Source organism: Pseudomonas sp. I2 (assembly GCF_040984075.1).
GTDB classification, from domain to species: Bacteria; Pseudomonadota; Gammaproteobacteria; order Pseudomonadales; family Pseudomonadaceae; genus Aquipseudomonas; species Aquipseudomonas guariconensis_B.
The window spans coordinates 1-53,955 of sequence record NZ_JBCGFQ010000037.1; the positions used below are offsets into that span (position 1 = coordinate 1).

Annotated in this window: 45 protein-coding genes and 2 pseudogenes; 24 read left to right on the plus strand and 23 right to left on the minus strand. The window is 64.6% G+C overall.

From position 1 onward, the window contains the following. A pseudogene (locus WCE05_RS18385) lies at positions 1-77 on the plus strand (ubiquinol-cytochrome c reductase iron-sulfur subunit); the annotation flags it as partial. A gap of 288 nt (positions 78-365) precedes the next feature. On the opposite strand, the gene rpsI reads toward WCE05_RS18385, so the two are convergent. Further along, the gene (rpsI, locus tag WCE05_RS18390; RefSeq protein WP_225789410.1) at positions 366-758 is read right to left on the minus strand and encodes a 30S ribosomal protein S9; all 393 of its coding nucleotides are present in this window, start codon (positions 756-758) and stop codon (positions 366-368) included. Positions 759-772: 14 nt separating this feature from the next. Then, positions 773-1,201, minus strand: a complete 429-nt coding sequence (gene rplM / locus WCE05_RS18395; RefSeq protein ID WP_225789411.1) for a 50S ribosomal protein L13 — start codon at positions 1,199-1,201, stop codon at positions 773-775. Between the two features lie 259 nt (positions 1,202-1,460). Here rplM and WCE05_RS18400 point away from each other — a divergent pair, with 259 nt between their 5' ends. Together WCE05_RS18400 and WCE05_RS18405 are read left to right on the plus strand one after the other, a co-directional pair. Next, the gene (locus WCE05_RS18400; protein WP_225789412.1) at positions 1,461-2,501 is read left to right on the plus strand and encodes an NADP(H)-dependent aldo-keto reductase; all 1,041 of its coding nucleotides are present in this window, start codon (positions 1,461-1,463) and stop codon (positions 2,499-2,501) included. 335 nt (positions 2,502-2,836) lie between these two features. Further along, entirely contained in the window at positions 2,837-3,733 is an 897-nt protein-coding gene (locus WCE05_RS18405) for a GlxA family transcriptional regulator (RefSeq protein WP_225789505.1), read from the plus strand. A 99-nt stretch (positions 3,734-3,832) separates the two neighbouring features. On the opposite strand, the gene zapE is transcribed toward WCE05_RS18405, so the two are convergent. The 3 genes from zapE to WCE05_RS18420 form a co-directional block, all read right to left on the minus strand. Further along, on the minus strand, positions 3,833-4,927 hold the full coding sequence (gene zapE, locus WCE05_RS18410) for a cell division protein ZapE (RefSeq protein WP_225789413.1): 1,095 nt from the start codon (positions 4,925-4,927) through the stop codon (positions 3,833-3,835). 84 nt (positions 4,928-5,011) lie between these two features. Continuing rightward, entirely contained in the window at positions 5,012-6,361 is a 1,350-nt protein-coding gene (locus WCE05_RS18415) for a tryptophan--tRNA ligase (RefSeq protein ID WP_225789414.1), read from the minus strand. 25 nt (positions 6,362-6,386) lie between these two features. Further along, positions 6,387-7,022, minus strand: a complete 636-nt coding sequence (locus WCE05_RS18420; protein ID WP_225789415.1) for an alpha/beta hydrolase — start codon at positions 7,020-7,022, stop codon at positions 6,387-6,389. 139 nt (positions 7,023-7,161) lie between these two features. Here WCE05_RS18420 and WCE05_RS18425 point away from each other — a divergent pair, with 139 nt between their 5' ends. Next, complete coding sequence (locus tag WCE05_RS18425; protein ID WP_225789416.1) at positions 7,162-7,599, plus strand: YhcB family protein; 438 nt, start codon at positions 7,162-7,164, stop codon at positions 7,597-7,599. Between the two features lie 189 nt (positions 7,600-7,788). On the opposite strand, the gene mdeB is transcribed toward WCE05_RS18425, so the two are convergent. After that, positions 7,789-10,473 carry an alpha-ketoglutarate dehydrogenase gene (gene mdeB / locus WCE05_RS18430; RefSeq protein WP_368816289.1) on the minus strand — a complete coding sequence of 895 codons (2,685 nt, stop codon included), beginning with the start codon at positions 10,471-10,473 and terminating at the stop codon, positions 7,789-7,791. A 28-nt stretch (positions 10,474-10,501) separates the two neighbouring features. Next, positions 10,502-11,698: a methionine gamma-lyase gene (locus tag WCE05_RS18435; protein ID WP_225789417.1), complete on the minus strand. Its 1,197-nt coding sequence runs from the start codon at positions 11,696-11,698 to the stop codon at positions 10,502-10,504. A 127-nt stretch (positions 11,699-11,825) separates the two neighbouring features. On the opposite strand from WCE05_RS18435, the gene WCE05_RS18440 reads away from it, so the two are divergent. Together WCE05_RS18440 and WCE05_RS18445 are read left to right on the plus strand one after the other, a co-directional pair. Then, on the plus strand, positions 11,826-12,305 hold the full coding sequence (locus WCE05_RS18440) for an Lrp/AsnC family transcriptional regulator (RefSeq protein WP_225789418.1): 480 nt from the start codon (positions 11,826-11,828) through the stop codon (positions 12,303-12,305). Between the two features lie 100 nt (positions 12,306-12,405). Then, positions 12,406-12,818: pseudogene (locus WCE05_RS18445) on the plus strand (hypothetical protein). A 255-nt stretch (positions 12,819-13,073) separates the two neighbouring features. Here WCE05_RS18445 and cysN read toward each other — a convergent pair. From cysN to WCE05_RS18460, 3 genes are all read right to left on the minus strand, one after another. Next, a complete protein-coding gene (gene cysN / locus WCE05_RS18450) occupies positions 13,074-14,975 on the minus strand; it encodes a sulfate adenylyltransferase subunit CysN (protein ID WP_225789421.1) in 1,902 nt (633 codons plus the stop codon). A 16-nt stretch (positions 14,976-14,991) separates the two neighbouring features. Beyond that, positions 14,992-15,909, minus strand: a complete 918-nt coding sequence (gene cysD / locus WCE05_RS18455) for a sulfate adenylyltransferase subunit CysD (protein ID WP_225789422.1) — start codon at positions 15,907-15,909, stop codon at positions 14,992-14,994. 178 nt (positions 15,910-16,087) lie between these two features. Next, positions 16,088-16,846, minus strand: a complete 759-nt coding sequence (locus tag WCE05_RS18460; RefSeq protein ID WP_225789423.1) for a Nif3-like dinuclear metal center hexameric protein — start codon at positions 16,844-16,846, stop codon at positions 16,088-16,090. 253 nt (positions 16,847-17,099) lie between these two features. On the opposite strand from WCE05_RS18460, the gene algW reads away from it, so the two are divergent. Further along, a complete protein-coding gene (gene algW / locus WCE05_RS18465; RefSeq protein ID WP_225789424.1) occupies positions 17,100-18,260 on the plus strand; it encodes a Do family serine endopeptidase AlgW in 1,161 nt (386 codons plus the stop codon). Between the two features lie 104 nt (positions 18,261-18,364). Here algW and WCE05_RS18470 read toward each other — a convergent pair whose 3' ends face one another. The 4 genes from WCE05_RS18470 to WCE05_RS18485 form a co-directional block, all read right to left on the minus strand. Continuing rightward, positions 18,365-19,129 (minus strand): amino acid ABC transporter ATP-binding protein, encoded by a 765-nt coding sequence (locus tag WCE05_RS18470; protein WP_368816276.1) that lies wholly within the window; start codon positions 19,127-19,129, stop codon positions 18,365-18,367. A gap of 10 nt (positions 19,130-19,139) precedes the next feature. Next, complete coding sequence (locus WCE05_RS18475) at positions 19,140-20,237, minus strand: amino acid ABC transporter permease (RefSeq protein ID WP_225789426.1); 1,098 nt, start codon at positions 20,235-20,237, stop codon at positions 19,140-19,142. A gap of 10 nt (positions 20,238-20,247) precedes the next feature. After that, positions 20,248-21,426, minus strand: coding sequence for an amino acid ABC transporter permease (locus WCE05_RS18480; protein WP_225789427.1), 1,179 nt, complete (start codon positions 21,424-21,426; stop codon positions 20,248-20,250). 66 nt (positions 21,427-21,492) lie between these two features. Further along, on the minus strand, positions 21,493-22,521 hold the full coding sequence (locus WCE05_RS18485) for an amino acid ABC transporter substrate-binding protein (protein WP_225789428.1): 1,029 nt from the start codon (positions 22,519-22,521) through the stop codon (positions 21,493-21,495). A 336-nt stretch (positions 22,522-22,857) separates the two neighbouring features. Between WCE05_RS18485 and WCE05_RS18490 the strand changes: the two genes are divergently transcribed. Beyond that, the gene (locus tag WCE05_RS18490; protein ID WP_368816277.1) at positions 22,858-23,514 is read left to right on the plus strand and encodes an alpha/beta hydrolase; all 657 of its coding nucleotides are present in this window, start codon (positions 22,858-22,860) and stop codon (positions 23,512-23,514) included. 102 nt (positions 23,515-23,616) lie between these two features. Then, positions 23,617-25,056, plus strand: a complete 1,440-nt coding sequence (gene rhlB, locus WCE05_RS18495; RefSeq protein ID WP_225789430.1) for an ATP-dependent RNA helicase RhlB — start codon at positions 23,617-23,619, stop codon at positions 25,054-25,056. A gap of 63 nt (positions 25,057-25,119) precedes the next feature. Here the strand turns inward: rhlB and moaE are convergent, their stop codons facing one another. The 5 genes from moaE to WCE05_RS18520 all read right to left on the minus strand — a co-directional run bounded on the left by moaE (position 25,120) and on the right by WCE05_RS18520 (position 29,205). Further along, complete coding sequence (gene moaE, locus WCE05_RS18500; RefSeq protein ID WP_225789431.1) at positions 25,120-25,566, minus strand: molybdopterin synthase catalytic subunit MoaE; 447 nt, start codon at positions 25,564-25,566, stop codon at positions 25,120-25,122. 2 nt (positions 25,567-25,568) lie between these two features. Beyond that, entirely contained in the window at positions 25,569-25,814 is a 246-nt protein-coding gene (locus WCE05_RS18505) for a MoaD/ThiS family protein (protein ID WP_225789432.1), read from the minus strand. Further along, positions 25,814-26,284 carry a cyclic pyranopterin monophosphate synthase MoaC gene (gene moaC, locus WCE05_RS18510; protein WP_225789433.1) on the minus strand — a complete coding sequence of 157 codons (471 nt, stop codon included), beginning with the start codon at positions 26,282-26,284 and terminating at the stop codon, positions 25,814-25,816. Before moaC ends, WCE05_RS18505 begins: the two co-directional genes overlap by 1 nt. 96 nt (positions 26,285-26,380) lie before the next feature. Next, positions 26,381-27,775: a PhoH family protein gene (locus tag WCE05_RS18515; RefSeq protein ID WP_225789434.1), complete on the minus strand. Its 1,395-nt coding sequence runs from the start codon at positions 27,773-27,775 to the stop codon at positions 26,381-26,383. A gap of 296 nt (positions 27,776-28,071) precedes the next feature. Continuing rightward, complete coding sequence (locus WCE05_RS18520) at positions 28,072-29,205, minus strand: polysaccharide deacetylase family protein (protein WP_253079956.1); 1,134 nt, start codon at positions 29,203-29,205, stop codon at positions 28,072-28,074. A 136-nt stretch (positions 29,206-29,341) separates the two neighbouring features. Here WCE05_RS18520 and yaaA point away from each other — a divergent pair, with 136 nt between their 5' ends. From yaaA to WCE05_RS18595, 15 genes are all read left to right on the plus strand, one after another. Further along, positions 29,342-30,121 (plus strand): peroxide stress protein YaaA, encoded by a 780-nt coding sequence (gene yaaA / locus WCE05_RS18525; protein ID WP_368816278.1) that lies wholly within the window; start codon positions 29,342-29,344, stop codon positions 30,119-30,121. Positions 30,122-30,974: 853 nt separating this feature from the next. Next, a complete protein-coding gene (locus tag WCE05_RS18530) occupies positions 30,975-32,291 on the plus strand; it encodes a nucleotide sugar dehydrogenase (RefSeq protein WP_368816279.1) in 1,317 nt (438 codons plus the stop codon). Between the two features lie 61 nt (positions 32,292-32,352). Beyond that, positions 32,353-33,834 carry a glycosyltransferase family 2 protein gene (locus WCE05_RS18535; RefSeq protein ID WP_225789438.1) on the plus strand — a complete coding sequence of 494 codons (1,482 nt, stop codon included), beginning with the start codon at positions 32,353-32,355 and terminating at the stop codon, positions 33,832-33,834. A gap of 36 nt (positions 33,835-33,870) precedes the next feature. Further along, positions 33,871-35,037 (plus strand): alginate biosynthesis protein Alg44, encoded by a 1,167-nt coding sequence (locus WCE05_RS18540; protein WP_253099558.1) that lies wholly within the window; start codon positions 33,871-33,873, stop codon positions 35,035-35,037. 12 nt (positions 35,038-35,049) lie between these two features. After that, positions 35,050-36,480: an alginate biosynthesis TPR repeat lipoprotein AlgK gene (gene algK / locus WCE05_RS18545; protein WP_253079958.1), complete on the plus strand. Its 1,431-nt coding sequence runs from the start codon at positions 35,050-35,052 to the stop codon at positions 36,478-36,480. Further along, positions 36,477-37,955 (plus strand): alginate export family protein, encoded by a 1,479-nt coding sequence (locus WCE05_RS18550; RefSeq protein WP_368816280.1) that lies wholly within the window; start codon positions 36,477-36,479, stop codon positions 37,953-37,955. Before algK ends, WCE05_RS18550 begins: the two co-directional genes overlap by 4 nt. A gap of 31 nt (positions 37,956-37,986) precedes the next feature. After that, positions 37,987-39,540, plus strand: coding sequence for a mannuronan 5-epimerase AlgG (gene algG / locus WCE05_RS18555; RefSeq protein ID WP_368816281.1), 1,554 nt, complete (start codon positions 37,987-37,989; stop codon positions 39,538-39,540). 13 nt (positions 39,541-39,553) lie between these two features. Beyond that, positions 39,554-40,996 (plus strand): alginate O-acetyltransferase, encoded by a 1,443-nt coding sequence (locus WCE05_RS18560; RefSeq protein WP_225789443.1) that lies wholly within the window; start codon positions 39,554-39,556, stop codon positions 40,994-40,996. A gap of 7 nt (positions 40,997-41,003) precedes the next feature. Continuing rightward, positions 41,004-42,107, plus strand: coding sequence for a mannuronate-specific alginate lyase (locus WCE05_RS18565; RefSeq protein ID WP_225789444.1), 1,104 nt, complete (start codon positions 41,004-41,006; stop codon positions 42,105-42,107). 178 nt (positions 42,108-42,285) lie between these two features. Next, a complete protein-coding gene (locus WCE05_RS18570) occupies positions 42,286-43,743 on the plus strand; it encodes an MBOAT family protein (RefSeq protein ID WP_368816282.1) in 1,458 nt (485 codons plus the stop codon). A gap of 10 nt (positions 43,744-43,753) precedes the next feature. After that, positions 43,754-44,911 carry an alginate O-acetyltransferase gene (locus tag WCE05_RS18575; protein WP_225789446.1) on the plus strand — a complete coding sequence of 386 codons (1,158 nt, stop codon included), beginning with the start codon at positions 43,754-43,756 and terminating at the stop codon, positions 44,909-44,911. Positions 44,912-44,924: 13 nt separating this feature from the next. Then, the gene (locus WCE05_RS18580; protein ID WP_368816283.1) at positions 44,925-45,572 is read left to right on the plus strand and encodes an alginate O-acetyltransferase AlgF; all 648 of its coding nucleotides are present in this window, start codon (positions 44,925-44,927) and stop codon (positions 45,570-45,572) included. A gap of 33 nt (positions 45,573-45,605) precedes the next feature. Further along, entirely contained in the window at positions 45,606-47,060 is a 1,455-nt protein-coding gene (locus tag WCE05_RS18585) for a mannose-1-phosphate guanylyltransferase/mannose-6-phosphate isomerase (protein WP_225789448.1), read from the plus strand. Between the two features lie 142 nt (positions 47,061-47,202). Next, a complete protein-coding gene (locus tag WCE05_RS18590; protein WP_368816284.1) occupies positions 47,203-47,667 on the plus strand; it encodes a multidrug transporter in 465 nt (154 codons plus the stop codon). A 77-nt stretch (positions 47,668-47,744) separates the two neighbouring features. Continuing rightward, the gene (locus tag WCE05_RS18595) at positions 47,745-48,569 is read left to right on the plus strand and encodes an SDR family oxidoreductase (protein WP_368816285.1); all 825 of its coding nucleotides are present in this window, start codon (positions 47,745-47,747) and stop codon (positions 48,567-48,569) included. Between the two features lie 73 nt (positions 48,570-48,642). Here the strand turns inward: WCE05_RS18595 and WCE05_RS18600 are convergent, their stop codons facing one another. The 4 genes from WCE05_RS18600 to WCE05_RS18615 all read right to left on the minus strand — a co-directional run bounded on the left by WCE05_RS18600 (position 48,643) and on the right by WCE05_RS18615 (position 53,776). After that, a complete protein-coding gene (locus WCE05_RS18600) occupies positions 48,643-50,091 on the minus strand; it encodes an efflux transporter outer membrane subunit (RefSeq protein WP_368816286.1) in 1,449 nt (482 codons plus the stop codon). Then, entirely contained in the window at positions 50,088-51,149 is a 1,062-nt protein-coding gene (locus WCE05_RS18605; protein WP_225789452.1) for an HlyD family secretion protein, read from the minus strand. The genes WCE05_RS18600 and WCE05_RS18605 overlap by 4 nt, the downstream gene beginning before the upstream one ends. Positions 51,150-51,176: 27 nt before the next feature. After that, a complete protein-coding gene (locus WCE05_RS18610; RefSeq protein ID WP_368816287.1) occupies positions 51,177-52,715 on the minus strand; it encodes an MFS transporter in 1,539 nt (512 codons plus the stop codon). A gap of 155 nt (positions 52,716-52,870) precedes the next feature. Beyond that, positions 52,871-53,776 (minus strand): LysR family transcriptional regulator, encoded by a 906-nt coding sequence (locus WCE05_RS18615; protein WP_368816288.1) that lies wholly within the window; start codon positions 53,774-53,776, stop codon positions 52,871-52,873. Positions 53,777-53,955: the final 179 nt, after the last annotated feature.

Here is a 53,955-nt window from a genome sequence, read left to right on the forward strand (position 1 = left end):
CCGAGATCCTTGTCCTCGTCGGCCTGTGCACCCACCTGGGCTGCTCGCCGACCTTCCGCCCTGAAGTCGCGCCGGCCTGCGTTGACGCCGTCATTGCTCATTCAGTCCTCTCCCATCAGCTTGCTTGGCCTGTTGGATCAGGCCTCTACTTAGGTAATGTCTGTGGCACTAAAAATTGGCCGCAATGGTAAGGAACAAATCCACACACTGACAAGGTGATTACCCCCCAGGCGGGCTGCAACCCTCGCTTTGCTTGATCTGCGTCTATGCGGCAAGTTGTCACTGACATGCTGACAGGTTAGTCCAAGCCATAAAAAAAGCCCGGCTCCAAAAGGAACCGGGCTTCTTCGACTGCCGAAGCGAAATTAACGCTTGGAGTACTGAGGACGCTTACGCGCTTTACGCAGACCCACTTTCTTACGCTCGACTTCACGAGCGTCGCGGGTGACGTAGCCAGCACGGCGCAGGGCGCCACGCAGGGACTCGTCGTAGTCCATCAGGGCGCGGGTGATACCGTGACGGATCGCACCGGCCTGGCCGCTGACACCACCACCGACGACGGTGACGTAGATGTCGAACTTTTCAACGGTCTCGGTCAGCTCCAGCGGCTGGCGAACAACCATACGAGCGGTTTCGCGGCCGAAGAAGGTGTCCAGAGGACGGTTGTTGATGGAGATGTTGCCAGTGCCCGGACGCAGGAAAACGCGAGCGGTTGCGGTCTTGCGACGGCCAGTGCCGTAATTTTGAGTCGCCGACATAATGAACTATTCCGTTAAATCTTCAGTTCTTGAGGCTGCTGAGCAGTGTGAGGGTGAGCTGCACCCGCATAGACTTTCAGCTTACGGTACATGTCGCGACCCAGCGGGTTCTTAGGCAGCATGCCTTTGACCGCGGTCTCGATGACACGCTCAGGGGCCTTGGCGATCAACTTCTCGAAGTTGATTTCCTTGATACCGCCCGGGAAACCGGAGTGGGAGTAGTACATCTTGTCCGAAGTCTTGGCACCAGTGACACGTACCTGCTCGGCGTTGATGACGACGATGTAGTCGCCGGTGTCAACGTGAGGGGTGTATTCTGGCTTGTGCTTGCCACGCAGGCGACGAGCGATTTCGGTAGCCAGACGACCCAGGGTCTGACCAGCGGCGTCAACTACGTACCAGTCGCGCTTTACTGTTTCCGGTTTAGCAGTAAAAGTTTTCATTCTTTAAAGCCTCAGAGGCCGCCCAGCGAAAATAAGACGGCGAATCTTACTGGATAGTGCACCACTTGACAAGTCAAGCGCGCAGCCGCATACGGACGCTATTGGGGGCTCGGGTCGGCGCATCCAATATCCGGCTAGGGTTCCTCGCTGCCCGGCGGTGCATCACTTCCACCGTGCGCAGAGGGGCAGGATTATCCAGATTGCGGAAAAAATTTCAACCTGCTTTGATGGCCTTATTTGACCAGGGAGACCGTCACCCATGGAATACCGCCAGCTCGGCCGAACCGACCTGAACGTCAGCGCCCTGTGCCTGGGCACCATGACCTGGGGCGAGCAGAACGACCAGGACGAGGCCTTCGCCCAGATCGCCCTGGCCAAGGCCAACGGGGTCAACTTCATCGACACCGCCGAGATGTACCCGGTACCGCCACGCCCCGAGACCTACGCCGCCACCGAGCGCATCATCGGCAACTGGTTCGCCCGCCACGGCGACCGCGACGACTGGATCCTGGCCAGCAAGGTCGCCGGCCCGGGCAACGGCATCAGCCACATCCGCGACGGCCAGCTCAAGCACAACCGCCAGCACATCGTCGCCGCGCTGGACGAAAGCCTCAAGCGCCTGCAGACCGACCGCATCGACCTGTACCAGTTGCACTGGCCCGAGCGCAGCACCAACTTCTTCGGCAAGCTGGGCTACCAGCACCTGCCCCAGGACCATTTCACCCCACTGGAAGAGACCCTCGAGGTGCTCGACGAACAGGTGCGTGCGGGCAAGATCCGGCACATCGGCCTGTCCAACGAAACCCCGTGGGGCACCATGAAGTTCCTGCACCTGGCAGAAAGCCGGGGCTGGCCGCGCGCGGTGTCGATCCAGAACCCCTACAACCTGCTCAACCGCAGCTTCGAGGTGGGCCTGGCGGAGGTGGCGATCCGCGAGCAGTGCGGCCTGCTGGCCTACTCGCCGCTGGCCTTCGGCATGCTGTCGGGCAAGTACGAGAATGGCGCTCGACCGGAGAAAGCACGCCTGACCCTGTTCAGCCGCTTCGCCCGCTATTCCAACCCGCAGACCGTGGCGGCCTGCAGCCGTTATGTCCAGCTGGCCCGCGAGCATGGCCTGGACCCGGCGCAGATGGCCCTGGCCTTCGTCACCCGCCAGCCGTTCGTGACCAGCAACATCATTGGCGCGACCTGCGTGGAGCAACTGCAAAGCAACCTGGACAGCCTGGCCTTGAACCTCAGTGACGAGTTGCTGGCGGCGATCGAGGCGATCCACCAGGAGCAGCCCAACCCTGCGCCCTGAGCCCAGCGACAAGTTATCAGCGGCAAGAAAAAGCAGACCGTGCCGCCCCAATGCCAGTCAGTGAAGACTTCCCACCGCCATTTGGGGCCGCTTCGCGCCCCATGTCGCTTGACTGACGGGCTACGCCGGCCTGCTTTTTTCCTGCCGCTTGCCGCTGACAGCTTGCAGCTAGCCGAAAAACATAAGACGATCCAGCCGGTGATTGACCACTCTACCCTATAAGAACAATGACAATGATGTTTACCCAACCCTCCGCGTCCCTGCGTCGCGTCAGCATCCTGGCCATCGACAAGGTGTTCGCCTCGACCCTCATGCAGGCCAAGGACTTCTTCCACCTGGCCAGCCTGCGCTACAGCAAGCAACTGGGGCTGGGCCTGCAACCGATGTTCGATATCCACCTGGTCAGCCCCGACGGCCAGCCAGTGGACAGCTTCAGCAATGTGCAGGTGCCGGTCGACGGCGGCCTGGACGATGCCGACGTGATCATCCTCCCGGCCTTCTGGGACGACTTCGACAACCTCCAGCAACGCTATCCCCAGGTCCTGCCCTGGCTGCGCGAACAGCATGCCCGTGGCGCCGTGCTCTGCGGCGAGGCCAGTGGGGTGTTCTGGCTGGCCGAGGCCGGCCTGCTCGACGGCAAGGAAGCGACCACCTACTGGCGCTTCTTCGACAGTTTCGCCGAGCGCTTCCCCAAGGTACGCCTGAACCAGGACAAGCACCTGACCGACGCCGACAACCTCTATTGCGCCGGCGGCACCACCTCGGCCTGCGACCTGTACATCTACCTGATCGAGCGTTTCTGCGGGGCCAACGTCGCCCGCGCCGTGGCCCGCGACATCCTCTACGAAGTGCAGCGCAGCTACACCCCAGGGCGCATGGGCTTCGGCGGGCAGAAGCTGCACCAGGACCTGATCATCCTGCAGATCCAGCACTGGCTGGAGGAGCACTTCGCCGACAAGTTCCGCTTCGAGGACGTGGCCCGCAACCACGGCATGAGCATCCGCAACTTCATGCGTCGCTTCCAGAGCGCCACCGGCGACAAGCCCTTGCACTACTTGCAGCGCCTGCGCATCGAGACGGCCAAGGGCCTGCTCTCGAGCACGCGCAAGAGCATCAAGACCATCAGCTACGAAGTGGGCTACGACGACGCCAGCTTCTTTGCCCGCCTGTTCCGCCAGCACACCGAGCTGTCGCCGAACCAGTATCGGCAGCAGTTCATGCAGGAGGCCTGATACACAACTGCAAGCTACAAGCCGCAAGAAAAAGCAAAAGCCAGAACAGCGCACGGCTGCTCTGGCTTTTTCTTGAAGCTTGAAGCTCGAAGTTGCCCGTCAGGGCTTGTGCGCCCGTGACAGGAACTCGTGGGACTGCATCTCCAGCAGGCGGCTCAGGGTGCGCTGGAACTCGAAGCTCAGGCGCCCGCCGGTGTACAGGTCCTTGAGCTCCACTTCGGCCGAGATGATCAGCTTGACGTTGCGGTCGTAGAACTCATCCACCATGTTGATGAAACGGCGGGCGATGTCGTCGGTGGTCACACCCATCTGCTCGACATTGCTCAGCAGCACGGCGTGGAAGATCTTGCCCAGCTCGATGTAGTCGTTCTGGCTGCGCGGGCCGTCGCACAGGGCACGGAAGTCGAACCAGGCGACGTCGTCGCAGGTGCGCACGGCCTGGATCTCGCGGTTCTCGATCACCAGCACGTCATTCTCGACGGCCTGGGTGCACTCCGGCGTCAATGCCTTGAAACTCTGGCGCAGGCTTTCGTGCGCCGCGTCGTCGAGCGGATAGTGGTACAGCTCGGCCTGCTCCAGGTGACGCAGGCGGTAGTCGACCCCGCTGTCGACGTTGACCACTTCGGTGTTCTGCTTGATCAGGGCGATGGCCGGCAGGAAGCGCGCACGCTGCAGGCCATCCTTGTACAGGCCGTCGGGGACGATGTTGGAAGTGGCCACCAGGGTCACGCCGTTCTTGAACAGCTCTTCCATCAGGGTGCCGAGGATCATCGCGTCGGTGATGTCGGAGACGAAGAACTCATCGAAGCAGATCACCTTGGCTTCCTCGGAGAAACGCTTGGCGATGATGGTCAGCGGGTTCTTCTCGCCCTTGAGCGATTTCATTTCCTCGTGCACACGCTTCATGAAGCGGTGGAAGTGGGTGCGCATCTTCTGCTTGAACGGCAGCGCCTCGAAGAAGGTGTCCACCAGGTAGGTCTTGCCCCGGCCGACCCCGCCCCAGAAATACAGGCCCTTGACCGGCGCCTGTTCCTTCTTGCCGAACAGCTTGCCGAACACGCCCGGCCTGTTGTTCTGCGCCGCCAGCAGATCGTCGTACAGGCGCTGCAGGTGACGCACCGCCGTTTCCTGTGCCGCGTCATGGAAGAAGTCGGGACGTTTGAGATCTGCTTGATATCGTTCTAGGGGCGTCATAATTCGTTAGCGAGGTAACAAAAAGCGGGCCGTCACTGTAGCGACCGGCCCGCATAATGGCAATCAGACTTGCGGCGAAATGCCTCAGTCCTGCTGGGGTTGCAGCGCGGCGCGCAGGCTCTGGATGGCCGCATCGCGCGCCTCGGCGTCGGCGAACTGCGGCCCGTCGGCAACCTGTTCGCCATCGAGCCACAGGGAGAAGCCCAGGCCTTCGACACGCACGTCGGCCTCGCCCCCCTGTTGCAATTGCTTGCTCACCACGCCTGCGCTCTTGCCGTCGGCGAAGCGGCGCGACAGCAGCAACTGCTCGCCATCGGCGGCCAGCAGGCGGAAACGGAAGCTGCCGTCGTCGTCGCGGAAGCTGACGAAGCGGGCGCTCTTGGCGGCCTTCTTCTTCACTTCGCTGCCGGCCTGCACGATGGCGCGGAACGAACGCAGGCCCACGGCCTCGCGCAGTTGCTCGAGGAACGGCGTGGCGGTCTTGCGCGCCTTGGCGGCGCCGGCCAGGAGGATGTCTTCCAGGTCGGAGGGCCGGGCGATCAACTGGTGATAGCGCTCGCGGGCCTCGCCCAGTTGGTCGTCGAGCAGTTGGAACAGGCGCTGCTTGGCCTCGCCCCAGCCCAGGCCCTGGAGCAGCTCTTCACGGAACCCGGCGGCCTGCGCCGGCGTGGAGAAGGCCTGGAACAGGGTGAACAGGTGCGAATTGTCCGGGTCTTTCGGCTCGCCGGGTGCGCGCGAGTCGGTGACGATGCGCGAGATGGCATCCTTCATGTCCTTGGCGCTGGTGAACAACGGGATGGTGTTGTCGTAGCTCTTGGACATCTTGCGACCGTCCAGGCCCGGCAGGGTCGCCACGCTTTCCTCGATCACCGCCTCGGGCAGGACGAAGAAGTCCTTGCCCTGGCCGAACAGGTGATTGAAACGCTGGCCGATATCGCGGGCCATCTCCACGTGCTGGATCTGGTCGCGGCCGACCGGCACCTTGTGGGCGTTGAACATCAGGATGTCGGCGGCCATCAGCACCGGGTAGCTGTACAGGCCCATGGTCACGCCGGCGTCCGGGTCTTCGCCGTTTTCCAGGTTCTTGTCCACCGAGGCCTTGTAGGCATGGGCGCGGTTGAGCAGGCCCTTGGCGCTGACGCAGGTCAGCAGCCAGGTCAGCTCGGGGATCTCGGGGATGTCGGACTGGCGGTAGAAGGTCACCTTGTCCGGGTCCAGGCCGCCGGCCAACCAGGTGGCGGCGATTTCCAGGCGCGAGCGCTGGATGCGCAGCGGGTCGTCGCACTTGATCAGGGCATGGTAGTCGGCCAGGAAGTAGAACGAGTCGGCGCCGGGCTGCTGGCTGGCGAGGATCGCCGGGCGGATGGCGCCGGCGTAGTTGCCCAGGTGCGGGGTGCCGGTGGTGGTGATACCGGTGAGGATACGCGTAGTCATGGGTTATCGCTTGATCAGGCTAGGCTCAGTTCGAAAGACGCGGCAGCACCAGATCCTTCAGATCGGTCAGCTTGCCATGGAAGAAGTGTCCGCATTCTGCCACTTTCAGCAGCTCATGGGGGCGCGACAGGGTGTCGGACCATTCGTAGACCAACGGCGGATCGACGACTTCGTCGGCGTCCGGCTGCACCACCGTCAGCGGGCAACGCTGCGGCAGCGGGAACTGCTCGTTCAGGCGCATCACCGCCGGGGCGATCATGAACAGGTGCTGCAGTTGCACCGCGTCGGCCTCCAGGCGTCCGGCCAGGCTGGCTGCGACGAAACCACCGAAGGAGAAGCCCATCAGCACCAGGGGCAGTTCGGGGTGCTTGGCCCGCAGCCAGGCCGCGGCAGCCTGGGCATCGGCCACCTCGCCGGCGCCCATGTCGTGGCTGCCGGCGCTCTGGCCGACGCCGCGGTAGTTGAAGCGCAGGGTGACGTAGCCGGCATCGCGGGCGGTGCGTTGCAGGGTCGAGACCACCTTGTTGAGCATGGTGCCGCCCTGGACCGGGTTGGGGTGGCAGATCAGCACGGCACCACGGGCATCGGCCACGTCCAGGTACAAGGCTTCCAGCTGGCCGCTGGGGCCATCGATGAACAAGGGGGTTTCGCGGATAAGCAAGGCACTACTCCGTGACCCGGGGGTGGGTCGACTCGTCTAGCTGAGGAATTCTGTTCTGAAATATTTGCGATCGCTCGCGGTATACAGCGCAGGTCTGAGCCGTTAACGTAAAGCAAAGCCGTTTATAGAGGAAGGACTCGTGGAACTCTCGCTCCTTGTTTGGTTGTTGCCGACCCTGGCCCTGGTCGTCGGCGTGGTGGTCGGCTTCGTGGTGGCCCGCCTGTTGCCCAACGCCGCGCCGAGCAGCACCCAACGCCAGCTGGACGACATCCAGCAGCGTTTCGACAACTACCAGAACGAAGTGGTGACCCACTTCAACAGCACTGCCGCGCTGGTCAAGAAACTGACCCAGAGCTACCAGGACGTCCAGGACCACCTGGCCGACGGCGCCAACCGCCTGGCCCTCGACGAGCTGACCCGCCAGCGCCTGCTGGCGGCCCTGCACTCCGAAGCGGCCCAGGGGCCTCGCGATCGCCTGACGCCACCGAAGGACACCGCCGAAGTGCCGCGCGACTATGCGCCCAAGTCGCCGAACTCACCGGGCATGCTCGATGAGAGCTACGGGCTCAAGCGTTGAAATGACTGGAATGCAGAAGGCCTCGTAAGAGGCCTTTTTTAGGGCTGCTCGCCTGCCCTGGCCCACTCGCGGGCAAGCCCTCATGTCAGTCGACCAAGGTTTTACAGCCGCCATTTGCGCCGCTTCGCGCCCCATCGCCGGCAAGCCGGCTGCCACAGGAGCTTGTGGTGCGCACGAATCAGGGCTCGATCACCGATACCAAGGTGCATCGACCTGCTCCACCTGATACCGCCCCCGCGCCTGCTCCAGCACCTCCTCGCCCAACCGCCCCTGCCGCACCAGGCTGTAGAGCGCCGCCAACACCACGCTGTAGCGATCCACCTCGAAGAACCGCCGCAACTGCTGACGCGTATCGCTACGCCCGAAGCCATCGGTCCCCAGCGTCATGTAGGGCGCCTGCACATACTCGGCGATCAACTGCGGCCAGGCCCGCGCATAGTCGCTGGCGGCAATCACTGGCGCATCCCCCTGCAGGCAGCGGCGCACATGGCAGTCTTCTTCATCCCCCTTGCCTTGCATCGCCGCCCGCTGCACATCTCGCGCCTGGCGCGCCAACTCGCTGAAACTGGTGACGCTGAACACCTCGCTGTCGACCTGCCATTCGAGGGCCAGCAACTCGCTGGCAGCGATCACCTCGCGCAGGATCGCTCCCGACCCCAGCAAACGCACCCGGCCCCGTGGTTGCAAGGCCTGCTGCCGGGCGACGCGGTACATGCCGCGCAGCACATCGTCCCGTACCGTCTCCGGCAACGACGGTTGTGGATAGTTTTCGTTCATCACCGCCACATAGTGGAACTCGTCGCGCTGCTCCACCAGCATGCGCCGTGCCGCATGGTCGAGGATCACCGCCAACTCGCCGGCGAAACACGGGTCCCAGGCCCGGCAGTTGGGCACCAGGGCCGCCATCACCAGGCTGGAGCCATCCTGGTGCTGCAGGCCTTCGCCTCCCAGGGTGGTGCGCCCGGCGGTCGCCCCCAGCAACAGGCCACGGGCGCGCTGGTCGGCGGCGGCCCAGATCAGGTCGCCGACCCGCTGGAAGCCGAACATCGAGTAGTAGATGTACACCGGCAGCATCGGCTCGCCGTGCACCGCATAGGCCGTCGCCGCCGCGATCCATGACGAGATCGCCCCGGCCTCGGTGATACCCTCCTCCAGCAACTGGCCGTCGCGGGCCTCCTTGTAGGTCAGCAGCGAACCGGCGTCCTCGGGCTCGTAGCGCTGGCCGCAGGCCGAGTAGATGCCGATCTGGCGAAACAGGCTGGCCATGCCGAAGGTGCGCGCCTCGTCGGCGACGATCGGCACCACCCGAGGCCCCAGTTGCGGTGCCTTGAGCCAATGGCCGAGCAGGCGCACGGCCGCCATGGTGGTGGACATCTCCTTGTTGTCGGCCTGCAGGGCGAAGCCTGCGCAATCCTCCAGGCTTGGCAGCGCCAGCGGCCGGCAGTCCGTGCGCCGCACCGGCAACGGCCCGCCGAGCGCCGCGCGACGCTGGCGCAGGTAGACCATCTCTGGGCTGTCCTCGGCCGGGCGGTAGAAGCGCAACTGCTCCACCGCCTCGTCGGAGAGAGGCAAGTGGAAGCGGTCGCGAAACGCCAACAACGCCTGGACGTCGAGCTTCTTGGCCTGGTGCGCGGTCATTCGCGACTCGCCGGCACTGCTCATGCCATAGCCCTTCTTGGTCTTGGCCAGGATCACCGTCGGCCGTCCCTTGCAAGCCTTGGCTGCTGCATAGGCCGCATGCAGCTTGCGAAAATCGTGACCGCCGCGCTTGAGGGTATTGATCTCGTCGCAGTTCATGTGCGCCACCAGGCGCTGCAAGGCCGGATGCTGGTTGAAGAAGTGCTCCAGGTTGTAGGTGCCGTCCTTGGCGCCGAGGGTCTGGAACTGCCCATCCGGGGTCGCGGCCAACTGGCGCAGCAGCGCGTGTTCGTGGTCGCGAGCGAACAGCGCATCCCATTCCGAGCCCCAGAGCACCTTGATCACGTTCCAGCCGGCCCCGCTGAACAAGGCTTCCAGCTCCTGGATGATCTGGCCATTGCCGCGCACCGGGCCGTCCAGGCGCTGCAGGTTGCAGTTGACGATGAACGTCAGGTTGTCCAGGCCTTCCCGCGCGGCCAGGGTCAGACCGGCGATCGACTCCGGCTCGTCCATCTCACCGTCGCCGAACACGCCCCAGACATGCCGTGCGGATGTGTCGAGCAGGCCACGATGCTGCAGGTAACGCATGAAGCGCGCCTGGTAGATGGCATTGAGCGGCCCGATGCCCATGGAGCCGGTGGGGAACTGCCAGAACCCGGGCATCAGCCAGGGGTGTGGATAGGAGCACAGGCCGTCGCCTGCGACCTCCTGGCGATAATTACCCAGTTGCTCTTCGCTCAAACGCCCTTCGAGAAACGCCCGGGCATAAATGCCCGGTGCCGAATGGGGCTGGAAGAACACCAGGTCACCGGTGCGTCGTGCGCCGTCACCTTCGCCACGGAAGAAGTGCTGGAAGCCCACCTCGAAGATCTCCGCCGCCGAGGCATAACTGGCGATATGCCCACCCAGCTCGCCATAGGCGTGATTGGCCCGGACCACCATGGCCAACGCATTCCAGCGCAGGATGCTGGTGATGTGCTCATCGAGCTCCAGATCGCCGGGATAGGTGCCCTGCTGCTCCACCGGCAAGGTGTTGCGGTAGGCGGAAAACGGCTGGGCTTCGCGCGCCAGGCCCAGTTCCAAGGCATGGGCCTGCAGCCGCTGCAGCAAATAGCGCGCCCGCGCCGGGCCACAGTGGGCCAGGGTCGATTCGAGCGCCTCGCACCACTCGGCGGTTTCCGCCGGGTCACTGTCCAGGTCTTCGCCCTGAGGCGTCAACGGCTCGTTGGCGTTCATCATCGCGTCCAATTCCGCTGCAGGTTCATCAGGCACAGGCCTTCAGTGCCTGGGCAATATCGGCAAGCAGGTCCTCGATGTCTTCCAGACCCACCGACAAGCGCACCAAACCTTCGGAAATCCCGTGATGAGCCCGCTCCTCAGGGGTATAGCTGGAATGGGTCATGCTCGCCGGGTGCTGCGCCAGCGACTCGGCATCGCCCAGGCTCACCGCCCGGCTGAACAGTTGCAGGGCGTTCATGAAGCGCCGCCCGGCCTCGATCCCGCCCTTGAGCTCGAAGGCGATCATCCCGCCCGGTAGGCGCATCTGCCGCCGGGCCAGTGCGTACTGGGCGAAGGCCGGCAGGCCCGGGTAATGGATCAGTTCCACCTGGGGTTGGCGCGCCAGGAACTCGGCCGCCTGCTGGGCATTGCCGCAGTGGCGGTCCATGCGCAGGGCCAGGGTCTTGATGCCACGCATCAGCAACGCGGCATCGTGGGGCGAAAGAACCGCACCGGTCATGTCCTTGAGCCCTTCCAGGCGGATGCGATCCAGTAGCGCCTTGCGCCCCACCACCAGGCCGGCAGTGATGTCCCCGTGGCCGCCCAGGTACTTGGTCGCCGAATGCACCACCAGGTCGGCCCCCAGTTCCAGTGGGCGCTGCAGGTACGGGGTGCAGTAGGTGTTGTCGACCACCACCTGGATATCCTGGCCACGGACGGCGTCGGCCACGGCGGCGATATCCACCAGTTGCATGTTGGGGTTGGCTGGGGTTTCGAAGTAGATCATCCGCGTCCTTGGCGTGATGGCCGCCTTCAGTGCCTTCAGGTCGTTGAGGTCGACGTGCTTGATCTTGACACCGAACTCGCCGATGCCGTGGTGCAGGTAGGCGAAGGTGCAGCCGTACAAGGTACGCCCGACGATCAACTCATCACCTGGGCGCAGCAGGGTCCACAGTGTCGAGGTGATGGCACCCATTCCCGACGCCAGGGCCAACCCGGCTTCCCCTCCTTCCAGCGAGGCCATGCGTTGTTCCAGCAGGGCCAGGGTCGGGTTGGAGATGCGGCTGTAGAAGTGCCCGCCCTCTTCGCCGGCGAAACAGGCGGCACCGTACTCGACGGTGGGGAAGGCATAGGTAGCGGTCTGGTACACCGGCGGTACCAGCGCACCACCATGGGAGAGCGGGTCATAGCCGTGGTGGATGGCCCGTGTGGAAAAACCGCTGTTGTTGTTGGAGTCGCGCATGGCAACAGTCTCTGGTGGTTTGTTATAAGCTTATGCCACCGACCTACCCGGTTTTTTCCAAAGTTGCCCACGCGATGGCGCATCTTTTGGAATGAAAACAACAAATACAGAACCAGGAGGGCAAACCATGCCTTCGAGCCTCGACCGCACCGATCGCGCCCTGCTCGCCGCCCTGCAGGACAACGCCCGCCTCACCGTTTCCGAACTGGCCGACCAGGTCGCCCTGACCACCTCGCCCTGCTGGCGGCGAGTCAAGCTGCTGGAAGACAACGGCTACATCACCGGCTACCAGGCCATTCTCTCGCCCAAGTCCCTGGGCTTCGGCGTCACCGCCTTCGTCAGCATCATGATGGAAACCCACACCAAGGACGTGGCCCGCGCCTTCGAACAGCGGCTGATGGAGATTCCCGAGATCGTCGCCTGCCACAACATCTCCGGGCGGTATGACTTTCTGCTGGAGATCCTGGCGCGGGACCTGGAGTCGTTCGGGGCGTTCGCGCGGGAAGTGCTGCAGTCATTGCCGGGGGTGAAGGAGATCTATTCGAGCTTTTCGTACAAGGCGGTGAAGGAACGGCGGGTGATTCCAGTGTCGGAGAAGCATATTTGAGAGTGCCTGACGAGAGCGTCAAGCCGGGGAAGCAAGCGCGACTCAATCATTACCAATAGTCTGCCCACTCTCGCCTCTCAGAGGGTTACCGCCGATTCTGGTGGTATTCAGAAGCCCACGGTTCGAGCCTGGGAGCGCTGTAGGAGTCGGCGAGAAGGTAACAGGGATTTGGCTTGGAGAAACCACTCGCGGAGAGGGCGCGCCAATACCATCGCATATTGCGAGCTTCTCAAAGGTGCAAAATTCCGGAGTTTCGACGCTTTCCGAAGGAGGTTCTGGAAAGCCGTTGCAAATGATCCTGAGCTTTCTAAGCAATTCCCTGAGAGGAGCTTACGCCGGATGAAAAAGAATGGCCTCGCGCCAATAGTACATGATGGAGATATTCATCTGGGCTCTGCAAGCTTCGTGCTTCACCATGACGCGGCTCACTTCGGATCCCAGGACTGCTTCGCGCCCCGAACGACAGTTGAGCATCGAGATTGGTGCAGACTTCCGTCAGCCAATGGACGATGAGGATGCAGAAATAGAAAGCCCTGCCGAAGCAGGGCTTTCTTCTTTCAGGTCAAGGCTTACGCCACGAGTGACCGTTTTCCTCGTCGTCACCGCCGTTATGGCGGATGTCCAGGGCGGTGTACTTCAGAGCTGCTTGCGCTTGCATAGTAAGACTCCTTAACGATTCGCTGGCCGGATGACCAGCTCGCTCAGGGTGCCTGGCTGCCTGAACGAAAGGCACAGTACAAAACTTCCGCAAGCGTTCCTCATGCAGCCTCAGAGCGCACCACGCTGACGCAGTACCTCCAACACCTGCTTCACGCCTTCCTCCACGCTGGTGGTCTGGGTGTCGATCACCAGGTCCGCATCCAGCGGTACATCGTACGGGAAGCTCTCGCCCGGGATGTTATCGCCAGCGGCGGCGTACAGGCCCTGCGGGTCGCGTTCGCGGCAAGCCTGTGGCGAGGCCTGGACGTAGACGGTCACCAGGCGCTCCTTGCCGATCAGTGCCTTGGCCTGTTCGCGGCCTTCGGCATCCGGAGCGACGAACGCGGCCAGGGTCAGCAGGCCAGCTTCGTTGAACTGGCGCGCCACATGGGCGGCGCGGCGCCAGTTCTCGGTGCGACCGGCACGGTCCTGTGGCAGGCCCTTGTTCAGGTCATGGCGCAGGTTCTGGCCGTCGAGCACGTAGACCGCACGACCCATGTCGAACAGCTTGCGCTCCACGGCATAGGCCAGGGTGCTCTTGCCGGCGCCGGACAGGCCGCTGAACAGCACGGTCGCCGGCTGCTGGCCAAAGCGCAGGGCACGTTCCTCGGTGGAAACGTGGGCCAGCTTGCCATGGTGGCCGGTGCTGCCGTGCGGCAGTACCGGCGGGGCGATGATCATGCCGGCGCCGACGGTGCCGTTGGTCAGGCGGTCGATGACGATGAACGCACCGGTGGTGCGGTTGCTGTCATAGCCGTCCAGGGCGATGGCGGCGTCCAGGCTGACCTTGACCCGGCCGATCTCGTTCAGTTGCAGGGCACTGGCCGCGCCCTGCTCCAGGGTGTTCACATCGACCTTGTGGGTGATGCTGGCGATAGAACCCGGCACGTAGCTGGTGGCACGCTTGATGTCGTACTTCTTGCCCGGGAGCATCGGCTCCTCGGCCATCCACACCAGCATGGCGTCGAACTGGTCGGTCACCGGCGGCACGTTGTCGGCATGCACCAGCAGGTCGCCACGGGAGATGTCGATCTCGTCTTCCATGGTCAGGGTCACGGCCTGGCCGGGGCCGGCGTGCTCCAGCTCGCCCTCGAAGGTGACGATGGACTTGACCCGGCTGCTCTTGCCCGACGGCAGCACGACGATGTCGTCGCCTTTGTGCACGACGCCACTGGCGATGGTGCCGGCGAAGCCACGGAAGTTCAGGTTCGGGCGGTTGACGTACTGCACCGGGAAGCGCAGGTCGGTGAAGTTACGGTCGGCCGCCACTTCCACGGTCTCGAGGATCTCCATCAGCGCAGGGCCGGTGTACCACGGCGAACGCTCGCTGCGGTTGACCACGTTGTCGCCCTTGAGCGCCGACATCGGCACGAAGTGCAGGCTCGATGGCTTGAGGTTGATGCCTTCGGCGAACGTCAGGTAGTCGGCCTTGATCGACTCGAACACTTGCTGGTCGAAGTCCTTGAGGTCCATCTTGTTGACCGCGACGACGATATGCTTGATGCCCAGCAGGGAGGCGATGAAGCTGTGCCGGCGAGTCTGGGTCTGCACGCCGTAGCGGGCATCGACCAGGATGATCGCCAGGTCGCACGTCGAGGCACCGGTGGCCATGTTGCGGGTGTACTGCTCGTGGCCCGGGGTGTCGGCGATGATGAACTTGCGCTTGGCGGTGGAGAAGTAGCGGTAGGCGACATCGATGGTGATGCCCTGCTCGCGCTCGGCCTGCAGGCCGTCGACCAGCAGCGCCAGGTCCACGTCTTCGCCGGTGGTGCCGACTTTCTTCGAGTCGCGGGTGATGGCCTCGAGGTGGTCCTCGTAGATCATCTTCGAGTCGTGCAGCAGGCGCCCGATCAGGGTGCTCTTGCCGTCATCCACGTTACCGCAGGTGAGGAAACGCAGCAGTTCTTTGCGCTCGTGTTGAGCGAGATAAGCGAGGATATCTTCGCTGATCAAATCGGATTGGTGCGACATGGAGTAACCCTGAAAATTAGAAGTAGCCCTGACGTTTCTTGTCTTCCATGGAACCGGCGCCATCGTGGTCGATGACTCGGCCCTGGCGCTCGGAAGTGCGCGTCAGGAGCATTTCCTGAATGATGTCGGTGAGCGTTTCGGCCTCCGACTCGACAGCGCCCGTCAACGGGTAGCAGCCGAGGGTACGGAAACGCACCTTCTTCTTGACGATGCGTGCCTTCTCCTCGTCGCTGAGGTGTTCGAGGATGCGCTCGTCATCGATCATGATCAGGGTGCCGTTCTTCTCGATGACGTCACGCTCGGCGGCGAAGTACAGCGGCACGATCGGGATGCCTTCGAGGTAGATGTACTGCCAGATGTCCAGCTCGGTCCAGTTCGACAGCGGGAAGACGCGGATCGACTCGCCCTTGTTGACCTTGCCGTTGTAGATGTTCCACAGCTCCGGACGCTGGTTCTTCGGGTCCCAGCGATGCTTGCTGTCGCGGAACGAGTAGACGCGCTCCTTGGCCCGCGACTTCTCCTCGTCGCGGCGCGCGCCACCGAATGCGGCGTCGAAGCCGTACTTGTCCAGCGCCTGCTTCAGGCCCTGGGTCTTCATGATGTCGGTGTGCTTGGAGCTGCCATGGGTGAACGGGTTGATACCCTGCGCCACGCCCTCGGGGTTGACGTGGGTGATCAACTCCAGTCCCATTTCCTCGACCATCTTGTCGCGGAAGCGATACATCTCCTGGAACTTCCACTGGGTGTCGACATGCATCACCGGAAACGGCAGCTTGCCCGGGAAGAAAGCCTTGCGCGCCAGGTGCAGCATCACGGCGGAATCCTTGCCGATCGAGTACAGCATCACCGGGTTGTCGAACTCGGCGGCCACCTCGCGGATGATGTGGATGCTTTCCGCCTCCAGCTGTTTCAAGTGCGTCAGTTTGTCGACCATGGCTACTCACGAAAAACGATCTTATGGACGGCCAGCGGGCCGTGTTCGAGCGAGCCACTTTATCACAGCGCCTGATTCTATTTAGGAGGGCTGCTAGATCGAAACAATCTAACCATATGACTGGGGGTTTGGGATGAAATCGGGGCCGTGGCACGCCGCAACAGCCCCGCTCAGGCCATCAGATCGGATTCGGGCAATCGATGAACAGATGCTCCACGGCGAACCGCCGGGCCAGGTAGTCGCCCAGCGCCTGCACCCCATAGCGCTCGGTGGCATGGTGCCCGGCGGCGATGAAGCTGACGCCGTTCTCACGGGCGCTGTGGAAGGTCTGCTCGGAGGCCTCGCCGCTGAGGAACAGGTCGACCCCGGCGGCGATGGCATCGTCGATGTAGCCCTGGCCACCGCCGGTGCACCAGCCGACCCGACGGATCACCCCGTCGCCTTCCACCAACAGCGGCTCGCGGCCCATGGCCTCCTGCACGCGGCGAGCGAAATCCCGCGCCGACATTGGCTCGGCCAGCGAGCCCACCAACCCGACCACCCGGGGGTTCTCCGGGTCCAGCGGGCCTTCGACGGTGATGTCCAGCTGGCGCGCCAGCTGCACGTTGTTGCCCACCTCGGGGTGCACGTCCAGCGGCAGGTGGAAGGCCAACAGGCTGATGTCGTGCTTGAGCAGGGTCTTGATCCGGCGCTGCTTCATGCCGGTGATGCACGGGCTCTCGCCCTTCCAGAAATAACCATGGTGCACCAGCACCAGGTCGGCCTCGGCCTCTACCGCCGCATCCAGCAGCGCCTGGCTGGCGGTGACCCCGCTGACGATACGGCTGACCTGCGGGCGCCCCTCGACCTGCAGGCCGTTGGGGCAGTAATCCTGGATCTTGGCGCTGGCCAGGTAGCGCTCGGCTTCCTCGACCAAGGTGCTCAGGGCGACGGCCATGAAAATCTCCTCGAAATCTGCACATTCATCGGGAACAACGCCCGTATAATGGCCGCCATTATGGGCCGTCGCAGGCCTCGGGGAAACCGGTGGCAGACGCCTGGGGGCAAGGTAGCGAGGCCGTTTTGCGCACAGGCCCGCGAAGGCCGCTGCCGCAGCGTCGCAGATCGACCCGTTCAGGTGTATGATCGCGCGCGCTCGCGCCCTCGGGCCGCGCTGACGCCGCTCCCGCCCTACTCCCAGGATTCATTCGATGCTCAAGGCTCTGCGTTACTTTGGCTGGCCCCTGCTTACCGGTGTGCTGATCGCCCTGCTGATCATCCAGCGCTTTCCCCAGTGGGTCGGCCTGCCCAGCCAGGACGTCAACCTGCAACAGGCGCCGCAGACCACCCGGATCATGCAAGGCCCGGTGTCCTATGCCGACGCCGTGACCCTGGCCGCCCCCGCGGTCGCCAACCTGTACACCACCAAGGTGGTGAACAAGGGCGCCCATCCGCTGTTCGAGGATCCGCAGTTCCGCCGCTTCTTCGGCGACAACCTGCCCAAGCAGCGGCGCTGGGAGTCGAGCCTGGGTTCGGCGGTGATCATGAGCCCCGAGGGCTACCTGCTGACCAACAACCACGTGACCAGCGGTGCCGACCAGATCGTGGTGGCGCTCAAGGACGGCCGCGAGACCCTGGCGCGGGTGATCGGCAGCGATCCGGAGACGGACCTGGCGGTGCTCAAGATCGACCTGAAGAAATTGCCGGCCATCACCATCGGCCGCTCGGACAACATCCACATCGGCGACGTGTCCCTGGCCATCGGCAACCCTTTCGGCGTCGGCCAGACCGTGACCATGGGCATCATCAGCGCCACCGGCCGCAACCAGCTGGGGCTGAACAACTACGAGGACTTCATCCAGACCGACGCTGCGATCAACCCGGGCAACTCCGGCGGCGCGCTGGTCGATGCCAACGGCAACCTGATCGGCATCAACACGGCGATCTTCTCCAAGTCCGGCGGCTCCCAGGGCATCGGCTTCGCCATCCCGGTCAAGCTGGCCCTGGAGGTGATGAAGTCGATCATCGAGCATGGCCAGGTGATCCGTGGCTGGCTGGGCATCGAGGTACAACCCCTGAGCCAGGAACTGGCCGAGTCGTTCGGCATGGAGGGCCGCCCAGGCATCGTCGTGGCGGGGATTTTCCGCGATGGCCCGGCGCAACGGGCAGGGCTGCAGCTGGGCGACGTGATCCTCAGCATCAACGGCGAGCCGGCCGGCGACGGGCGCAAGTCGATGAACCAGGTGGCGCGGATCAAACCCAACGAGAAAGTCGCGATCGAGGTCATCCGCAATGGTCAGCAGCTCAAGCTGATCGCCGAGGTGGGGCTGCGACCACCGCCCGCACCGATCACGGCCAAGGAAGAGAAGTAAACCGATTCCGGGGGCTGTCTTGCAGCCCGTTCGCAGGGCAAGCCCTGCTCTCCAGTCAGGACCTTCAACTGACATCTGGGGCCGCAGAGCGACCCCAAACTGCCTCAATGCAGGATCTGGCTGAGGAACAACTTGGTCCGATCGCTGCGCGGCCGATCGAAGAAGTCATCCGGCGAGGCCTGCTCGACGATCTCGCCCTTGTCCATGAAGATCACCCGGTTCGCCACGGTGCGGGCAAACCCCATCTCGTGGGTCACGCAGAGCATGGTCATGCCATCCTCGGCCAGCCCCACCATGGTATCGAGCACTTCCTTGACCATCTCCGGATCGAGCGCCGAAGTCGGCTCGTCGAACAGCATGATCTTCGGCTTCATGCATAGCGCCCGAGCGATCGCCACCCGCTGCTGCTGGCCACCGGACAACTGCCCCGGGTACTTGTGCGCCTGCTCGGGAATGCGCACCCGCTCCAGGTAGTGCATGGCAATTTCCTCGGCCTGGCGCCGGGGCATCTTGCGCACCCACATCGGCGCCAGGGTGCAGTTCTCCAGGATGCTCAGGTGCGGGAACAGGTTGAAATGCTGGAACACCATGCCCACCTCGCGGCGGATCGCCTCGATCTGCTTGAGGTCGTTGGTCAGCTCCACGCCATCGACCACGATGCGCCCTTGCTGGTGTTCCTCCAGGCGGTTGAGGCAGCGGATGGTGGTGGACTTGCCCGAGCCGGACGGCCCGCACAGCACGATGCGCTCGCCCTGTCGCACATTGAGGTTGATGTCCTTGAGCACGTGGAACTGGCCGTACCACTTGTTCACGCCCTGCATCTGGATGATGCCTTCCGGGCCTGCAGGCTGCTTGATCGCTTCACTCATTTCGAAACTCCTAACGCTTGTGGCCCGTGTCCAGCCTGCGCTCCAAGTGCATGGAGTAGCGGGACATACCGAAACAGAAAATCCAGAACACCAGGGCGGCGAACACATAGCCCTCGGTGGCCATGCCCAGCCAGGCCGGGTCCGCAGCCGCCTGCTTGACGCTGTTGAGCAGGTCGAACAGGCCGATGATGATCACCAGGCTGGTGTCCTTGAACAGTGCGATGAAGGTGTTGACGATGCCAGGGATCACCAGCTTCAGCGCCTGGGGCAGGATCACCAGGCCCATGGCGCGCCAGTAGCCCAGGCCCATGGCCGCGGCCGCTTCGTACTGGCCCTTGGGGATGGCCTGCAGGCCACCGCGCACCACCTCGGCGATATAGGCCGACTGGAACAGGATCACCCCGATCATCGCCCGCAACAGCTTGTCGAAGCTCATGCCTTCGGGCAGGAACAGCGGCAGCATCACCGAAGACATGAACAGCACGGTGATCAGCGGCACGCCACGCCAGAACTCGATGAAGGTGACGCAGACCACCTTCACCGCCGGCAGGTTCGAGCGCCGTCCCAGCGCCAGCAGGATGCCCAGGGGCAAGGCGCCGACGATGCCGACGGTGGCGATCACCAGGGTCAGCATCAGGCCGCCCCACTGGCTGGTGGGCACCGTCTCCAGGCCCAGGTGGCCGCCATGCAACAGGGTGTAGGCAAGGATCGGGTACAGCACCAGAAAGCCCAGGCCGTAGGCCACCTTGCGCGGGAAGCGCCGGATGAACAGCGGCGCGGCGCCGAGCACGGCGAGCCACACGGTCAGGTCGACGCGCCAGCGCAACTCCACCGGGTAGTAGCCGTACATGAACTGGCCGAAGCGCTGCTGGATGAACACCCAGCAGGCGCCCTCCTTGGTGCAGTCGGCGCGGGTGGTGCCGATCCAGTTGGCATCGATGAACGCCCACTGCACCAGCGGCGGTACGATCAGCCATACCAGGTACAGGGCGAATAGGGTCAGGAGGGTGTTGAGCCAGTTGGAAAACAGGTTGCTCCGCATCCAGGCGAGCACGCCGACGGTCTTGACCGGTGGCGGCATGTCAGGTTTGAAAACATGGGCAGTCACGGGCGTATCCTCACCGCTCGATCAGCGCGATGCGCTTGTTGTACCAGTTCATCAGCAGGGAAATGCTGATGCTGATGGCGAGATAGACACTCATGGTGATGGCGATCACCTCGATGGCCTGGCCGGTCTGGTTGAGCACGGTACCGGCGAACAGCGAGACCATCTCCGGGTAGCCGATACCGGCGGCCAGGGACGAGTTCTTCGCCAGGTTCAGGTACTGGCTGGTCAGCGGCGGCACGATCACCCGCAGGGCCTGGGGGATGATCACCTTGCGCAGGGTCGGCCCCTCGCGTAGGCCGAGGGAACGCGCAGCCTCGGTCTGGCCATGGCTGACCGAACGGATACCCGAGCGCACGATCTCGGCGATGAACGCCGCGGTGTAGATGGTCAGCGCCAGGGTCAGGGCCAGCAGTTCCGGGATCAGCACCCAGCCACCGACGAAGTTGAAGCCCTTGAGCTGCGGCACTTCCCAGTGCACCGGGCTGCCGAACAGCAGCACGCACACGCCGGGGATGCCGAAGAACAGCAACAGGCCGACCCAGAACTTGTGGAACGGCTCGCCGGTTTCGTCGAAACGCTTGTTGGCATGCCGCACCATCAGCACGATGGCGACGATCGCCGCCACCAGGGCGATGACGAACGGCCAGAAGCCCTCGGCCATGGACGCGCCCGGCATGTTCAGGCCACGGTTGCTGATGAAGAACATGTCGTCGATGTTGATGCTGCCCCGCGGCCCCGGCAGGGTGAGGAACACGGCGAAGTACCAGAACAGGATCTGCAGCAAGGGCGGGATGTTGCGGAAGGTCTCCACGTACACGGTCGCCAGCTTGTTGATCATCCAGTTCGGCGACAGCCGCGCCACGCCGATGACGAAGCCCAGAAAGGTGGCCAGGACGATGCCGATGAAGGTCACCAGCAAAGTGTTGAGCAGGCCGATGACGAACACGCGCGCATAGCTGTCCGACTCCACGTAGGGAATCAGGTGCTGGGCGATGCCGAAGCCGGCGCTGCGTTCGAGGAAGTCGAAGCCCGAGGTGATGCCCCGGTGCTGCAGGTTGGTCTGGGTGTTATGGAACAGGTACCAGCCCAGGCCGACCACGAGAACCACCGTGATGACCTGGAACAGCCACGCGCGCACACGTGGATCGCTCAGGGAAAACCCCTTGGGTGCGCCGATTTGATTGTGCATGAAATGCCCCGCAAAGAAGGGATCGAACAGCCTGCGGCGGCAGGATGCCGCCGCAGGAGGCAACCATCAGCGCACAGGTGGCGCGTACTGGATGCCGCCGTTGTTCCACAGGGCGTTCATGCCGCGGTCGATCTTCAGGTCAGTGCTCTGGCCCAGGTTCTTCTCGAACACTTCGCCATAGTTGCCGACCTGCTTGACGATCTGTACCACCCAGTCCTTGGGCAGCTTGAGGTCCTTGCCGTACTCGCCGTCGGTGCCGAGCAGGCGGGCGACGTCGGGGTTCTTGGTGGACTTGGCCTCGGCCTCGACGTTCTTCGAGGTCACGCCGGCTTCCTCGGCGTTGAGCATGGCGAACAGGGTCCACTTGACGATGTTGAACCACTCCTCGTCACCCTTGCGCACCACCGGGCCCAGGGGCTCCTTGGAGATGGTTTCCGGCAGCACCACGTAGTCGGCCGGGGCGGCCAGCTTGGAACGCTGCGCGTAGAGCTGCGACTTGTCCGAGGTCAGCACGTCGCAACGCCCGGACTCCAGCGACTTGGCGCTCTCGTCGGAGGTGTCGAAGGTGATGGGGGTGTACTTCAGGCCATTGGCGCGGAAGTAGTCGGAGACGTTCAGCTCGGTGGTGGTACCGGCCTGGATGCAGATGGTCGCACCATCGAGCTCCTTGGCGCTGGAGACGCCGAGCTTCTTGTTGACCAGAAAGCCCACGCCATCGTAGTAGGTGACGCCGGTGAACAGCAGGCCCATGCCGGCATCGCGCGAGCTGGTCCAGGTGGTGTTGCGCGACAGCACGTCGACCTCGCCGGACTGCAGCGCGGTGAAGCGCTCCTTGGCATTGAGCTGGCTGAACTTGACCTTGGTGGCGTCACCGAACACAGCGGCGGCCACGGCGCGGCAGACATCGGCATCGATGCCGACGATCTTGCCGGTGTTGTCCGGCACCGAGAAACCTGGCAAGCCATCGCTCACGCCACACTGGACGAAGCCCTTCTTGGTCACCGCATCGAGAGTAGCGCCGGCCTGGGCGACACCGACGCTGCCCAGTGCGGTGGCAGCGGTCAGGACTGCCAGGGTGGATTTCAACCTCTTCATCAACAACCTCCAAATCGCTCTTGTTGTACCGAGCCGGAATTGCACCGCACCCTTGTGAGGTGCATCCGACCCTTGTTGGCTTGTTATTGGGTCAATTGGCGCAATGAGCTGTTCTATGACAGCCTTTCTATCCACACGGGGGTGTTACCGTCGCCGGCCCATCCCCTCGCATCGCTTGGGACATAGCAAAGTGCGTACCAGAGCTGAAGGCTGGAGCGTTTAAGCGGTCGTCAAGTAGGAAAAGTTGTAGAGTTGCGACATCTTCTTGTGGCATTACCCACCCTTGCCTTTTTTTAACGCACTCAATAAGTACGCACGCACGTTTTTGGAGCCGTCATGAGTAACCCCCTGATTCTCGAACCGCAGAACACCACCGATGCCTGTGTGATCTGGTTGCACGGTCTTGGTGCAGACCGTTACGACTTCCTACCAGTGGCCGAAGCCCTGCAGGAGCACCTGCTCAGCACCCGTTTCGTCATGCCCCAGGCGCCCACTCGTCCGGTAACGATCAATGGCGGCTACGCCATGCCCAGTTGGTACGACATCAAGGCCATGACCCCGGCCCGGGCCATCGACGAAGCCCAGCTCGAGGAGTCCGCCGAGCAGGTGGTGGGCCTGATCGAGGCCGAGCGGGCCAAGGGCATCGACCTGGCGCGGATCTTCCTGGCGGGCTTTTCCCAGGGTGGCGCGGTGGTCCTGCACACAGCCTATATAAAGTGGCAGGAAGCCCTGGGCGGCGTGCTGGCGTTGTCCACCTACGCCCCGACCTTCACCGAGGGCCACCAGCTCAGCGCTTGCCAGCAACGTACCCCGGCCCTGTGCCTGCATGGCGTGCACGATCCGGTGGTGATCCCGTCCATGGGCCGCACCGCCTTCGAGCACCTCAAGCACTGGGGTGTCGAGGCGACCTGGGAGGAATACCCGATGGAGCACGAAGTGGTGCCCCAGGAGATCAACGACATCTACAACTGGCTGGTCCGCCGTTTGCGCTAGCGGTGTATTTCGCTGTAGTTGTCGGACCGCTCCACTACGCCGCGCCTGAATCTTGCATTACACTGCCCGGCGTACATTCCTTAACCAGTTGATGAGACGATCGTGCTCAAGGCACTCAAAAAAATATTCGGCAAGGGAGACGCCACACCTCAGGCCGTCGAACCCGCAGCCCACGTGATCACGCCCCCGACGGCGGCCGAGCCGCCGGCCGCCAAGGCCAAGCCCACTTCCCCTCCCCAGGCCGAGGCGCCAGTCGCGCCCCGTGGCGACAAGCCTGGCAAGGACAAACCGCGTCGCGAACGCAAGCCCAAGCCCCAGGCCAGCCTGTGGAAGCCAGAGGATTTCGTGGTCGAGCCCCAGGAGGGCAAGACCCGCTTCCACGACTTCAAGCTCTCCAACGAGTTGATGCACGCCATCCATGACCTGGGCTTCCCCTACTGCACGCCGATCCAGGCCCAGGTACTGGGCCACACCCTGCGTGGCCAGGACGCCATCGGCCGGGCCCAGACCGGCACCGGCAAGACCGCGGCGTTCCTGATCTCGATCATTTCCCAGTTGCAGCAGGTGCCGCCGCCCAAGGAGCGCTACATGGGCGAGCCACGGGCCCTGGTGATCGCGCCCACCCGCGAACTGGTGGTGCAGATCGCCAAGGACGCCATGGCCCTGACCAAGTACAGCGGCCTGAACGTCATGACCTTCGTTGGCGGCATGGACTTCGACAAGCAGCTCAAGGCCCTGGAATCGCGTCACTGCGACATCCTGGTGGCCACCCCGGGGCGCTTGCTGGACTTCCACCAGCGCGGCGAGGTGCACCTGGACATGGTCGAGGTGCTGGTGCTGGACGAAGCCGACCGCATGCTCGACATGGGCTTCATCCCCCAGGTGCGGCAGATCATCCGCCAGACCCCGCCCAAGAGCGAACGCCAGACCCTGCTGTTCTCCGCCACCTTCACCGACGACGTGATGAACCTGGCCAAGCAGTGGACCACCAACCCGGCCATCGTCGAGATCGAGCCGGAGAACGTGGCCAGCGAAACCGTCGAGCAGCACGTCTATGCGGTGGCCAGCAGCGACAAGTACAAGCTGTTGTACAACCTGGTGACCCAGAACAAGTGGGAGCGGGTGATGGTCTTCGCCAACCGCAAGGACGAGGTGCGGCGCATCGAGGAGCGCCTGGTGCGCGACGGCATCAACGCCGCACAGTTGTCTGGCGATGTGCCGCAGCACAAGCGCATTCGCACCCTGGAGAGCTTCCGCGAGGGGCGTATCGCGGTGCTGGTGGCCACCGACGTGGCTGGCCGTGGCATCCATATCGATGGCATCAGCCACGTGATCAACTTCACCCTGCCGGAGGATCCGGACGACTACGTGCACCGCATCGGCCGGACCGGCCGGGCGGGGACCAGCGGCGTGTCGATCAGCTTCGCCGGCGAGGACGATGCCTACCAGTTGCCGGCCATCGAAGAGCTGCTGGGGCGCAAGATCAAGTGCGAGATGCCGCCGGATGAGTTGCTCAAGCCGGTGCCGCGCAAGCACCACTGAGCCGTGCGGCCCCAGGATTACAAGGTGTCACTCAGTTGGCCGGCAGGGGCAAATCCCAGCCGGCTACCAACGCCCGGCCGCGTCCTGGTCGCTCTGCTTGCCTTCCACCCAGCGCGGCCCCTCTTGGGTGTTCTCCTTCTTCCAGAACGGTGCCCGGGTCTTCAGGTAATCCATGATGAAGTTGCAGGCATCGAAGGCCGCCTGCCGGTGTGCGCTGGCCACACCGACGAAGACGATCGGCTCGCCCGGCTCCAGCGCACCGATGCGGTGCAGCACCTCGACCTTGAGCAACGGCCAACGCTGCTCGGCTTCGACGACGATCTTGGCCAGGGCCTTCTCGGTCATCCCCGGGTAATGCTCGAGAAACATCCCGGCCACGTCACGGCCATCGTTGAAATCCCGCACATAGCCGACGAAACCGACCACCGCCCCCACGCCGACATTGGCCGCATGCATGGCATTGAGCTCGTGGCCCGGGTCGAACGCCTGCGCCTGTACCCGCACGCCCATGCTCAACCTCCCGTCACCGGTGGGAAGAACGCCACTTCGTCGCCCTCCTCCACAGGCTCGTCGAGCTTGCACAGGTCCTGGTTGCGCGCGCACATCAGGTTCTGCTCGGCCAGCACCTCATGCTGCCCGCCCTTGGCTACCAGCGCCTGGCGCACATCGTCGAGGGTCACGAAGGCGCCTTCGAGCGGCTCGCCATCGCGGCCCAGCAGTTCACGGTAACGGGCGAAATACACCACCTGGACTTTCATCACGCCTCCACCTGGTAATGGCCGCTCTTGCCGCCGATCTTCTCCAGCAGGCGCACCTGCTCGATGACCATGCCCTTGTCCACGGCCTTGCACATGTCGTAGATCGTCAGCGCGGCGACGCTGGCGGCAGTCAGCGCCTCCATTTCCACGCCGGTCTGCCCGGCCAGCTTGCAGCGGGCGACGATGTGCACGACATCCTGCCCCTCGGCGGCCAGTTCGACCTTGACGCTGGTGAGCATCAAGGGATGGCACAGCGGGATCAGGTCACTGGTCTTCTTCGCCGCCTGGATCCCGGCGATCCGCGCCACGGCGAACACGTCGCCCTTGGGGTGCTCGCCATCGACGATCATCTGCAAGGTCTGCGGCAACATGCGCACCCGCGCCTCGGCCACCGCCTCGCGTGCGGTCACGGCTTTTTCGGTGACGTCGACCATATTGGCGCGCCCCTGAGAATCGAGATGAGTCAGCACAGCTTTCCTCCTGTTAGGGAGCAAAGAGTGTAAACCCGCAGGTCAGAATCACGCAGAAAAAAAAGCCGGGCGCAAAGCCGCCCGGCTCGAAAAAGACTACAGGTGGGACTCGGCGTACTCGGCCAGCACCGAGCGCGGCACGCCCTGCAGGGTGATGTGAACGCCGTGGGGGAAGTCCTTGAAGCGTTCGGTGAGGTAGGTCAGGCCAGAACTGGTGGCCGACAGGTACGGCGTATCGATCTGCGCCAGGTTGCCCAGGCAGACCACCTTGGACCCGGCTCCGGCACGGGTGATGATGGTCTTCATCTGGTGCGGGGTGAGGTTCTGGCATTCGTCGATGAGGATCAGACTCTGCTGGAAGCTGCGACCGCGAATGTAGTTCAGCGACTTGAACTGCAGCGGCACCCTTTCGAGGATGTACTCGACGCTGCCATGGGTGCTCTCGTCGTCCATGTGCAAGGCTTCGAGGTTGTCGGTGATCGCCCCCAGCCACGGCTCCATCTTCTCCGCCTCGGTGCCTGGCAGGAAGCCGATCTCCTGGTCCAGCCCCTGCACGCTGCGGGTGGCGATGATGCGCCGGTAGCGCTTGCTGACCATGGTCTGCTCGATGGCCGCGGCGAGCGCGAGGATGGTCTTGCCGGAGCCAGCGGCGCCGGTCAGGTTGACCAGGTGGATGTCTGGGTCCAGCAGGGCGAACAGCGCCAGGCTCTGGTGGATGTCACGCGGTTTCAGGCCCCAGGCTTCCTGGTGCAGCAAGGGCTCCTGGTGCAGGTCGAGCAGCAGCAGCTCGTCCTCACGGATGCCCTTGATCCAGCCGACGAAGCCTTGTTCATCGATGATGAACTCGTTGACGTGCACCGCCGGCAGGTTGTCGGTCAGTTGCACCCGGTGCCAGGTGCGGCCACGCTCCTGGCGGGTCTCGACCTTGCTGACGCGGTCCCAGAACGAGCCGGTCACCGAGTGGTAGCCCTTGGACAGCAGCGAAACGTCGTCGACCAACTGGTCGGTGCTGTAGTCCTCGGCGGCGATGCCGCAGGCACGCGCCTTCAGGCGCATGTTGATGTCCTTGGTCACCAGTACCACGTCCAGGTCGGGGCGTCTGGTGCGCAGCTCGAGGAGCTGGTTGATGATGATGTTGTCGTTGAGGGTGTCCGGCAGTAGCCGGTTGGGTTCGTTGCGCGGGCTCATCAGGATCGACAGGAAGCCCTTGGGGCCGCTCTTGCCACGCTGGATCGGCACGCCCTGCTCGACGTCGCTGGGCGAGGCATCGCCCAGGGTCTGGTCGATCAGGCGGATGGCCTGGCGGCATTCGGCGGCGATGGTGTGCTTGCCGGTCTTGAGCTTGTCGAGTTCCTCCAGCACCGTCATCGGGATAGCGACGTGGTGCTCCTCGAAGTTGAGCAGGGCATTGGGGTCGTGAATCAGGACATTGGTATCGAGCACATACAGGATTGGCTTGTTGGAGGAAGGGTTGCGTCCTTGGTCATCCATACTCGGTCACCTTGTGTGAAAGCCACGCGACGCGTACCGCTGCGCCGCAGAGTGACCGCCGTTCTCCCCGTATCCGCGTCGTTACGGGCGGGGAGCGCACCTGGCAAGGAGGGCCTGGATGACGCCACCTGTGCTGCAGGTTTCGGCTGTCTGATTCCTACATACCGCATAATCCATGACCAAAAAAAGTCTTTTTACGTTCCGTTGAAGTTTATTTTTCCGATTGACGAACAGGGCTTGGCTTGGGGCTGGGGCGGTACTAAAGTCAAAGATCAGGCCTATGCAAGCTGCAAGCTCTAAAGCTCCCCCCGCCTCCCGTACGCCAGGCAATCCTCCCAACCGATCCCGCCCTGCGCCGTATTGCGCAGCAGCCATTCCACCGCCGGCCGTGCCTTGGGCAGGTCGTCGTGGAACTGGATCACGCCCTTGCGCCACAGCAGCATCAGGGTCAGCACACGCTGGGCCGACGCCTCGGCGCTCAACGCGCTGTCGTCGTGGGCGTCGATGTCCCACAGCGAGACCTGCAGCTGCTGGGCAGTCATGAAGGCCTCGCCATCGGCCCGGCGCTGCCCGTAGGGCGGTCGGAACAGCGGCACGTACTGCTCCGGCAGGTCGGACTGGACCCGCGCCTGGCTGCGTCGTAACGAATCCTGCCAGTCCTGCCACTGGGCGTGGGACCGGTACTCCCAGCCCTGGATCCCCACGCATTGGCCGGCATACAGCGCCGCCAGGGCATTGGCCGGCCCTGCGTCGCGGCGCTGCTGCAGGCGGTTGCCGAGGACGAAGAACGTAGCGCCCAGTTTCTGACGGCGCAGGTAATCGGCTAGCGTGTCAGTGTGACCGCCCTGCAGGCCAGGTCCACCGACGAAGGTCAGCAGGAACATCCGGTCATTGAGTTCGTCGCCATTGCGCTCGCGGCTGGACAAGCGCTCCACCTCGCTGCTGGTCTGTGGGAACAGCGCGGCCTTGCGCAACTGCTCGTCCAGGTAGCGGGTGTGGAACTGCCGGCTCGGCTCGATCCAGCCGCTATAGAAGCTGCCTACCCCGTCGGCGAAGCTGGCGGCCCGGGTACGCAGCTCGGCCATGGACTCGACCGGGTAACAGAACGAGGCGTCCAGCCCGCAACTGCGTTGCGCTTGTTGGTAGTTCTGCCACAGCCGTTGCCACATCCGCGCCCGCACCGCACGAATCACCGGCAGGTTGATCTGCCTGAGCCGCAGGCGCGCCGCCAGGGCCTTTTCATCGAGCATCTCGCTCTCCTGAAGGGCCTGGGCGAACGACAGGATTTCGGCCCGCGATGCGACATCGAACAGCGCCGGGCTGTCCAGTCGCTCGGGCCACAGGCTGCGATCCAGGCTGGCCGGGGCTGGTGGTGCCGCCTGGGCGGCCAGGCTCAACAGGCCGGCCAGCAGGACGAAGGCAATGCGCACGATCGAACTCTCCACGAGAACACGGGGCGCACTATAGCTCGCGCCCCGGTGATGGTCTGCGACTATCGTCACCATAGTTTGGCCTTGCCCGCCCCAGCCCGTAGAATCCGCAGCGACGATTCCAGGAGCCGACCCGATGCTGACGGTGATTTCCCCCGCCAAGACCCTCGACTACGACACCCCGCCGGTGACCCAGCGCTTCACCCTGCCTCAGTACCTGGACGACTCTCAGGCACTGATCACCCAGTTGCGCGAGCTGTCGCCAGCGCAGATCAGCGAGCTGATGCACCTGTCCGACAAGCTCGCCGGCCTCAACGCCGCCCGCTTCGGCAGTTGGACCCCAGACTTCACCCCGGCCAACGCCAAGCAGGCGCTGCTGGCCTTCAAGGGCGACGTCTATACCGGCCTGGACGCCGAAAGCCTCGACGAGGATGACTTCAGCTACGCCCAGGACCACCTGCGCATGCTCTCGGGGCTGTACGGCCTGCTGCGTCCGCTGGACCTGATGCAGCCCTATCGCCTGGAGATGGGCACCAAGCTGGCCAACGCCCGCGGCAAAGACCTCTATGCCTTCTGGGGCACGCGCATCAGCGAGTGGCTGAACCAGGCCCTGGCCGACCAGGGCGACGATGTGCTGCTCAACCTGGCCAGCAATGAATACTTCAGCGCGGTCAAGCGCAGCGCCTTGAATGCACGCGTCATCAACGTCGATTTCAAGGACTTCAAGAACGGGCAGTACAAGATCATCAGCTTCTATGCCAAGAAAGCGCGCGGGATGATGAGCCGGTTCGTGATCCAGGAACGCATCGACGACCCCGAGCGACTCAAGCAGTTCGATGCGCAGGGGTACTACTACAGTGCCGAGCAGTCCAAGCCGGATCACCTGGTGTTCCTGCGCGACCACCCTGCCGAATAAGCAGGGCTACCCAGCAATGCCCATCGATTAGCTATGGGGCTGCTGCGCAGCCCCCAAATGGCCGACCGGTCATCGGATTACCGACGGCGTATTAATGGCCACTCCATATCATCCGCCCTGCAATAGGGCAGGCTTCAAATTGCCACCTCGCCACAATCTCGACGTCAAAAAAACAACGCCCCTATCGTTATCGCAAAACGCCATAAGACCGTTCGTAGTTTTTTGACGATTCTTGAAAATTTTTTTCGCGTGCTGGCATAAAACTATCCCATCCCTATCTCGCCCTTTATATACAAGGGTTGAACTGCGCCGTGCCATCAGATTGAAAGTATTTAGCCCTGAAAAAATATTTAGAAATCTTTCACCGGTGCGGAACCCACCTTGGAACTTCTGCTACCGGCAATCGCTCATAGGACCCGTAACGATTCTTCAACGCGTGGCGTGAGAGATGACTTACAGATGACAAGCGGCAGGTATCCACTACCGGCTCCAACAACTCGACAGGCGCAACGGATAACACACCGAACGCCCTGTCCATGCAGGAGAGACGCGCCCCACTAATCGTCCTAGTGGTTGATTTCAAAGGATTTATCCACTTGAAAAAACAAGCACAGCAGCGCGCCAGGTAGCGCACTGCAATAAAGACGGCTGCATTTCAGGGCACGCCTTTTAATTACTGGCCTTTGACTGCCAACTTTGAGTGCATAACTTTGTGCGCTCCAGATTTATTCATGCCTGCGCTCGGCGAAGTGTGCATTCGCCATGAAACCGTGCGCCCGAAAACTGCTGGTTAATCAACCCGGTCCGGTTCTTTTGCAAGGAACCGGCGTGATAAACACACGAGGTGAATGCGATGCGTATCAGCATCTTTGGTTTGGGTTATGTGGGTGCGGTCTGTGCAGGTTGCCTGTCGGCACGGGGCCATGAAGTGATTGGTGTGGACGTGTCCAGCACCAAGATCGACCTGATCAACCAGGGCAAGTCGCCCATCGTCGAGCCGGGCCTGGAACAGCTGCTGCAACAGGGCATCGCCACCGGCCGCCTGCGCGGCACCACCGACTTCGCCGAGGCCATCCGCGCCAGCGACGTGTCGATGATCTGCGTCGGTACCCCGAGCAAGAAGAACGGCGACCTAGGCCTGGAGTACATCGAATCGGTGTGCCGCGAAATCGGCCATGTGCTGCGCGACAAAACCAGCCGCCACACCATCGTGGTGCGTAGCACCGTACTGCCAGGCACCGTCAAGAACGTGGTGATCCCGATCCTCGAAGACTGCTCCGGCAAGCGAGCCGGTGTCGACTTCGGCGTCGCGGTCAACCCCGAGTTCCTGCGCGAGAGCACCGCGATCAAGGACTACGACCACCCACCGATGACCGTCATCGGCGAGCTGGACAGCGCCAGCGGCGACGTACTCCAGGCCCTGTACGAGGAACTGGACGCGCCGATCATCCGCAAGCCGGTCGAGGTGGCCGAGATGATCAAGTACACCTGCAACGTCTGGCACGCCACCAAGGTCACCTTCGCCAACGAGATCGGCAACATCGCCAAGGCGGTGGGCGTCGATGGCCGCGAGGTGATGGACGTGGTCTGCCAGGACAAGGCGCTGAACCTGTCCCAGTACTACATGCGCCCAGGCTTCGCCTTCGGCGGCTCGTGCCTGCCCAAGGACGTGCGCGCCCTCACCTACCGCGCCGCCAGCCTCGACGTGAAGGCCCCGCTGCTCGACTCGCTGATGCGCAGCAACGAGTCCCAGGTGCAGAACGCCTTCGACATCATCGAAAGCCACGACAAGCGCAAGGTCGCCCTGCTTGGCCTGTCCTTCAAGGCCGGCACCGACGACCTGCGCGAAAGCCCGCTGGTGGAACTGGCCGAGCGCCTGATCGGCAAAGGCTACGAGCTGAACATCTACGACCAGAACGTGCAGTACGCCCGTGTCCACGGCGCCAACAAGGACTACATCGAGTCGAAGATCCCCCATGTCTCGTCGCTGCTCAACGCCGACCTCGAGCAGGTGATCGACAACGCCGAGATCATCGTCCTGGGCAACCGCGACGAGAAGTTCCGCGCCCTCGCCCTGCAGGCCCCGGCAGGCAAGCAGGTCATCGACCTGGTCGGCTTCATGAGCAAGCCCACCTGTCCGGGCAGCCGCACCGAAGGCATCTGCTGGTAACCCTCGGCCGGGCAGCGCTGCGTCGCTGCCCTTCCCCCTGATTTCGCGACGGATGCTGAACATGCAAAGGCTCCAGACAGTGCTGTTGCAGTGCGCCGGGTGGCTGCTCTACATGAGCCTGCTCATGCTGATCGCCCTGGCCCTGCCCAGCGATATCTTCGACTCGCAGTCGAAGCACTTCATCTTCCTGGTCGGCGCTGTCGGCATCTGGCGCTACTCCATGGGCGCCACCCATTTCATCCGCGGCATGATCTTCCTCTACGGCGTCTACCCCTACCTGCGCCACAAGGTGCGCAAGCTGGGCAAAGCGGCCGACCCGTCGCACGTCTACCTGATGGTCACCAGCTTTCGCATCGACGCCCACACCACCGCCCAGGTGTACAGCTCGGTGATCCGCGAGGCGATCGCCTGCGGCTACCCGACCACCGTGGTCTGCTCGCTGGTGGAGATGTCCGACGAGCTGCTGGTGAAGAGCCTGTGGGCCAAGTACAACCCACCCGAGCACGTCACCCTGGACTTCGTGCGCATCGCCGGCACCGGCAAGCGCGACGGTCTGGCCTACGGCTTTCGCGCCATCTCGCGGATGATGCCGGACGAACATGCGGTGGTGGCGGTGATCGACGGCGACACCGTGCTCGGCGAAGGCGTGGTACGCAAGACCGTGCCCTGGTTCAAGCTGTTTCCCAGCGTCGGTGGCCTGACCACCAACGAGTTCTGCGAAGTGCGTGGCGGCTACATCATGAGCGAGTGGCACAAGCTGCGCTTCGCCCAGCGCCACATCAACATGTGCTCGATGGCCCTGTCCAAGCGCGTGCTGACCATGACCGGGCGCATGTCGATGTTCCGCGCCAGCGTCGTGACCAACCCCGAGTTCATCGCCGATGTCGAGAGCGACTCGCTGCAGCACTGGCGCCTGGGCCGTTTCAAGTTCCTCACCGGCGACGACAAGTCCAGCTGGTTCAGCCTGATGCGCCTGGGCTACGACACCTTCTACGTGCCGGACGCGGCGATCAACACCGTCGAGCATCCGCCGGAGAAGAGCTTCGTCAAGGCTAGCCGCAAGCTGATGTACCGCTGGTACGGCAACAACCTGCGGCAGAACTCCCGCGCCCTGGGCCTTGGCCTGCAGCGCCTGGGGCTGTTCACCAGCATCGTCCTGCTCGACCAGCGCGTGTCCATGTGGACCAGCCTGCTGGGCCTGACCGTGGCGGTGATCGCCAGCCTCAAGTTCGGCCTGGGCTTTTTGCTGGTGTACCTGCTGTGGATCGGCATCACCCGCCTGATCCTCACCATCATGCTGCTGTGCTCGGGCCACAGCGTGGGGCCGGCCTACCCGCTGATCCTCTATTACAACCAGATCGTCGGCGCGCTGATGAAGATCTACGTGTTCTTCCGGCTCGACAAGCAGTCCTGGACCCGCCAGCCCACTGCCCTCAAGCGTGACCTCGCAAGCTTTCAACAATGGTTCAACACCTGGTCCTCGCGAACCATGACCTTCTCGGCAGCCAGCATCTTCGTCGCCGTGCTGTTCATGGTCGTGTGAGCCCCTCGGATCGGATCTAACAGGAACGAAATCGCCATGAATACCGCCGTGAACGCCAATGTCGTGCATGAGTCCGAAGCCCAGCGCCAGCACGTCCGGGTACGCATCCCCGCCAAGCTGCGCTACCTGGACCGCAACCGCGAGCCACGCGATGTGAAGGTGGACGATCTTTCCGCCGGGGGCCTGTCCTTCCATGCCAAGCAGCCGCTGAACGTCGGCGACGTGCTGCGTGGCCGCCTGCAGTTCGTGGTCGACAACCTCGGCCTGTCCATGGACATCGAGTTCCAGGTGCGCTCCTACCTGAGCGACAGCGGCCGGGTCGGCGTGCAGTTCCAGAACCTGGAGCAGCGTGACGTGGCGACCCTGCGCCATATCATCACCACCTTCCTGTCGGGCGAGCTGATCAACGTCGGCGACGTGCTCAGCACCCTGCAGCGCGACAACTTCACCAAGGCGCGCAAGCAGAAGGACAGCGGCTCCGGGCTCTCGGCCTTCGGCCGCCTGCGCGCGGTGACCGTGAGCCTCGGCGTGTTCGTGGTCGGCGTGGCCGCCTTCGGCTTCATCGCCAAGTCGCTGTACGGCCTGTACTTCGTCAGCCATGCCGAGGCCGGTGTGGTCGCGGTGCCCACCACCAACGTCACCATGCCCCGCGACGGCACCGTGCAGAGCCTGGTCGAAAGCGGTGGCCAGGTGGTCAAGGGCGCGCCGCTGGCCAGCTTCAGCACCAGCATGCTCGACCTGCTCAAGGGCCACCTGGACGACTCGCAGCTCGAACCGGCCAAGGTCGAGGAGCTGTTCGGCAAGCAGCTCGCCGGCACCCTCACCAGCCCCTGCGATTGCGTGGTCGCCCGCCAGCTGGTGGATGACGGTCAGTACGCCAGCAAGGGCCAGCCGATCTTCCAGCTGGTACCGCGCATCAGCAACCCGATGATCGAGGCGCGCTTCAGCTACCGCCAGTTCGACGAGGTCAAGCCGGGTACCCGGGTCAACTTCCAGATCGCCGGCGAGGACGAGGTGCGCACCGGCCAGATCGTCGGCAGCAGCAGCCTCAACAGCGAAGACCTGGCCGCCGACATCCGCGTGCAGATCAAGCCCGATGGCGCCCTGCCCGCCGAGCTGGCTGGCCGCCCCGCCGCGGTCAGCAGCGACCGTGGCCCGTCGCTCAACTGGCTGATCGACAAGGCCGTGGCCCGTGGGCTGTAAGAGGACCGAGCGATGACCCGCAGACACCACTTTTCCTGTGCGCCCCTTGGGTTCTGTGCCTTGGCTGCAGCCATTGCGTTGGCCGGCTGCGCCGGCCTGCCCGATCAGCGCCTGGCCAACGAGGCCATGAAACGCGGCGACACCGCCCTGGCCGAACGCAACTACAAGGCCCTGGCCGACCTCGGCTACAGCGACGCCCAGGTGGGCCTGGCCGACATCAAGGTCGCCTCGCGCGACCCCGCCCAGCTCGAGCAGGCCGAGGCCACCTACCGCGCCGCTGCCGCCACCTCGCCCCGCGCCCAGGCACGCCTCGGTCGCCTGCTGGTGGCCAAGCCCGACAGCACCCAGGCCGAGCGCGAGGAGGCCGAGGCCCTGCTCAAGCTGGCCGCGCAGCAAGGCGAAGGCAACACCCTGATCCCGTTGGCGATGCTCTACCTGCAGCACCCGCAGAGCTTCCCGAACGTGAACGCCCAGCAGCAGATCGACCAGTGGCGCGCCGCCGGCAACCCGGAAGCGGGCCTGGCCCAGGTGCTGCTGTACCGCACCCAGGGCACCTACGACCAGAACCTGGCCGAGGTGGAACGGATCTGCAAGGCCGCGCTCACTACCACCGACATCTGCTACGTGGAACTGGCCACCGTCTACCAGAAGCGCGGCCAGGCCGAACAGCAGGCCGCACTCGTCCAGCAGCTCAAGGCCGCCCATGCCCGTGGTCAGGTGCCGGCCAGCCGAGTCGACGGTGTGGCCCGGGTGCTGGCCGACCGCAGCCTCGGCCAGACCGACGAGAACACCGCCAAGGATCTGCTCGAACACATCGCCCCGGCCAACCCGGCATCCTGGGTCAGCCTGGCGCAACTGCTCTACGACTTCCCCGAGCTCGGCGACACCGAGCAGTTGCTCGGCTACATCGACAAGGGCCGTGCCGCCGAACAACCGCGCGCCGAGCTGCTGCTCGGCCGCCTGTACTACGAGGGCAAGACGCTGCCAGCCGATGCCGAGAAGGCCGAGCAGCACCTGCAGGCCGCCGCCGATGCCGGCGAGATCAGCGCCCACTACTACCTCGGCCAGCTGTACCGCCGTGGCTACCTGGGCCAGGTCGAGCCGCAGAAGGCCGTCGACCACCTGCTCAGCGCCGCCCGTGGTGGCCAGCTCAGCGCCGACTACGCCCTGGCCCAGCTCTACAGCGAAGGCCATGGCATTCGCCCGGTGCCGGCCAACGCCTGGGTATTCGCGCAACTGGCCCAGGCCAACCCGACGCAGCAGTCGGCCGAACTGCTGCAGCAACTCGACCAGCAATTGACGCCTGACCAGCGCAGCCAGGCCCAGCGCCTGCTCGCGCAAGAGAAGCAGGCGCGCGGCAGCATGGTCCAGGGCGCCCCCAGCGCCCTGGCCCTCGACGCCCTGCAAGAAGAAGACGACGACGCCGAGGATTCCTCCCTATGACGCTCAACCCATTCGTGAAAGCCGGCATTGGCCTGAGCTTCGCACTGCTGTGGTCCTGCCCGACCCTGGCCGACATGACCGCCGAGAAGAACTTCGGCATGGACGTGAAGATCACCGGCCAGTCCGAGGACGACCGCGACCTGGGCACCCGCTCCGGCGGCGACGTCAACGGCCTTGGCCTTGACCTGCGCCCATGGGTCTACGGCGAGCGCGGCAACTGGAGTGCCTTCGCCATGGGCCAGGCCGTGGCCGCCACCGACATCATCGAGACCGATACCCTGCGCCAGTCCGACGACGGCAGCGCCATCCAGGCCAACGACGACAGCCGCGAACCGGACAAGAGTTACCTGGCCCTGCGTGAGTTCTGGATCGGCTACAGCGGCTTCACGCCCTACCCGGGCGAGCAACTGCGCCTCGGTCGCCAGCGCCTGCGCAGCGATGACGGCATGTGGCGCGACACCAACATCGAAGCGCTGAACTGGACCTTCGACACCACCCTGCTCAAGGCCGACCTGGGCATCGCCCAACGCTTCAGCGAATACCGCACCGACCTCACCGAGCTGGCGCCGCAGGACAAGGACCGCACCCACGTCTACGGCAACATCGCCACCCAGTGGACGCCTGGGCACTGGGTCGGCCTGCGTGCCCACCACACCCATGACGGCGGCAGCCTGAAGGACCCGGGCGAAACCGTCGATGCCCTGGACAAGACCCGCACCGGCGACCTCACCTGGTTGGGCCTTGAGGCCAACAGCGACGCCTACAACTGGCGCAACGACCATACCCTCAACTACTGGGGCAGCGTCACCTGGCTGACTGGCGATCGCGACACCTTGAGCAGCGAGCCGGTAGGGGGCGAGCAAGTCGCCACTGGCAAGCAGAGCGGCGACGTCAACGCCTGGGCCACCGACCTCGGCGTACGCCTGCGCCTGAACCCCAACTGGCAGGTCGGCGCCGCCTATGCCCGTGGCAGTGGCGGCGGCGGCCGCGATGGTTCGAGCAACTACGAACAGACCGGCCTGGAGAGCAACCGCTCCAACTTCACCGGCACCCGCTCGCGCGTGCACCGCTTCGGCGAAGCCTTCCGCGGCGAGCTGGGCAACCTGCAGGCGGCCACGTTGTTCGCCTCCTGGCAGCTGCGCGAGGACTACGACGCCAGCTTCATCTACCACAAGTTCTGGCGTGTCGATGGCGAACAGAACATCGGCTCCAGCGGCATCAACGCGGTGGTCGAGGACAACGGCGTCAGCCGCCCGCTGGTCAACGGCGAGAAGGACCTGGGCCAGGAGATGGACGTGGTCGTCACCAAGTACTTCAAGCAAGGCTTGCTGCCCGCCGCGCTGAGCCAGTCGATCGACGAACCCTCGGCCCTGGTGCGCCTGCGCGCCGGCGTGTTCAAGCCGGGCGATGCCTACGGCAGCGAGGCCGACTCGTACATGCACCGCGCCTTCGTCGACGTGATCTGGCGCTTCTGAGCCCGGGCCCCAGAGGACAGAGAGAACCGACATGAACCTGAACCCGCAATTGCGCCACGGCCTGCTGGCCAGCGCCCTGCTCCTGGCGGGCAGCGGCCTGGCCCTGGCCGAGCCGGTGGCCAAGGAGCTGCAGCAGGCCAAGACCTACACGGTCTCCAGCGCGCCGGTCGAACCGCTGCACATGGCCCCGCCGAAGCTGCCCGACCTCTCTGGCTATACCGCCGAGGCGGTGCAGAAGAAGCTCGACCGCAGCCGCAAGGGCAAGGTCAGCGTGCGCCGTATGCTCCAGGAGGACACCCTCAAGGAGTTCATCGGCGGCGACAACAAGGGCGCCGAATGGGTCAGGCGCCAGCATGGCATTCCCCAGGCGATCTTCATCGACGACGGCCATGTCGACCTGCAGCAACTGAGCCGTCAGGTGCCCAGGCAGTACCTGCGCGAGACCGCCCCGGGCGTGTACCTGGCGCGCCTGCCGATCGTGGTCGGGCGCAAGGGCATCCTCGAGATCGACGGCAAGGTCAAGGAGTTGCGCCTGTCCCAGGAGGCCGGTTCGTTCCTGGTCAACGACGGCAAGCTGTTCGTCACCGACACCCAGGTCACCGCCTGGCGCGAGCAGGACAACGGCCCGGCCACCTTCCGCAAGCCCGACGAGTTCCGCCCCTTCCTACTGTCGTGGGGCGGCACCGAGACCTACATCGTCAACAGCAAGATGGCCAGCTTCGGCTACGCCAAGAGCAAGTCGTACGGCGTGAGCATCTCCCAGTACACGCCGAACATGGCCAAGCGCATGGGCCGCGCGGAACCCACCGGCTGGATCATCGGCTCGCAGTTCAGCGACATGTGGTACGGCTTCTACTGCTACGAAACCCAGGACTTCGTGATCAAGGACAGCACCTACCGCGACAACATCGTCTACGGCATCGACCCGCACGACCGCTCGCACCGCCTGATCATCGCCGGCAACACCGTGTACGGGACCAAGAAGAAGCACGGGATCATCGTCTCGCGCGAGGTCAACGACAGCTGGATCATCAACAACAAGAGCTACGACAACAAGCTCTCGGGCGTGGTGATCGACCGTAACAGCGTCAACAACCTGATCGCCTACAACGAGGTCTACCGCAACCACACCGACGGCATCACCCTGTACGAGAGCGGCGACAACCTGATCTGGGGCAACAAGCTGATCAACAACCGCCGCCACGGTATCCGCGTACGCAACAGCGTGAACATCCGCCTGTACGAGAACATCGCCATGGCCAACGGCCTGGTGGGTGTGTACGGGCACATCAAGGACCTCTCCGACACCGACCGCGACATCGCCCTCGACCCGTTCGACACCAAAGTCTCGCTGATCATCGTCGGTGGCGAGCTGGCAGCCAACGGCTCCGGCCCCCTGTCGATCGACTCGCCCCTGTCGGTGGAGCTGTACAAGGTCTCCATGCTCGCCCCGCGCAAGGCCAGCGGCATCAGCCTCAATGGCGTGCTGGGCGAGCGCCAGGACGAAATCCTCGACCTGCTGGTACGCCAGCAGAAGGCCGTGCTGATCGACCCGGTCGAACGCCAGACCGAAATGATCGATTAAGGAAGCCCCGACCATGACCCCACACCTGATGAAACTACTCGGCCTGTCCGCCGCCCTCCTGGCCATCAGCCAGGGCGTGCGCGCCGATGAGGTACAGGCCCCTGCCTTCACCGCCGAACCCTGCTGCCAGCTGTGCCCCGAGGCCCATGACGCCAGCCGCTACGTGACCCGTTACCAGCAGAACTTCACCACCCTGGTGCAGGCCCAGGGCGACTGGCTGTTCCGTACCCGCGAGGACCTGCGTACCGAGTTCGACACCACCCCGGCCGGCTACAAGCGCCTGCAGCAGGTACACGACGCCTTCGCCAAGCGCGGCATCGAGCTGGTGCTGGTGTACCAGCCGACCCGCGGCCTGGTGAACCGCAACATGCTCAACCCCCAGGAAAAGGCCGCCTTCGACTACCAGAAGGCCCTGCGCAACTACCAGGCCATGCTCCAGCGCTTCAGCAAGATGGGCTACAACGTCCCCGACCTGTCGCCGCTGACCAACGAGCAACTGGCCGCCGCCGACCAGGGCAAGGACTTCTACTTCCGTGGCGACCAGCACTGGACGCCCTACGGCGCCGAGCGCGCGGCGAAGATCGTGGCCGAGACCGTGCACAAGATGCCGGCCTTCGAAGGCATCCCGCGCAAGGAATTCGAGACCCACAAGTCCGGGCGCATGGGCAAGACCGGCACCCTGCACAATGTCGCCGGCCAACTGTGCGGCACCAGCTATGCGGTGCAGTACATGGACCAGTTCGCCACCGAGCCCAAGGGCGAGGCCGGCGGCGACGACCTGTTCGGCGATGGCGGCAATGCCCGGATCACCCTGGTCGGCACCAGCCACAGTGGCAAGAACTACAACTTCTCGGGCTTCCTGCAGCAGTACATCGGCGCCGACGTGCTCAACGTCGCCTTCCCCGGTGGCGGCCTGGAAGGCTCGATGATCCAGTACCTGGGCAGCGAGGAATTCAAGAGCAACCCGCCGAAGATCCTGATCTGGGAATTCTCCCCGCTCTACCGCCTGGACCAGGAAACCATCTGGCGGCAGATCCTCGCCCTGCTCGACGACGGCTGCGAAGGACGCCCGGCGCAGATGAGCGCCAGCACCTCGCTCAAGCCGGGCAAGAACGAGCTGATGGTCAATGGCAAGGGCGGCGTGATCAAGGACCTGGTCAACCGCAACCTGCAGATGGACATCCGCTTCGAGGACACCTCGGTCAAGACCCTGCAAGCCACCCTCTGGTACCTCAACGGCCGCCACGAGGACATCAAGATCGAAAAACCCGAGACCTCCGAGACCGACGGGCGCTTCGTCTTCCAGATGCGTGAGGACGAGGACTGGGCCAGCCAGAACCTGCTGGCCGTGGAAATCCAGGGCCCGGAAAGCGGCACGCAGAAGGTCGAGGCCAAGCTGTGCAAACGCAACGACTTCGCCGGCGCCGCGCAACACACTGCGCAGACCGGCCAGTGAGGCGACCATGACCCTTATCCCCAGAAAGACCGCCCCCGCCCTGCTCGCCCTGGCCCTGTTCGGCGGCGCCGCGCAGGCCGCGCTGGTGCCACCGCAGGGCTACTACGCCGGGATCGAGAAGCTCAAGACCGGCGACGGCAACTTCCGCTGCCAGGCGGCCCCCAAGCCGTATACCGGCGCCCTGCAATTTCGCAGCAAATACGAAGGCTCCGACAGCGCCCGGGCGACCCTCAACGTCGCCTCGGAGAAAGCCTTCCGCAAATCCACCGAGGACATCACCACCCTCGAGCGCGGCATCAGCAAGATGGTCGGCCAGTACATGCGCGACGGCCGCCCGGCCCAGCTCGACTGCACCCTGACCTGGCTCGGCACCTGGGCGCGCGCCAATGCGCTGATGTCGACCGACTACAACCACACCGGCAAGTCCATGCGCAAATGGGCCCTGGGCAGCATCAGCGGCGCCTGGCTGCGCCTGAAGTTCTCCAACTCCCAGCCACTGGCCGCGCACCAGGCCGAAGCCGAGCTGATCGACAAGTGGCTGGGCCGCCTGGCCGAACAGACCGTGCGCGACTGGAGCGACCTGCCGCTGGAGAAGATCAACAACCACAGCTACTGGGCCGCCTGGTCGGTGATGGCCACCGCCGTGGCCACCGACCGCCGCGACCTGTTCGACTGGGCGGTGCAGGAATACAAGGTCGGCGCCAACCAGGTCGATGCCCAGGGCTTCCTGCCCAACGAGCTCAAGCGCCGCCAGCGCGCCCTGGCCTACCACAACTATGCCCTGCCGCCGCTGGCGATGATCGCCAGCTTCGCCCAGGCCAACGGCGTCGACCTGCGTGGCGAGAACGACAACGCCCTGCAGCGCCTGGCGCAGAAAGTCCTGGCCGGTGCGAAGGACCCGAGCGCCTTCGCCTCGCGCAATGGCCAGAAGCAGGACATGAAGGACCTCAAGGTCGACAGCAAGTACGCCTGGCTCGAGCCGTACTGCAGCCTTTACCCATGCAGTGGCGACACCTTGCAGCGCAAGCGCGGAATGCAGCCGTTCAACAGCTTCCGGCTGGGGGGCGATGTGACACGGGTCTACGACCCGGGTGCGCAGTTGAAAAAGTAACACGACCCCTGTGGGAGCCGGCTTGCCGGCGATGGGCCGCAAAGCGGTCCCGACCAACGCTAGTTGCGTCGCCGGCAAGCCGGCTCCCACAGAGGTACCAGGTTGCCTTCCGGTCTTGCACCGGGGGGTTTGGGGGGCGCTTTGCCCTGGATGCTGTGAACAAATTAGGAGAACCGGGATGGTCTTCTCGTCAAACGTGTTCCTGTTCCTGTTCTTGCCGATCTTCCTCGGCCTGTACTACCTGAGCGGGCAACGCTATCGCAACCTGCTGCTGCTGGTCGCCAGCTATATCTTCTACGCCTGGTGGCGGGTGGACTTCCTCGCCCTGTTCGCCGGGGTCACCCTGTGGAACTACTGGATCGGCCTGAAGGTCGGCGCCGCCGGCGTGCGCACCAAGCCGGCACAGCGCTGGCTGCTGCTGGGCGTGGGCGTGGACCTGGCGATCCTCGGCTACTTCAAGTACGCCAATTTCGGCGTCGACAGCCTCAACGCCATCATCACCTCGTTTGGCCTGGAGCCGTTCATCCTCACCCACGTGCTGCTGCCGATCGGTATCTCGTTCTACATCTTCGAGTCGATCAGCTACATCATCGACGTGTACCGCGGCGACACCCCGGCCACGCGCAACCTGATCGACTTCGCGGCGTTCGTGGCGATCTTCCCGCACCTGATCGCCGGCCCCGTGCTGCGCTTCAAGGACCTGGTCGATCAGTTCAACAATCGCACCCACACCCTCGACAAGTTCTCCGAAGGCTGCTCCCGCTTCATGCAGGGCTTCATCAAGAAGGTGTTCATCGCCGACACCCTGGCGGTGGTCGCCGACCACTGCTTCGCCCTGCAGAACCCCACCACCGGCGATGCCTGGCTCGGCGCCCTGGCCTACACCGCGCAGCTGTACTTCGACTTCTCCGGCTACAGCGACATGGCCATCGGCCTGGGTCTGATGATGGGCTTTCGCTTCATGGAGAACTTCAAGCAGCCCTACATCAGCCAGTCGATCACCGAGTTCTGGCGGCGCTGGCACATCAGCCTGTCGACCTGGCTGCGCGACTACCTGTACATCACCCTGGGCGGCAACCGCAAAGGCACCTTCAACACCTACCGCAACCTGTTCTTGACCATGCTGTTGGGCGGTTTGTGGCATGGCGCCAACTTCACCTACATCATCTGGGGCGCCTGGCACGGCATGTGGCTGGCCATCGAACGTGCGCTGGGCCTGGACACCAACCCGCAGCGCTTCAACCCGGTCAAGTGGGCCTTCACCTTCCTGCTGGTGGTGACCGGCTGGGTGATCTTCCGCGCCGAGAACCTGGACGTGGCCGCGCGCATGTACGGCGCCATGTTCAGCTTCGGCGACTGGCAGTTGTCGGAGCTCAACCGTGCCCAGCTCACCGGGCTGCAAGTGGCGACCCTGGTGCTGGCCTACGCCACCCTGGCCTTCTTCGGCCTGCGCGACTTCTACCGCAATGCCGCACCGACGCCCAAGGCCACCCCGGTGCAGGTCAACGCCGACGGCTCGCTGGGCCTGGACTGGACCCGGGTCATGACCCGCGCCCTGGTCCTGCTGCTGTTCGTCGCCTCGGTGCTCAAGCTCTCGGCGCAGAGCTACTCGCCGTTCCTCTACTTCCAGTTCTGAGGTCATGATCATGAACCGGACACTGCGCATCACCTATTCCCTGTCGTTCCTCGGCCTGCTGGTCGGGCTCGGCGCATGGTCCGTCGGTGGCCTGGAGAGCTTCAACCGCACCGGGCAGATGACCCTGCTCGACGGCAAGCTGGCCAAGGCCGCCGAGACCCACTACGACGAACAGTTCCCGATCAAGCGCATCGGCACCAACCTGTGGGCGGCCCTGGACTTCAAGCTGTTCAACGAAGGCCGCCCGGGCGTGGTGTTGGGCCGTGAGCAGTGGCTGTTCACCGACGAGGAATTCAAGCCCAGCGCCGACGCCGAGCAACTGATGCAGGACAACCTGGCGCTGATCCGCGGCGTACGCGACACCCTGCAACGCCACGGCAGCCAACTGGTGCTGGCGATCGTGCCGGCCAAGGCGCGGATCTATGCCGAGTACCTGGGCAAGGAATTGCCGACCAGCCTGCACGATGACCTGTACAACCGCTTCCATGCCCAGGCCCGCCAGGCCGGCGTGTTCGCCCCCGACCTGCTGACCCCGATGGAACAGGCCAAGGCCCGCGGCCAGGTGTTCCTGCGCACCGACACCCACTGGACGCCCATGGGCGCCGAGGTCGCCGCGCAAACCCTGGCCGAGGCGGTGGCGCGCCAACACCTGCTCGATGGCGAGCCCCAGGCGTTCGTCACCCAGGCCGGCGACAGCGGCCCGTACAAGGGCGACCTGACCAACTTCCTACCCCTGGACCCGCTGTTCAGCGAGCTGCTGCCAGCCCCGGACAACCTGCAGCAACGCAGCACCCAGCCTGTCCAGGCCGAAGGCGAAAGCGGCGACGCCTTGTTCGCCGACACCCAGATCCCGGTGGCGCTGGTCGGTACCAGCTACAGCGCCAACCCGCACTGGAACTTCCTCGGCGCCCTGCAGCAAGCCTTGCGCAGCGACGTGGCCAACTACGCCGAAGACGGCCATGGCCCGCTGCTGCCGATGCTCAAGTACCTGCAGAGCGACGCCTTCAAGGACGCTGCCCCGCAAGTGGTGGTGTGGGAGTTCCCGGAACGCTATCTGCCAATGAAGAACGACCTCAGCGCCTTCGATCCGCAGTGGATCGCGCAGTTGAAGAACACCCGCAATACCGACGCAAACCTGGCCCTGTCGTCCAATCGGACGGACCACTGAAGAGGAAACGCACATGACCAACAAGCCTTCCATCGCCAAAGCACTCACCCTCGCGGCCGGCCTGTCCCTGGCCTCCCTGCAGGCCTTCGCCGGCGCCGACGCCGCGCTCTACGGCCCGAGCGCACCGAAAGGCTCGACCTTCGTGCGCCTGTACAACGCCAGCAACGCACCGGTCGCCGCCAGCGTGGGCAACACCCAGATCAAGCAGGTCGGCGCCCAGGCCAGCAGCGACTTCAGCTTCCTGCCTGGCGGTGACTACACCGCCCAGGTCGGCGGCAAGAGCGTCCCGGTCAAGCTGGCCTCGGACAAGTACTACACCCTGGTCAACAGCGCCAGCGGCAGCCCGCAGTTGATCGAGGAGCCGCCGTTCAAGAACAAGCAGAAGGCCCTGGTACGGGTACAGAACCTCAGCGACCAGTCGCTGACCCTCAAGACCGCCGACGGCAAGACCGAAGTGGTCAAGCCGGTGGCGGCCAAGGGCCGTGGCGAGCGCGAGATCAACCCGGTCAAGGTCAACCTCGCCCTCTACGAAGGCGACAAGAAAGTCAGCGACGTCAAGCCCGTCGCCCTCGAACGCGGCGAAGCGGCCGTGCTCTACGTCACCGGCTCCGGCAGCAGCCTGTCGCCGGTGTGGGTCACCCGTCCCGTGGCCAGCAACTGATCCCCTGCCTCTATCGACCTTTGGAGAAACATCATGATCCCGGTAATTCTTTCTGGTGGTAGCGGTTCCCGTCTGTGGCCCCTGTCGCGCAAGCAGTTCCCCAAGCAGTTCCTGGCGCTGACCGGTGAGCACACCCTGTTCCAGCAAACCCTCCAGCGCCTGGTGTTCGAAGGCATGGACGCCCCCATCGTGGTGTGCAACAAGGACCACAAGTTCATCGTCCAGGAGCAACTGTCCGGGCTGAACCTGCAGACCCAGGCCATCCTGATGGAGCCCTTCGGCCGCAACACCGCGCCGGCGGTGGCGATGACCGCGATGAAGCTGGTCAACGAAGGCCGCGACGAGCTCATGCTGGTGCTGCCAGCCGACCACGTGATCGAAGACCAGAAGGCCCTGCAACGCGCCCTGGCCCTGGCCACCGTGGCCGCCGAGCGCGGCGAGATGGTGCTGTTCGGCGTGCCGGCGACCAAGCCCGAGACCGGCTACGGCTACATCCGCTCCAGCCAGGACGCCCTGCTGCCCGAAGGCGTGGCGCGGGTCGCGCAGTTCGTCGAGAAGCCCGATGAGAAGCGCGCCAACGAATTCGTCCGCGCCGGTGGCTACTTCTGGAACAGCGGCATGTTCCTGTTCCGCGCCAGCCGCTTCCTCGAGGAGCTGAAGAAGCACGACCCAGACATCTACGACACCTGCCTGCTGGCCCTGGAGCGCAGCGTCGATGACGGCGACGTGCTGGCCATCGACGAGGCCACCTTCGCCTGCTGCCCGGACAACTCCATCGACTACGCCGTGATGGAGAAGACCCAGCGTGCCTGTGTGGTGCCGCTGACCGCCGGCTGGAGCGACGTGGGCTGCTGGTCGTCGCTGTGGGACGTGCACGAGAAGGACGCCAACGGCAACGTCACCAAGGGCGACGTGGTGGTGCAGGACAGCCGCAACTGCATGATCCACGGCAACGGCAAGCTGGTGTCGGTGATCGGCCTCGAGAACATCGTAGTGGTCGAGACCAAGGACGCCATGATGATCGCCCACAAGGACAAGGTCCAAGGCGTCAAGCAACTGGTCAACACCCTCGACCAGCAGGGCCGCAGCGAAACCCAGAACCACCTGGAGGTGTACCGCCCGTGGGGCTCGTACGATTCGGTGGACATGGGCGGGCGCTTCCAGGTCAAGCACATCACCGTCAAGCCAGGCGCCAGCCTGTCGCTGCAGATGCACCATCACCGCGCCGAGCACTGGATCGTGGTGTCCGGCACCGCCGAGGTGACCTGCGACGAGAACGTGTTCCTGCTCACCGAGAACCAGTCGACCTACATCCCCATCGCCTCGATCCACCGCCTGCGCAACCCGGGCAAGATCCCGCTGGAGATCATCGAGGTGCAGTCCGGCAGCTACCTGGGCGAGGATGACATCGAGCGCTTCGAGGATGTGTATGGGCGGACTTCGACGCCTGCCGAGCGGGGCGTTTCCGTGAAGACCATCGCCCAATAGCAGCTGCAAGCTACAAGAAAAAGCAGGGCAGCGGTGTGCCGACGATACTGGCCCTACCGCTGTCCTGCTTTTGCTTTTGCTTGAAGCTTGAAGCTTGCCGTTCCAAGATGTCCGAACCCAAGCACTCAAGGCCCCTATCCCAATGATCATCGGCGCCCTGCTCATTCTCACCTGGCTGGTCTTGCTGCTGCGCTACCCGGCCAAGGCCCTGCCGATTTCGCTGGCCGCCGTGTTCGGCCTGGGATTGGTGGCGTTGTGGGTGGTGTGGGAAGACAACCGTGAAGCCTCGCGACTGGCCCGACTGGACCTGCGACTGACCTACGCACCGGACAAATGCCCCGCCGACCGTGCCTTGCAGGTACGCATGAAGAACGGCAACGACGTCCCCCTGATCGAACTGCGCTGGCGTGTGGCCGCCTATGCCCCGGGCGATACCGTCAACCTCGCCGAAAACACCTACAACGCGCCCCGCTACCGCGGCCCCGGTGAGCTGCAGCCCGGTGCCGAATGGAGCGACTGCCTGCCCCTGCCACCGCTACGCTCCGGTTACCGGCCACAGACGCTGGAGTTCCGTGCCGAGCACCTGCAAGGTACATTCGCCAACTGAACAGGTTGTCGGTACCGCCGCGAATGGGCCGGCACTGACACACCACGGATCCACACGCCCACCACAAAGGCCTCCCCATGCCCACCGTCCTGATCACCGGTTGTTCCAGCGGCATCGGCCGCGCCCTGGCCGACACCTTTCGCGATGCCGGCCACGAAGTCTGGGCCACCGCCCGCAAGCCCGAAGACGTCGAACAACTGGCCGCCGCCGGCTTCGCCGCGCGGCAACTGGATGTCAACGACAGCGACGACCTGGCTCGCCTGGCCGAGGAGCTGGAAGACCGCTACGGCGGCCTGGACATCCTGATCAACAATGCCGGCTACGGCGCCATGGGGCCGCTGCTCGACGGCGGCGTCGATGCCATTCGCCAGCAGTTCGAGACCAACGTCTTCGCCCTGGTCGGCGTGACCCGTGCCCTGTTCTCGCTGTTGCGCCGCGCCCGTGGCCTGGTGGTGAACATCGGCAGCGTCTCCGGCGTGCTGGTCACCCCGTTCGCTGGTGCCTACTGTGCGTCCAAGGCTGCCGTGCATGCCTTGAGCGACACCCTGCGCCTGGAACTGGCACCGTTCGGCATCCGTGTGATGGAGGTGCAGCCGGGGGCGATCGCCTCGCAGTTCGCCAGCAATGCCCAGCGCCAGGCCGAGCAGGTGCTCGCCGTCGATTCGCCCTGGTGGCCGCTGCGCGAGCATGTCCAGGCGCGGGCCCGGGCATCCCAGGACAAGCCGACCTCGGCGGCAGCGTTCGCCAAGGGGTTGCTGGGTGCGACCCGCAAGGTGCCGACACCGGCCCTGGTGCGGCTGGGCAACGGCAGTACGGCGTTGCCACTGATGGCCCGCTGGCTGCCGCAGCGGCTACTGGACAAGGTGCTGCGCAAGCGGTTCGGATTGCTGCGACCGCTTTGAGACCGCGTCGCCCCATTGGCGAACCTGTGGAAGAACCCGTCAAGACGTTCAGCTCTGGGGCTGCTTCGCAGCCCTACACCTTCGGAGGTTGCTCGTCGAACGCCTGCCAGCCACCACCCAGGGCCTTGTACAACCCCACCAAGGCCTGGGACACTGCCGCCGAGCTGTCGATCCACTGCTCCTCGCTGGCCAGCAACGCCCCCTGCACGCTCAGCACATTGAGAAAATCCACAGCCCCTTCCACATACTGCCGCTGGGCCGTCTCCAGGGCGACGCGGTTCTGCCGCACCGCCTCGGCCAGGTGGTCGCGGCGCAACTGGCTGGCGTTGTACAGGCGCAGCACATCGTCGATCTCATGCCAGGCGCCCAGCACCACCTTGCGGTAGTTCAGCGCCGCCTCCTGCTGCTGGGCCTCGCGCAACTCGAGGGTGCCCTTCAACCGTCCGCCCTCGAAGATCGGCAACGACAGCTGCGGGCCGAAGGCGAAGCGCCGCGAGTCCCAGGCGCCGAAATCAGACAGCTGCATGGCCTGCAAGCCCACGCTGCCAGACAGGCGAATGCTCGGGTAGAAGTCGGCCTTGGCCACACCGATGCTCGCGGTGGCGGCATGTAGCCGCGCCTCGGCCTGGCGGATGTCCGGGCGCCGTTCGGCCAGCTCGGACGGCAAGCCGATGGCGAAGGCCTGCTGCGGCGCCGGCAACTCGCCCACGGCCAGCAATTCATCCTGCAGGCTGCGTGGCGGCTCAGCGGCGAGCAGGCTGAGGGCGTTGATCAGATCATCGCGCCGCGCCTCCAGGGTCGGCAGGCGCGCCTCGATCGAGGCCACCTGGGCACTGGCCTGGGCCACGTCCAGGCGCGTGGCGACACCCTCGGTCTGGCGGTCCTGGGACAGCTTCAGGCTGTGCTGGGCGACCTTGAGGTTGTCGCGGGTGACCTCCAGGGTGTGCTGCACCGCGCGCAACTGGATGTAGTCACCGGCGGTTTCAGCCAACAGCGCCAGAAGCACACCCCGACGGTCGCTCTCGGCCACTTCCACCGTGGCGTCGGCGGCCTCGACCTGACGCCGTACACGGCCCCACAGGTCCAGTTCCCAACCGGCGATCAGGTCGCCCTGCCAGAGGTTGAAGGCCGACTTGCCGGCCTTGCCGGACGGGTCGTTCAGGCCTTCGGCGCTATTGCGGGCGCGGCTGTAGTTGCCGTCGAGGTCCACCGACGGCGCCTCGTCGGCGGCCACGGTACTGCGCAGGGCGCGGCTCTGCAGCAGGCGCGCACTGGCCATCTGCAGGTCCAGGTTGCGCTCGGCGACGCGCTGGATCAGCGCGCTCAGGCGCGCATCGTGAAAGTTGTCCCACCAGCGCAACTCCACAGGTTCTGCCGTCGGCTGGCTGGCCGCCGCCTCGCCTTGCAAGGGCGCCCAGGCTTGCGGCGCCTGGCTGTCGGGGCGCTGGAAGTCCGGCCCGAGGGTGCAACCGGCCAGCAGCAGGGTCAGCAGCAGCGGGCTCAAGCGTGATGCCGGTTTCATCGCGCGGTGACCTCCTTGCCAGCGAGCCTGTCGCCGTGGGTGTCAATGGTCGCCTCCACCGACATGCCCACGCGCAGGCGCTCCAGCAGAGGCTGGCCGTCATCGAAGACGATCTTCACCGGGATGCGCTGGACCACCTTGGTGAAGTTGCCAGTGGCGTTGTCTGGCTTGACGGCGGCGAAGGTCACACCAGTGGCCGGGGCGATGCTCTCGACATGGCCGTGCAGTTGCTCGCCGGAGAAGGTATCGACGCTGATGCTGACCGGCTGGCCGGGTTGCACGTGGGTCAGCTGGGTCTCCTGGAAGTTGCCGACCACGTAGGCCCGCTGCAGCGGCACCACCGACAACAGGCGCGCCCCCGGGTTGACATAGGCACCGACCCGCAGGGCGCGCTCGCCGACCATACCGTCCACCGGCGCGGTGATGCGGGTGTAGGACAGGTCCAGTTGGGCCTTCTCCAGGCCTGCCTCGGCGCGCTTGAGCTGGCCGTCGGCGCTGGCCACCTGGGCGCTGAGGATGTCCACCTGTTTGCGCGCCGCTACCCGCGCCGCCTGGGCGTTGGCCAGGCGGGCACGGGCCTGGTCGACCCGGCTGCGCGCCTGCTGGGCGTTCTGCACGGTGCCGGCGCCCTGCTCGGCCAGGCGGCTGTAACGCTTGACCTCATGCTCGGCGAAGGCCATCTCGGCCTGGGCCGCCTTGACCGCCGCCTCGGCCTGGGCGATCAGCGCGGCCTGGCGCTCCAGGGTGGCGCGGGCATCGGCGCTCTGCGCCCTGGCCACCAGCAACTGGGCCTGGGCGGCGTCGAGGGCGGCCTGGTAGTCACGGGCATCGATGGTCGCCAGCAACTGGCCGGCCTTGACCTGCTGGTTGTCTTCCACCAGCACGTCCTTGATGAAGCCTGCGACCTTGGGTGCGACCACGGTGTAGTCGGCGGTCACGTAGGCATCGTTGGTGGTCTGCCGGTGGTCGCTACCCAGCAGCCAGGGCCCGACCAGGGCGGCCAGCACGGCCACGGCGAGCACCGAGCCGATCACGATAGTCTTGCGGTTGTTGGTCATTTCAGCAGTCTCGGATTCATCCCGGGATCAAGCCACCGCGCGCGGTGGATAGACCCGGGTAGGCACGAAAGGAATCAGGCAAATCAAGGCCACGGCGACGCCGGCCATCACCAGGTACAGGTCGGCCGAGGTCAGTACCAGGGCCTGTTCGTGGATGCGCTGGGCCAAGCCCGGAGCACGGTCGTCGAGCAGCGGTGCATTGCCCAGGCTGTCGACCAGGTGGTTGGAATGGAAATGCCGGCGCAGGGTGCCGAGGGCGTCCAGCAGGCCGGTGGCGATCACCGCGGCCAGGCCCTTGACGGTGTTGAACCAGGCCGAGGCGAACGGGCCTTCCTGCGGGGTCATGCCATTGGTGGAGAGCATCAGCAACGGCAGTACCGCCATCGGCTGGCCGAATACCTGCAGCAGGTAGAACACGTAGAAGTCGTCGCGGATCCACTCGCTGGTCAGCAGGCTGCTGCCCAGGCACGACAGCGCCAGCATGCCCAGGCCGGCCGCCAGTACCCAGCGGCAATCCACCGCGCGGATGTTGCACAGCGCCGCCGTGAGCGGCAGGGCGAGCAACTGCGGCATGGCCACCAGCATCATCAGCGGGCTGGTCTGCGCCGGACGATAGCCCTGGATCTGCGCCAGGTACGCCGACGGGATGCTCCCCACGCCCGACAGCACGACCAGCACCCCGGCCAGGGTCAGCAGGGCGAAGCTCAGGTTGCGTCGCGACAGCATGCGCAACTGGAAGAACGGCAGCGGCTCGGACCATTCGTTGAACAGGAACAGCACCAAGAGCAGCACGCCACCGCCGAGCAGCCAGCAGATCAGCGGCGAGTCGAACCAGCCCCAGCGATCCCCCAGCGACAGGCCAAGGACGATGCTGCTGATCGCTGGCAAGCCGAGCACCACGCCGCGCCAGTCGAACTGCTTGAAGCGCTCCAGACGCAGCGGGTCCTGGGGCAGGCCCCAGCCGACGCAGAACATGGCCAGGGCCGAGGGCAGGATGATCTGCCAGAACGCCCACTGCCAGCCGACATATTCGGTCCACAAGCCTGCCAGCGGCGTGCCCAGGTTGGGGCCGAAGGTGGCGGTCAGGGCGTAGCAGGCCAGGCCATAGACCTTGATACCCGGCGGCAGGAAACGCAGCGCCACGCTCATCAGCATCGGCGGCAATGCTCCCGACGCCAGGCCCTGGACGATACGCAGCAGCATCAGGCTATGCAGGTTCGGGGCGAAGGGTTGGAGCAGGCCGAGCACGGCGAACAGGCCGATGGCAGCCAGGGTGAAGCGGCGCAGGGAGAAGGTGGTGGCCAGCCACGGCGCAAAGGCCATGGCCGATACCGAGGCGGCGCTGTAGACCGCCAGCAGCCAGGCGCCCTCGTCGGCGCCGATGCCCATGGCGCCACGGATATCGGCCAGGGAAATCTTCGTCACCGACTCGTTGAGGCCGGCGCAGAGCACCGCCAGCAGCACACCGAACAGCCCGGCCACCACCCGCAGACCGAACGCGGCTTGCACCGGCGCAGCCGGCGCGGGGGCGGCGAGCGCGGCGGAAGGCGCGGACAGGGAACTCATGGGCAGACATCTCCAGCAACAATTTCAGGGGCTGGGAAAGTCTAAGAAGGTCGAATGCTGACGAAAACTGACTTATTGGCAGTTTTAAGTTGCGTCAGACGCAATCCATGGATCGTGTGTGCCTGCGAATGCGCCGGTACATCCATCGCAAGCCGTCAGGGATCGACGCTGCAGCAGGCCTTCAGCATCTGCCGCAACCAGCGATGCGCCGGATCGTTGTGAAACCGCGGGTGCCACGCCTGCACCACCGTCACCCGCTCCAGCGGCAACGGAATCTCGAACGAACGCAAGGGCAACCCAAGCTTGTTCACACTGCTCAGGATGTTGGCCGGCATCGGCAGGATCAGGTTCGACTCCGGCAGGGAGAACATCGCCGAATGAAAGCTCGGCGTGATCAGCGCGACCCGCCGTTGCACCTTGAAATTGGCCAGCTCCACATCGATCGGGCCATTGGCCCGGCCGCGTCGCGACACGCTGATCTGCGGGTAGGCGGCGAAGCGCTCGGGGGTGATCTCGTCGTCGAAGATCGGGTGATCGCGACGGGCCAGGCCCACGTAGACCGTATGGAACAGGCTTTGCACCTTGATCTCTGGCCCCAGGTCGATGGTCGAGCTGATGATCAGGTCGGTGCGCCCGTCGCGCAGCACCGCATCGTCGTCGCCCCCGCTTTCCGGCACGAAGCGCAGCACCGTGCGTGGTGCCTGCTCGTGCATCATGCGCAGCAACTGGGCGCCATAGAGCGCGATGAACAGGTCGTTGGTGCGGATGTTGAAGGCCCGTTCGAGGTTGGGCAGGTCCACGTCGTCGCCGCTGCGAAACACCTGCCCGGCCTGCTCCACCAGCGTCGCCACCTGCTCGCGCAGCGCCAGCGCCCGTGGCGTCGGTACCAGGCCACGGCCGGCGCGCACCAGGATCGGGTCGCCGAGGGCATCGCGGATCCGCCCCAGGGTCCGGCTCATGGCCGCCGGGCTCAGGTTCATGCGCTGGGCCGCGCCAACCACGCTGCCCTCGTCGAGCAGGGCATCGAGGGCGACGAGCAGGTTCATGTCTGGCAGTTGCATGGCCGTTATCCGTGACAGCTGTGGGAAAGTGATCTTATCAGGTCGGATGATTGCGTCTGGTGCAATGTCCCCGTGCACGGTGGGCTATTTATCAGACAGGTGAAAGGGTCAAGAATGGGGCCGGTACACCCGCCGTCGCCCCCAGCCTCTCCAAGGAACCTCCATGCCCCACCCGGTCC

Coding starts and splice junctions, on each gene's coding strand:
- rpsI (WP_225789410.1), bottom strand. CDS start 758: ATGTCGGCGACTCAAAATTACGGCACTGGCCGTCGCAAGACCGCAACC.
- rplM (WP_225789411.1), bottom strand. CDS start 1,201: ATGAAAACTTTTACTGCTAAACCGGAAACAGTAAAGCGCGACTGGTAC.
- WCE05_RS18400 (WP_225789412.1), top strand. CDS start 1,461: ATGGAATACCGCCAGCTCGGCCGAACCGACCTGAACGTCAGCGCCCTG.
- zapE (WP_225789413.1), bottom strand. CDS start 4,927: ATGACGCCCCTAGAACGATATCAAGCAGATCTCAAACGTCCCGACTTC.
- WCE05_RS18415 (WP_225789414.1), bottom strand. CDS start 6,361: ATGACTACGCGTATCCTCACCGGTATCACCACCACCGGCACCCCGCAC.
- mdeB (WP_368816289.1), bottom strand. CDS start 10,473: ATGAACGCCAACGAGCCGTTGACGCCTCAGGGCGAAGACCTGGACAGT.
- WCE05_RS18435 (WP_225789417.1), bottom strand. CDS start 11,698: ATGCGCGACTCCAACAACAACAGCGGTTTTTCCACACGGGCCATCCAC.
- WCE05_RS18440 (WP_225789418.1), top strand. CDS start 11,826: ATGCCTTCGAGCCTCGACCGCACCGATCGCGCCCTGCTCGCCGCCCTG.
- cysN (WP_225789421.1), bottom strand. CDS start 14,975: ATGTCGCACCAATCCGATTTGATCAGCGAAGATATCCTCGCTTATCTC.
- cysD (WP_225789422.1), bottom strand. CDS start 15,909: ATGGTCGACAAACTGACGCACTTGAAACAGCTGGAGGCGGAAAGCATC.
- WCE05_RS18460 (WP_225789423.1), bottom strand. CDS start 16,846: ATGGCCGTCGCCCTGAGCACCTTGGTCGAGGAAGCCGAGCGCTACCTG.
- algW (WP_225789424.1), top strand. CDS start 17,100: ATGCTCAAGGCTCTGCGTTACTTTGGCTGGCCCCTGCTTACCGGTGTG.
- WCE05_RS18470 (WP_368816276.1), bottom strand. CDS start 19,129: ATGAGTGAAGCGATCAAGCAGCCTGCAGGCCCGGAAGGCATCATCCAG.
- WCE05_RS18480 (WP_225789427.1), bottom strand. CDS start 21,426: ATGCACAATCAAATCGGCGCACCCAAGGGGTTTTCCCTGAGCGATCCA.
- WCE05_RS18485 (WP_225789428.1), bottom strand. CDS start 22,521: ATGAAGAGGTTGAAATCCACCCTGGCAGTCCTGACCGCTGCCACCGCA.
- WCE05_RS18490 (WP_368816277.1), top strand. CDS start 22,858: ATGAGTAACCCCCTGATTCTCGAACCGCAGAACACCACCGATGCCTGT.
- moaE (WP_225789431.1), bottom strand. CDS start 25,566: ATGGGCGTGCGGGTACAGGCGCAGGCGTTCGACCCGGGCCACGAGCTC.
- WCE05_RS18505 (WP_225789432.1), bottom strand. CDS start 25,814: ATGAAAGTCCAGGTGGTGTATTTCGCCCGTTACCGTGAACTGCTGGGC.
- WCE05_RS18515 (WP_225789434.1), bottom strand. CDS start 27,775: ATGGATGACCAAGGACGCAACCCTTCCTCCAACAAGCCAATCCTGTAT.
- yaaA (WP_368816278.1), top strand. CDS start 29,342: ATGCTGACGGTGATTTCCCCCGCCAAGACCCTCGACTACGACACCCCG.
- WCE05_RS18530 (WP_368816279.1), top strand. CDS start 30,975: ATGCGTATCAGCATCTTTGGTTTGGGTTATGTGGGTGCGGTCTGTGCA.
- WCE05_RS18535 (WP_225789438.1), top strand. CDS start 32,353: ATGCAAAGGCTCCAGACAGTGCTGTTGCAGTGCGCCGGGTGGCTGCTC.
- WCE05_RS18540 (WP_253099558.1), top strand. CDS start 33,871: ATGAATACCGCCGTGAACGCCAATGTCGTGCATGAGTCCGAAGCCCAG.
- algK (WP_253079958.1), top strand. CDS start 35,050: ATGACCCGCAGACACCACTTTTCCTGTGCGCCCCTTGGGTTCTGTGCC.
- WCE05_RS18550 (WP_368816280.1), top strand. CDS start 36,477: ATGACGCTCAACCCATTCGTGAAAGCCGGCATTGGCCTGAGCTTCGCA.
- algG (WP_368816281.1), top strand. CDS start 37,987: ATGAACCTGAACCCGCAATTGCGCCACGGCCTGCTGGCCAGCGCCCTG.
- WCE05_RS18560 (WP_225789443.1), top strand. CDS start 39,554: ATGACCCCACACCTGATGAAACTACTCGGCCTGTCCGCCGCCCTCCTG.
- WCE05_RS18565 (WP_225789444.1), top strand. CDS start 41,004: ATGACCCTTATCCCCAGAAAGACCGCCCCCGCCCTGCTCGCCCTGGCC.
- WCE05_RS18570 (WP_368816282.1), top strand. CDS start 42,286: ATGGTCTTCTCGTCAAACGTGTTCCTGTTCCTGTTCTTGCCGATCTTC.
- WCE05_RS18575 (WP_225789446.1), top strand. CDS start 43,754: ATGAACCGGACACTGCGCATCACCTATTCCCTGTCGTTCCTCGGCCTG.
- WCE05_RS18580 (WP_368816283.1), top strand. CDS start 44,925: ATGACCAACAAGCCTTCCATCGCCAAAGCACTCACCCTCGCGGCCGGC.
- WCE05_RS18585 (WP_225789448.1), top strand. CDS start 45,606: ATGATCCCGGTAATTCTTTCTGGTGGTAGCGGTTCCCGTCTGTGGCCC.
- WCE05_RS18590 (WP_368816284.1), top strand. CDS start 47,203: ATGATCATCGGCGCCCTGCTCATTCTCACCTGGCTGGTCTTGCTGCTG.
- WCE05_RS18595 (WP_368816285.1), top strand. CDS start 47,745: ATGCCCACCGTCCTGATCACCGGTTGTTCCAGCGGCATCGGCCGCGCC.
- WCE05_RS18600 (WP_368816286.1), bottom strand. CDS start 50,091: ATGAAACCGGCATCACGCTTGAGCCCGCTGCTGCTGACCCTGCTGCTG.
- WCE05_RS18605 (WP_225789452.1), bottom strand. CDS start 51,149: ATGACCAACAACCGCAAGACTATCGTGATCGGCTCGGTGCTCGCCGTG.
- WCE05_RS18610 (WP_368816287.1), bottom strand. CDS start 52,715: ATGAGTTCCCTGTCCGCGCCTTCCGCCGCGCTCGCCGCCCCCGCGCCG.
- WCE05_RS18615 (WP_368816288.1), bottom strand. CDS start 53,776: ATGCAACTGCCAGACATGAACCTGCTCGTCGCCCTCGATGCCCTGCTC.